Annotated in this window: 46 protein-coding genes (2 of these 46 only partly in view); 13 read left to right on the top strand and 33 right to left on the bottom strand. The window is 63.5% G+C overall.

The genetic code is table 11. From position 1 onward, the window contains the following. The 10 genes from WFH44_RS01760 to WFH44_RS01715 all read right to left on the bottom strand — a co-directional run. Positions 1-2,624 carry the start of a S8 family serine peptidase gene (locus WFH44_RS01760; protein ID WP_336711265.1) on the bottom strand. It extends 3,124 nt beyond the left edge of the window, so the window shows 2,624 of its 5,748 coding nt (coding positions 1-2,624); it begins with the start codon at positions 2,622-2,624; its stop codon lies off the left edge, out of view. A gap of 283 nt (positions 2,625-2,907) precedes the next feature. Then, positions 2,908-6,507 (bottom strand): transcription-repair coupling factor, encoded by a 3,600-nt coding sequence (gene mfd, locus WFH44_RS01755; RefSeq protein WP_336711264.1) that lies wholly within the window; start codon positions 6,505-6,507, stop codon positions 2,908-2,910. Between the two features lie 335 nt (positions 6,508-6,842). Beyond that, entirely contained in the window at positions 6,843-7,448 is a 606-nt protein-coding gene (locus WFH44_RS01750; protein WP_336711262.1) for a hypothetical protein, read from the bottom strand. A gap of 137 nt (positions 7,449-7,585) precedes the next feature. Continuing rightward, a complete protein-coding gene (locus tag WFH44_RS01745) occupies positions 7,586-8,437 on the bottom strand; it encodes an LssY C-terminal domain-containing protein (protein ID WP_336711261.1) in 852 nt (283 codons plus the stop codon). Between the two features lie 47 nt (positions 8,438-8,484). After that, on the bottom strand, positions 8,485-8,928 hold the full coding sequence (locus tag WFH44_RS01740) for a hypothetical protein (RefSeq protein WP_336711259.1): 444 nt from the start codon (positions 8,926-8,928) through the stop codon (positions 8,485-8,487). A gap of 60 nt (positions 8,929-8,988) precedes the next feature. After that, the gene (locus WFH44_RS01735) at positions 8,989-9,564 is read right to left on the bottom strand and encodes a hypothetical protein (protein ID WP_336711258.1); all 576 of its coding nucleotides are present in this window, start codon (positions 9,562-9,564) and stop codon (positions 8,989-8,991) included. Between the two features lie 87 nt (positions 9,565-9,651). After that, positions 9,652-10,155: a hypothetical protein gene (locus WFH44_RS01730; RefSeq protein WP_336711256.1), complete on the bottom strand. Its 504-nt coding sequence runs from the start codon at positions 10,153-10,155 to the stop codon at positions 9,652-9,654. Between the two features lie 44 nt (positions 10,156-10,199). Further along, the gene (locus tag WFH44_RS01725) at positions 10,200-11,243 is read right to left on the bottom strand and encodes a signal peptidase I (RefSeq protein ID WP_336711255.1); all 1,044 of its coding nucleotides are present in this window, start codon (positions 11,241-11,243) and stop codon (positions 10,200-10,202) included. 105 nt (positions 11,244-11,348) lie between these two features. Then, positions 11,349-11,951 (bottom strand): TasA family protein, encoded by a 603-nt coding sequence (locus WFH44_RS01720; protein WP_336711253.1) that lies wholly within the window; start codon positions 11,949-11,951, stop codon positions 11,349-11,351. 103 nt (positions 11,952-12,054) lie between these two features. Then, the gene (locus WFH44_RS01715; protein ID WP_336711251.1) at positions 12,055-12,561 is read right to left on the bottom strand and encodes a hypothetical protein; all 507 of its coding nucleotides are present in this window, start codon (positions 12,559-12,561) and stop codon (positions 12,055-12,057) included. Positions 12,562-12,745: 184 nt separating this feature from the next. On the opposite strand from WFH44_RS01715, the gene WFH44_RS01710 reads away from it, so the two are divergent. From WFH44_RS01710 to WFH44_RS01690, 5 genes are all read left to right on the top strand, one after another. Beyond that, complete coding sequence (locus WFH44_RS01710; RefSeq protein WP_336711250.1) at positions 12,746-13,171, top strand: hypothetical protein; 426 nt, start codon at positions 12,746-12,748, stop codon at positions 13,169-13,171. Beyond that, positions 13,159-14,442 (top strand): sensor histidine kinase, encoded by a 1,284-nt coding sequence (locus tag WFH44_RS01705; protein WP_336711249.1) that lies wholly within the window; start codon positions 13,159-13,161, stop codon positions 14,440-14,442. Before WFH44_RS01710 ends, WFH44_RS01705 begins: the two co-directional genes overlap by 13 nt. Positions 14,443-14,823: 381 nt before the next feature. Beyond that, positions 14,824-16,491: a GT4 family glycosyltransferase PelF gene (gene pelF / locus WFH44_RS01700; protein ID WP_336711799.1), complete on the top strand. Its 1,668-nt coding sequence runs from the start codon at positions 14,824-14,826 to the stop codon at positions 16,489-16,491. Then, a complete protein-coding gene (locus tag WFH44_RS01695) occupies positions 16,488-17,819 on the top strand; it encodes a hypothetical protein (protein WP_336711248.1) in 1,332 nt (443 codons plus the stop codon). The genes pelF and WFH44_RS01695 overlap by 4 nt, the downstream gene beginning before the upstream one ends. Before the next feature lie 29 nt (positions 17,820-17,848). Next, complete coding sequence (locus WFH44_RS01690) at positions 17,849-18,484, top strand: spherulation-specific family 4 protein (RefSeq protein WP_336711247.1); 636 nt, start codon at positions 17,849-17,851, stop codon at positions 18,482-18,484. On the opposite strand, the gene WFH44_RS01685 is transcribed toward WFH44_RS01690, so the two are convergent. Then, a complete protein-coding gene (locus WFH44_RS01685; protein ID WP_336711246.1) occupies positions 18,481-19,365 on the bottom strand; it encodes a spherulation-specific family 4 protein in 885 nt (294 codons plus the stop codon). The genes WFH44_RS01690 and WFH44_RS01685 overlap by 4 nt on opposite strands. Positions 19,366-19,403: 38 nt before the next feature. Next, on the bottom strand, positions 19,404-20,417 hold the full coding sequence (gene galE, locus WFH44_RS01680) for a UDP-glucose 4-epimerase GalE (protein ID WP_336711245.1): 1,014 nt from the start codon (positions 20,415-20,417) through the stop codon (positions 19,404-19,406). Positions 20,418-20,774: 357 nt separating this feature from the next. Between galE and WFH44_RS01675 the strand changes: the two genes are divergently transcribed. Continuing rightward, the gene (locus WFH44_RS01675; RefSeq protein WP_336711797.1) at positions 20,775-21,059 is read left to right on the top strand and encodes a DUF1540 domain-containing protein; all 285 of its coding nucleotides are present in this window, start codon (positions 20,775-20,777) and stop codon (positions 21,057-21,059) included. Between the two features lie 15 nt (positions 21,060-21,074). Here the strand turns inward: WFH44_RS01675 and WFH44_RS01670 are convergent, their stop codons facing one another. Genes WFH44_RS01670 through WFH44_RS01660 form a run of 3 tightly spaced genes read right to left on the bottom strand, consistent with a single transcriptional unit; the run spans position 21,075 to position 25,053 of the window. Beyond that, positions 21,075-23,219: an iron ABC transporter permease gene (locus tag WFH44_RS01670; RefSeq protein WP_336711243.1), complete on the bottom strand. Its 2,145-nt coding sequence runs from the start codon at positions 23,217-23,219 to the stop codon at positions 21,075-21,077. Positions 23,220-23,230: 11 nt separating this feature from the next. Continuing rightward, positions 23,231-24,199, bottom strand: coding sequence for an iron-siderophore ABC transporter substrate-binding protein (locus WFH44_RS01665; protein WP_336711242.1), 969 nt, complete (start codon positions 24,197-24,199; stop codon positions 23,231-23,233). Further along, positions 24,196-25,053: an ABC transporter ATP-binding protein gene (locus WFH44_RS01660; RefSeq protein ID WP_336711240.1), complete on the bottom strand. Its 858-nt coding sequence runs from the start codon at positions 25,051-25,053 to the stop codon at positions 24,196-24,198. The genes WFH44_RS01665 and WFH44_RS01660 overlap by 4 nt, the downstream gene beginning before the upstream one ends. Positions 25,054-25,415: 362 nt before the next feature. On the opposite strand from WFH44_RS01660, the gene WFH44_RS01655 reads away from it, so the two are divergent. Then, entirely contained in the window at positions 25,416-26,009 is a 594-nt protein-coding gene (locus tag WFH44_RS01655) for an SGNH/GDSL hydrolase family protein (protein ID WP_336711239.1), read from the top strand. Positions 26,010-26,294: 285 nt separating this feature from the next. Here WFH44_RS01655 and speB read toward each other — a convergent pair whose 3' ends face one another. Beyond that, a complete protein-coding gene (speB, locus tag WFH44_RS01650; RefSeq protein ID WP_336711237.1) occupies positions 26,295-27,293 on the bottom strand; it encodes an agmatinase in 999 nt (332 codons plus the stop codon). Positions 27,294-27,304: 11 nt separating this feature from the next. Beyond that, a complete protein-coding gene (locus WFH44_RS01645) occupies positions 27,305-28,693 on the bottom strand; it encodes an MFS transporter (RefSeq protein ID WP_336711236.1) in 1,389 nt (462 codons plus the stop codon). Positions 28,694-28,861: 168 nt separating this feature from the next. On the opposite strand from WFH44_RS01645, the gene WFH44_RS01640 reads away from it, so the two are divergent. Beyond that, positions 28,862-30,379: a PucR family transcriptional regulator gene (locus WFH44_RS01640; protein ID WP_336711234.1), complete on the top strand. Its 1,518-nt coding sequence runs from the start codon at positions 28,862-28,864 to the stop codon at positions 30,377-30,379. Between the two features lie 466 nt (positions 30,380-30,845). Here WFH44_RS01640 and WFH44_RS01635 read toward each other — a convergent pair whose 3' ends face one another. From WFH44_RS01635 to WFH44_RS01605, 8 genes are all read right to left on the bottom strand, one after another. Continuing rightward, positions 30,846-31,694: an ATP-grasp fold amidoligase family protein gene (locus WFH44_RS01635; protein ID WP_336711233.1), complete on the bottom strand. Its 849-nt coding sequence runs from the start codon at positions 31,692-31,694 to the stop codon at positions 30,846-30,848. Positions 31,695-31,777: 83 nt separating this feature from the next. Next, complete coding sequence (locus WFH44_RS01630; RefSeq protein ID WP_336711232.1) at positions 31,778-33,247, bottom strand: lipopolysaccharide biosynthesis protein; 1,470 nt, start codon at positions 33,245-33,247, stop codon at positions 31,778-31,780. A 76-nt stretch (positions 33,248-33,323) separates the two neighbouring features. Continuing rightward, positions 33,324-34,415 carry a polysaccharide pyruvyl transferase family protein gene (locus WFH44_RS01625; RefSeq protein WP_336711231.1) on the bottom strand — a complete coding sequence of 364 codons (1,092 nt, stop codon included), beginning with the start codon at positions 34,413-34,415 and terminating at the stop codon, positions 33,324-33,326. Between the two features lie 48 nt (positions 34,416-34,463). Beyond that, positions 34,464-35,327, bottom strand: a complete 864-nt coding sequence (locus WFH44_RS01620) for a glycosyltransferase family 2 protein (protein ID WP_336711229.1) — start codon at positions 35,325-35,327, stop codon at positions 34,464-34,466. 142 nt (positions 35,328-35,469) lie between these two features. Beyond that, positions 35,470-36,213 (bottom strand): O-antigen ligase family protein, encoded by a 744-nt coding sequence (locus tag WFH44_RS01615; RefSeq protein ID WP_336711795.1) that lies wholly within the window; start codon positions 36,211-36,213, stop codon positions 35,470-35,472. A 622-nt stretch (positions 36,214-36,835) separates the two neighbouring features. Further along, positions 36,836-37,897, bottom strand: a complete 1,062-nt coding sequence (locus tag WFH44_RS21425) for a polysaccharide pyruvyl transferase family protein (RefSeq protein WP_442892846.1) — start codon at positions 37,895-37,897, stop codon at positions 36,836-36,838. Next, complete coding sequence (locus tag WFH44_RS01610) at positions 37,897-38,925, bottom strand: glycosyltransferase family 4 protein (RefSeq protein WP_336711228.1); 1,029 nt, start codon at positions 38,923-38,925, stop codon at positions 37,897-37,899. Before WFH44_RS01610 ends, WFH44_RS21425 begins: the two co-directional genes overlap by 1 nt. Continuing rightward, entirely contained in the window at positions 38,925-39,938 is a 1,014-nt protein-coding gene (locus tag WFH44_RS01605) for a glycosyltransferase (RefSeq protein WP_336711227.1), read from the bottom strand. The genes WFH44_RS01610 and WFH44_RS01605 overlap by 1 nt, the downstream gene beginning before the upstream one ends. Before the next feature lie 771 nt (positions 39,939-40,709). Here WFH44_RS01605 and WFH44_RS01600 point away from each other — a divergent pair. After that, positions 40,710-42,479, top strand: coding sequence for a DUF4012 domain-containing protein (locus WFH44_RS01600; RefSeq protein ID WP_336711225.1), 1,770 nt, complete (start codon positions 40,710-40,712; stop codon positions 42,477-42,479). A gap of 140 nt (positions 42,480-42,619) precedes the next feature. After that, positions 42,620-43,270 (top strand): LPXTG cell wall anchor domain-containing protein, encoded by a 651-nt coding sequence (locus tag WFH44_RS01595; RefSeq protein WP_336711223.1) that lies wholly within the window; start codon positions 42,620-42,622, stop codon positions 43,268-43,270. A gap of 71 nt (positions 43,271-43,341) precedes the next feature. Here WFH44_RS01595 and sufU read toward each other — a convergent pair whose 3' ends face one another. From sufU to WFH44_RS01575, 4 genes are all read right to left on the bottom strand, one after another. Next, on the bottom strand, positions 43,342-43,803 hold the full coding sequence (gene sufU / locus WFH44_RS01590; protein ID WP_336711221.1) for a Fe-S cluster assembly sulfur transfer protein SufU: 462 nt from the start codon (positions 43,801-43,803) through the stop codon (positions 43,342-43,344). Beyond that, complete coding sequence (locus WFH44_RS01585) at positions 43,804-45,120, bottom strand: cysteine desulfurase (protein ID WP_336711219.1); 1,317 nt, start codon at positions 45,118-45,120, stop codon at positions 43,804-43,806. Between the two features lie 302 nt (positions 45,121-45,422). Beyond that, complete coding sequence (pth, locus tag WFH44_RS01580; protein WP_336711218.1) at positions 45,423-46,010, bottom strand: aminoacyl-tRNA hydrolase; 588 nt, start codon at positions 46,008-46,010, stop codon at positions 45,423-45,425. 6 nt (positions 46,011-46,016) lie between these two features. After that, the gene (locus WFH44_RS01575; protein ID WP_336711216.1) at positions 46,017-46,628 is read right to left on the bottom strand and encodes a 50S ribosomal protein L25/general stress protein Ctc; all 612 of its coding nucleotides are present in this window, start codon (positions 46,626-46,628) and stop codon (positions 46,017-46,019) included. Positions 46,629-46,937: 309 nt separating this feature from the next. Here WFH44_RS01575 and WFH44_RS01570 point away from each other — a divergent pair, with 309 nt between their 5' ends. Beyond that, on the top strand, positions 46,938-48,521 hold the full coding sequence (locus tag WFH44_RS01570) for a polysaccharide biosynthesis tyrosine autokinase (RefSeq protein WP_336711215.1): 1,584 nt from the start codon (positions 46,938-46,940) through the stop codon (positions 48,519-48,521). Between the two features lie 300 nt (positions 48,522-48,821). Here the strand turns inward: WFH44_RS01570 and WFH44_RS01565 are convergent, their stop codons facing one another. The 3 genes from WFH44_RS01565 to WFH44_RS01555 form a co-directional block, all read right to left on the bottom strand. Beyond that, positions 48,822-50,372, bottom strand: a complete 1,551-nt coding sequence (locus WFH44_RS01565) for a sugar transferase (protein ID WP_336711213.1) — start codon at positions 50,370-50,372, stop codon at positions 48,822-48,824. 106 nt (positions 50,373-50,478) lie between these two features. After that, a complete protein-coding gene (locus WFH44_RS01560) occupies positions 50,479-51,087 on the bottom strand; it encodes an arsenate reductase/protein-tyrosine-phosphatase family protein (protein ID WP_336711212.1) in 609 nt (202 codons plus the stop codon). 60 nt (positions 51,088-51,147) lie between these two features. Continuing rightward, entirely contained in the window at positions 51,148-51,402 is a 255-nt protein-coding gene (locus tag WFH44_RS01555) for a hypothetical protein (protein WP_336711210.1), read from the bottom strand. 372 nt (positions 51,403-51,774) lie between these two features. Between WFH44_RS01555 and WFH44_RS01550 the strand changes: the two genes are divergently transcribed. Further along, positions 51,775-54,222: an Ig-like domain-containing protein gene (locus WFH44_RS01550; protein ID WP_336711208.1), complete on the top strand. Its 2,448-nt coding sequence runs from the start codon at positions 51,775-51,777 to the stop codon at positions 54,220-54,222. Between the two features lie 61 nt (positions 54,223-54,283). Here the strand turns inward: WFH44_RS01550 and WFH44_RS01545 are convergent, their stop codons facing one another. Next, on the bottom strand, positions 54,284-55,651 hold the full coding sequence (locus WFH44_RS01545; protein WP_336711207.1) for a sugar porter family MFS transporter: 1,368 nt from the start codon (positions 55,649-55,651) through the stop codon (positions 54,284-54,286). Between the two features lie 390 nt (positions 55,652-56,041). Between WFH44_RS01545 and WFH44_RS01540 the strand changes: the two genes are divergently transcribed. After that, on the top strand, positions 56,042-57,671 hold the 5' portion of the coding sequence (locus WFH44_RS01540) for an amino acid transporter (RefSeq protein ID WP_336711206.1). 347 nt of this gene lie beyond the right edge of the window; only the first 1,630 of its 1,977 coding nucleotides appear in the window; the start codon lies at positions 56,042-56,044; the stop codon falls past the right edge of the window.

Genomic DNA, 57,671 nt, shown 5'->3' with positions numbered 1-57,671 from the left:
CCGATTGCCGCCGCCTGGGGAATCGTGATCGTCCGTTCCCACACACCGTCACGGGCATCACCGGAGACCAAAGTCATCGAACCAAACCCGTGGCTCTGACCCGACTCATCATGACTCATGGAAACTACCGGTGCCTTCGAACCCGTATCGTCAGTCAAACGAACCGACACCTTCACGGTCCCCGAACCGCCACTGATGTCCAGCGTCTTCGGCGTCACCGACCAGCTCTCCAACACCGGAGCCGCAGTATCCGAAACCGGTCCGGTGACCTCCACGGAGTCCAGCGTCCGGAAACCACCCGCCGAGTTACCCAACGTGTCATCCAACGGGTACAGAGTGACGTCCCACGGCCCGGTTGCCGCCGCCTGGGGAACCGTGATCGTCCGTTCCCACACACCGTCACGGGCATCACCGGAGACCAAAGTCATCGAACCGAACCCGTGGCTCTGACCCGACTCATCATGACTCATGGAAACTACCGGTGCCTTCGAACCCGTAGCGTCAGTCAAACGAACCGACACGTTCACGGTCCCCGAACCGCCACTGATGTCCAGCGTCTTCGGCGTCACCGACCAGCTCTCCAACACCGGAGCCGCAGTATCCGAAACCGGTCCGGTGACCTCCACGGAGTCCAGCGTCCGGAAACCACCCGCCGAGTTACCCAACGTGTCATCCAACGGGTACAGAGTGACGTCCCACGGCCCGGTTGCCGCCCCCTGGGGAACCGTGATCGTCCGTTCCCACACACCGTCACGGGCATCACCCGAGACCAAAGTCATCGAACCGAACCCGTGGCTCTGACCCGACTCGTCATGACTCATGGAAACTACCGGTGCCTTCGAACCCGTAGCGTCAGTCAAACGAACCGACACCTTCACGGTCCCCGAACCGCCACTGATGTCCAGCGTCTTTGGCGTCACCGACCAGCTCTCCAACACCGGAGCCGCTACGTCCGCGTCGCCGATGGGATCGTCAGTTCCGACTATTGGTCCGAAGGGAGCCGATGTGGGCGAAGCGGTGGAATAGCCCGCTTTCTGACCGGTAATAGTGACGGACATGTAGCTGCCGATATCCGTGGGAATCGTAGTGTAGGTCGCCCCAGTTGCTCCTTCGATGGGAGTCCCGTCTCGCTTCCACTGATAAGCAAAGGTCATGTCTGAGGGTGACCACCCTCCCTTATCAGCAGTCAGTACAGATCCGCTCACTGCGCTCCCGAGAATCCGGGGCGTTTCGTATATGACGGGTCGAAGATAAGGCTTGTTTGTAAGTGCTGCAGTTGCGTCCGCCAACCCCGCGCCACACCCATTCCAGCAGTAGTTGGGCATAGGTCGGGCGGTCTCCTTGAGACGCCGTTCAACCGCAGCCGGCGAGAGTGATCCGCCTGCCTCAGACATCAGCATCGCCGCTACTCCCGCGACATGGGGCGCCGCCATGGAAGTTCCTTGCGAGTAGTGATAACTTTCGGGCCCAGGAACGGTGGTGCCGTCGTTTAGCGTAGAACCAATACCGCTGGTTACGGCGAATGTCATGTCACCGCCAGGGGCCGTTACGTCAACGGCAGAACCGTAGTTCGAATATCGAGCGCGGCTTCCTTCTCTACCGCTGGCGGCCACAGTGATTACGTTCTGGCAATTCGCCGGGCTCGAATTCCAAGCGTCGCGGTTCTCATTGCCTGCTGCAACAACAACTGCCGACCCTGCACCTATAGCAAAGTCAATGGCGGATTGGTACGTGTAGGAGCATGTACCACTGCCCCCCAGCGAAAGGTTGATTACGCTGGCGGGATTCACATTCGCTGGCGCCCCCTCAACGCTTCCTCCGGCTGCCCAGACGATCCCGTCTGCAATATCTGACGTGTATCCACCGCAGGCCCCAAGTGCACGAATAGGCAGAATTTTGGCGTCAGGGGCAACACCGGCCACACCCTTCCCGTTTCCGGTAACCGCGGCAACTGTGCCGGCCACGTGTGTTCCATGCCAGGAAGAGGATCCGCCCTCCGCGTTATTGCCACATTCATATGCGGCATACCAATCCCCCTCATCCTGAGGATTGGCGTCGCGCCCATCTCCGTCGCGTGACCTCGAGGAACTGGAAATCATGTCATACCCAGGAAGGACATTGGCGTTCAAATCGCTGTGATCCGTAATGCCGGTGTCAATCACTGCAACGACAACACCGTCGCCGCGGCTAACGTTCCAAGCACCGGGCACCCGCATTCCGGCCTGGCCCTCCCAAAAGTCCCATTGCAAGCCGTAGAACTCGTCGTTGGGGCTAAGCGACGCAGGCAGCATGATTTGATCGCTCTCGACATATTCGACGTCAGGACTGGCCTCAAGCCCTGTCATCAACTCCTGAGCTTCTCGCTTATCAAGCGGATGCTCCGTCGCGATGATACGAGCCCCGCTAGCTGAGGTTCGAACTTCCTTGACCGAGATGCCGAGGTCCTTGGCCACGTGCCCATAAGCGTTGCCACGTTCTGCAGAACTGCGGTTCGCTTTGGCCTTAAACTTGACGATGAAGCGGTCAGTCACCGCTAGGTCCTTCTCGGCCACGCCGGTTTCCGGCGCCACAGGTAATGGCTCATTGGCGGCTGTGGCCTCAGGTGCAATAAAGGTGCCGGTCACTAGTGCGACGGCGCACAGTGTCACTATTCCGGGCAGGACCCGGCTAGGACGAGAACGATTCATTAGATTCCTCGCAGGCTGGCGCTACTGCGAGATCAGCAGGAGCGCAGACAAAAGGGTTCGACCCATCGCGCCCCCCGCTCGGAATTATAACGTTTAACTCAAACTTTGTACCGGAGAGTGAGCGTCTCGCGTCATATTTCCACCACCACGGTCCGCTTTTCTTGAGTGCATCGAAAAACGTTTTCTGTGCGACCGACAGTCGATCCCGTTGCGGGAGGCACTATTCCTTGAAAATGGCGTCAATGACCTGCTGCGCCCAGTCGAGGATGGCCTGGTCCGCTAGGTCTTTGCCGCCGATGCGGGCGGTCTTGGGCTTCGGGATGAGGATGAAGTCCAAGGCCGGCTTCACCTGCGAGCCGGGGTACATCCGGTTGAGGCGCATGACCTTCGACTCCGGCAGCGCCGCCGGGGCGAACTTGATGAAGTTGCCCTGGGTGGCGACGTCGGTGAGGCCGGCGGCGCGGGCGCCGACCCTGAACCGGGCGACCGAGATCAGGTTGGTGACCGGCTCGGGCGGGGTGCCGTAGCGGTCGTTGAGTTCCTCGACGACCTCGTCGATCGCCTCGTTAGTCAGCGCGGAGGCGAGCTTCCGGTAGGCCTCCAGCCGCAGCCGCTCCCCCGGGACGTAGTCGTGCGGCAGGTGCGCGTTGACCGGCAGCTCGATCTTCATCTCGGCGGCCTTCTCCTCGGCCTCGCCGCGGAAGTCCGCCACGGCCTCGCCGACCAGCCGGATGTACAGGTCGAAGCCGACGCCCTGGATGTGCCCGGACTGCTCGCCGCCCAGCAGGTTGCCGGCGCCGCGGATCTCGAGGTCCTTCAGCGCCAGCTGCATGCCGGCGCCCAGCTCGTTGTGCGAGGCCACGGCCTTCAGCCGCTCCAGCGCCACCTCGCCCAGCGGCTTCTCCGCCGGGTAGAGGAAGTAGGCGTACGCGCGTTCCCGCCCGCGGCCCACACGCCCGCGCAGCTGGTGCAGCTGCGAGAGCCCGTAGTTGTCCGCCCGGTCCACGATCAGCGTGTTCGCGTTGGAGATGTCCAGGCCGGTCTCGATGATCGTGGTGCAGACGAGCACGTCGAACTTCTTCTCCCAGAAGTCCACGATGATCTGCTCCAGCCGCGCCTCGGACATCTGCCCGTGGGCCACCTCCACCCGGGCCTCCGGCACCAACTCGCGGATGTGCGCGGCCTGCCGGTCGATCGAGGACACCCGGTTGTGCACGAAGAACACCTGGCCCTCGCGCATCAGCTCGCGCCGGATCGCGGCCGAGGTCTGCTGGTCCGTGTACGGGCCCACGTAGGTCAGCACCGGGTGCCGCTCCTCCGGCGGCGTGGCCAGCGTGGACGTCTCCCGGATCCCGGTCAGCGACATCTCCAGGGTTCTCGGGATCGGCGTCGCCGACATAGCCAGCACGTCCACATTGGTGCGCATTTTCTTCAGCGCTTCCTTGTGCTCCACGCCGAACCGCTGTTCCTCATCGACAATGACCAGGCCGAGGTCCTTGAACTCCATCTCCTTGGACAGCAGCCGGTGCGTGCCGATCACCACGTCCACCGAGCCGTTCTTCACGCCCTCGAGCGTCTCCTTGGCTTCCTTCGAGGTCTGGAACCGGGACAGCGGCTGCACCCGCACCGGGAATCCGGAGAACCGCTCGCTGAAAGTCTCGTAGTGCTGCTGCGAGAGCAGCGTCGTCGGCACCAGCACGGCCACCTGCTTGCCGTCCTGCACCGCCTTGAACGCAGCGCGCACCGCGATCTCCGTCTTGCCGTAGCCGACGTCGCCGGAGACCAGCCGGTCCATCGGGACCTCGCGCTCCATGTCCGCCTTGACCTCGTTGATCGTGGTGAGCTGGTCCGGCGTCTCGATGTACGGGAACGCCTCCTCCAGCTCGCGCTGCCACGGGGTGTCCGGCGCAAACGCGTGCCCCTTCGACGCCATCCGCGCCGAGTACAGCCGGATCAGCTCGCCGGCGATCTCCTTGACCGCCTTGCGCGCCTGGCTCTTGGTCTTCGCCCAGTCCGAGCCGCCCATCTTCGACAGCGCGGGGGTATCGCCGCCCACGTACCGGGTGACCTGGTCCAGCTGGTCGGTCGGCACGAACAGCCGGTCCCCCGGCGCCCCGCGCTTGCTCGGCGCGTACTCCAGCACCAGGTATTCGCGCATCGTCTTGGTCGGCCCGGCGCCGGACGAGCGCTGCACCAGCTCCTTGAACTTCGCGACGCCGTGCTGCTCGTGCACCACGTAGTCGCCCTCGGTCAGCTGCAGGGGGTCGACGGCGTTGCGCCGCTTGGAGGGCATCTTCCGCATGTCACGGGTGCCGGCCGCGGTGGTCCTGCCCAGCAGGTCCGCCTCCGTGAGCAGCCCGAGCTTCAGCCCGTCGAACACGAATCCTTTGCCCGCACTCGCCGTCGTAATTTCGATGATTCCAGGCTGCGGTTCCTTCTCCAGCGACTCCACGCGCGCGGCGGGGATGTCGTTGTCGTGGAAAAGTTCGGCCAGGCGCGAGGCCGGGCCAGGGCCCTCGGTCGCCACTACCACACGCCACTGGTCGCGCACGCGCGAGCCAATGAAGCTCATCATTTCGGCCACGTCGCCCTGGTAGCCGCGCGGTTCGCGGGCCGCGAGCGTAAGGGTGTCGATGTCCAGCACGGTCTCGTCGTCCGGGTTGAAGGACGTGATGGACCACCAGGAGACGCTGTGCTCGAGCGCCGTGGTGCGTGTGTCCGCGAGCGAGCGGAACCCCGCAGTCTCGAGGTCCCCCTGCAGCGCCAGATCCAAAGGCGCGTTCCCGCCGTCGGATGCGGTGGCCCACGCCGCGGCGAGGAACTCCGCGTTGGTCGCCTCGAGGTCGTGCGCGCGGGCACGCACCTTTTCGGGTTCAATAACGACGGCGATGCTCGCCTCGGGCAGTTCGCCCAGGAACGGGACCATCGCCTCCACGAGCACAGGCGCGAGGGACTCCATGCCCTCCACCGCGATGCCGCCGGCGATCTTCTCCAGCATGTCCGCCGCGGCCGGCATCTGCCCCTTCAGCTTCGCGGCCTTGCTCATCACGCCCGGGGTGATCAGCAGCTCGCGGCACGGCGGGGCGTACAGCGTCTCCGGGTGCTTGATGTGCTCGCCAGACAGGGAGCGCTGGTCGGCCACCGCGAACCAGCGCATCTGGTCCACCTCGTCGCCGAAGAAATCGATGCGGATCGGGTGGTCCTCTGTGGGCGGGAAGACGTCCAGGATGCCGCCGCGGACCGCGAACTCGCCCCGGCGGGACACCATGTCCACCCGCGCGTACGCCGCCGCGGCCAGCTGCTTCACCACGTCCGTGAACTCGACCTCGTCGCCGACCTTCAGCGAGACCGGCATCAGGTCGCCCAGGTCCTTGACCAGCGGCTGCAGCACCGCGCGCACGGGAGCGACGACGACGTGCAGCGGCACCGTGCCTTCCGAGCCGTGCTTCAGGCGGCGCAGCACCGAGAGGCGCCGGCCCACCGTGTCCGAGCGCGGGGACAGCCGCTCGTGCGGCAGCGTCTCCCAGCTCGGGAATTCCTCGATCGACTCCGCCGGCAGGTAGCAGCGCAGCCCCGCCGCCAGGTCCTCCGCCTCTCGGCCCGTCGCCGTCACGGCCAGCACCACCGGCGCCCGCCCGCCGTCGGCCGCGGCGCCGTCCAGCCCCTCGATCATCTCCGCGAGCAGCGCCGCCCGCAGCCCGGGAGGCGCCCCGATCTGCAGGTCCTCGCTGCGCTCCCCCGCCGACCTCGAGGCCTGGGTGCGCACCCGTCCAAAGGACTTGTCCTCGGCCAGCGCGGTCCGCAGTCCATTCAGGCTCATCTTCGTCATCTCCGGGGTGCTCGGGAGTTCAGGCAACACGAGAACCCGAAGTTCGTCAGAACCCCGGGATCACGTCCACGAGTTTACCGCCTGCCTCCGACAGTCAGTACCTGCTCGGCGAGCTGCAATATCAGCGAATCAACACACCACGATCTGGGTCCCGGCGGAGCTGAAGCTGGAACTATCCGCAGGTGAGGACGTCCGGACGATTGTGATGAAGGAGCCGTACCCCTACGGTGAAGGCTTCGCACCGCGGTGGTGGGACCTCGACCCCTGGTGAACCAGATGAAAGGAGGGCAGGCACAGCTGCCTTCCCTCCGAGACTCCGTCAGTATTTACTTCGCCGGGTATTTCCATTCCCAACCGGCGGCAGCGTATCCGGGATGGAACACGAGCACGCCTTCAGCGGTTTCCGCGTCAAGAACGACTTTTCCAGTCGCCTTTTCTGCCGGCCCGATTTCCGAGGGTAGAAGCTCAGAATCGTCCAAGCAGGAGAACGATGCAGCCGTTCCTAGATCGGCATTGGATGTGGTTCCGTTTGGCGCAATGGTCTTGAACTCGAATGGGTTCAGCCCAAAGGAGGGGACCACTGAGTCAGCCAAGGCAGGTTCGGTCTTTACCGAAACGTCGAGGATGAGGATGTGGCCGTTCTCGGGTTCCGAAGCGAATTGACCGCTGCATTTTCCATCGACTGTGATGGAGTTGATTACAAAGGAAGCGACGTCTGTTCCGTCGTCTGATATACCTGCGCCCTGGCCGACCTCCTTGATTAGGTTGCCGCGGTCAGACCTTTCTGCGGCCGTCGCGGTGGGAGTAGCTTTTGCTACGGCGCTCGTTTCCCCGGCAGGTGCAACGCTGGGCGCTTCAGCGCTTTGAGGCGTGCTGCCACAGCCCGTCAAAAGGAGGGCGGCGGCAGCAAGGCAGGCGAGTGACTTCTTCAATTTTTCCCCATAGTGTTCGTGATTAAATCGGCAAAATCGACACTTCCAATATGGTTTAAGCTTAAACGTTCCGATAGAAAGTGCCTAATCTTTCCCCTGCTCACAGAACAAGCGTCGGTGAAGTCGAACGGGGACAACTACGACGGCGGGGCGAGGGTGATCATGGGCAGGTCGCCGTCGGTTTCAATCGCGTCGCCGCCGCCGTTCCGTGCGTGGTAGCCGGTGGAGAAGTGCCGGAGGATTTGGACGGTCGCTCCGGTGCCGGCGAGCCCTGCGGTGACGAGGTCGCGTTCGGTGTCCGTCTGTTCGGCGATCTTGTGCGTGATCTGGAAGGTGAAGAGGGACAGGCCCACGCGCCGGTCGAAGGTGGCGGCGCCGACGAAGTCCACCTTCCAGCCGCCGGGAAGCCTCCATTCGGGCGGGCAGGCCCAGAACCTGACGTGGTGCCGTTGCGCGGGGCTGCCGGCCACTTCCAGCTCAAAGGCCAGCGTCTCTTTCTGGCCGAAGACGAAGAGCGGGCTGACCGGGGCCGAGGGGTAGCTGCGGCGCAAAATGGAGTCGCGGACAATGCGCCAGCTGCTGGATAGCGTGACCGGGTCGGCCTCGATCCAGCCTGCCGCGGTCATCGCTTCCCGCAAGGAGTCAGAGTTCCCGATGACGGCCAGGTTCACCGGGTCGCCCAGCAGCCCGTCGACCGTCCGCGCCCGGCCAATGAAGTAGTTGGGCACGTAGATGCGGGTCAGGAGGCGGTTAATCCTCGGCAGCAGGATGTAGGCGGCGAGCACCCAGACGAAGAAGAAAGCCCAGGGCAGGCGGGCGTCGTCGCTGAGTCCGTCGATCAGCAGCTCGTAGACCGCCCATCCGGCCAGCACCGTGACCAGCAGGTAGGCGATCCGCTGCAGCCAGAGCACGACCGTGCTTGCCAGCCGGCTGTACCAGCGCGGCCGCGGCGGCGTGCTGTCCCGGGAACTTGTCCCCGAGCGGTTCATCGTCCCATTATGGCCTCGCACGCGGACGGCGGCAGACCGGGTTCTGCTCAAGGGCTAGGGGATCCGCTCGGGGAAGCCGGTTCCGCTGTCACGCTCGGCTGGCATTCCAGCCCGCTGGCGCTGGTGGTGGCGACGGTCGGGAACGCGACGTCGACAGACTGCCCCGGTTCAACCGTGAAGTCTTGTTTCTTCACGCCAATCACCTGCGAGTCCGCGGTACGCACCACCGAGAACTGCACGGTATAGGTGTTGGGGCTGTTGCCGACATTGCGCAGCGTCGCTTTGCCGCGCCACACGCCGTTCTCGTCGGGGGCGCACCTGAAGTCGGACAGGACGCCCATCCCGGCGGACGGGGGCGGCATGCTTCCCGTCCACGACTGGGTCGGCGTCATCGCCGGACGGGTTTCCGGGGGTTCCCCTCGCGGCGCGGAGCAGCTGGCCATTGCGGCGGCCAGTACGGGGATGGCGGCGAGGATAAGGATAGGTCTCACGAGCACAGAGTAGGTCCGGGTGCGGCCGGCGGTCGTCATCCGTTCCGGATGATCAGTGCCTCAGCGCGGCCGGCGGGCAGCTGCGTCTGCCGTCCCGCCCGGGACGCTGACGGCGGGCGCCGGTTTCAGCCAGACGGTATAGGACAGGGCGATGATGCCCCAGATGCCGAGGACCAGGCCGATCCGCGGGAACCAGCCCGCCAGTTCCTGCGTCCGCGAGGCGTCACCGACCAGCACGATGCAGGCGAGGAGCACCGCGGCGCTGATCGCGCCGGCGAGGATCGCCTTGCCGAACTCCCGCCATTCCCGGCGCGCACGCTGCCAGCCGTACAGCTTGGGCCGCGCCGGAGCCCCGTCGAACCGCCGCGCGAACTTGGCATCGAGCCAGCTGACCATACTGTGCCCGAACGCCACGGACATCCCGAGGTAGAGCGCGCCGAGCCCATGGCTCCAGTCCGCAACGGCACCGCCGCGCAGATCGATGACAATCAGGGCCAGCAGGAGGACGTCGATCAGCGGCACCGCGATCAGCAGGGCCCGCGCCGTCCGCGGCTTCCGCAGCACATACCGCGCCACGAGCGCCAGCACCAGAACGACCCAGAAACCGATCTCGCAGGCAATGATGGGCAGCAGCATCCGTCCCCCTGTAGATATGGCTGCGGTATCGGTTCCAGCGTAGCCAGCCTGGGACGCGCTACCCGTCATCCTTCCGGAGGAGAAATCTCAGGTGCAGGTGACGGTGCCGGTGCGGGCCGCGCCTGTCCAGGTGTTGGCGGTGCCAGGGACGTCGTAGTAGCCGCGGAGCTCGTACCGCCAAGTGCCTTTGGATTGGCCGTAGGGGTTGGTGAGGGTGATGTCGCCGCCGTCGGCGCCGAGCAGGCTCTTGGTCTGCTTGACGGCGCCGGCGGGGTCGTAGAGCACGATCTCGTGGCGGTTGGCGAAGGGCATCCGGGTATAGGCGCCGACGTCGATCTTCACCGTGGTCTGCGACTGTGTCTGGCAAGTGGCGGCGACGGCGGTGGTGGGCGCGGGGATGGTGGCTGTGCTGACGGGGGTGGCGGCGCCGGCGTAGGCGGTGAAGGCGGCCTGGGCCATGGCGGGAATCCCGAGGAGCGTGAGGGTCAGGGCGAGGACGACGGCGGCGCGGAGCCTTAACCGGCGGGTCACGGTGAATGCCACGTCGCTTGCTCCCTTCTCCTCGTCGTCGTACTTCAGTGTGGGGCACACGGCTCAAGGTTCCCGGAGCCGGAGCCTCAAGAAACGCGCAATTCCTACGCCGCCCTGGGCACCGGCGGGAGGCCGGCGGCGGCGAGGACGGAGCGCATGGCCCCGGTGAGCAGTTCGCCGGCGGGTCCGGGGCCGGGGACCGAGCCGGCGCGGAGCTCGGCCTCCAGGCCAAGGCAGTGGCGTTCGATCCGCAGGGCGCCGGCCATGTGCGAGGAGACCTTCAGGCTCAGGACCGCGTCCATCGAGTCCTCGGCGTCGCCGCGGCGGAGGGTGTCGAGCACTCGGCCGACCCGGGCGGGCAGCAGCTGCAGGTAGCTGCGGAGGAAGGTGCGCATCGCGAGCTCCTCGAGGGAGTCGTCGGCGAGGCTGGGGGGACGGTTGGAGTCCAGGTCGGGAAGATCGGTGTCAGCCATGGTGCGCCGGTTCCGTGTTGGTGTGGATGGTGGCTGGGTGTCGGTCAGCGTGACTGAGGTGGGTTCGGCCGGATGGTCGATGGGCTTGCGCCAGATGTTCACGAGCATGCCTGCGACCAGCAGGGCCGGGGCGCCGTACATCAGGATGTTGCGCACCAGGGGTTCGCGCAGCGTGCGGATGACCGTCCCGAGGTGCGGGATGGTGAAGGCGTGCCGGTAGACGGTGTCGCCCTGCAGCGTCGCGGTCCACGGGTCGGCGCCGTTGTTGGCATCGCCCTTGGTGCGGACGGCCGTGGTCCCGTCAGCGTTGGTGATCACCTCGATGATGCGGTGGGTTTCCACCCGCTGGTCCTCGACCGGGATGTGGTAGGTGATGATGTCGCCCTCGGCGATGGCGTCCACCGGCACCGGCACGGAGACGACGACGTCGCCCGGGTTGATCAGCGGAGACATCGAGCCCGTCAGCATGGTGGAGGTCTGGTAGCCCAGCACCCGCGGGCCGATGGCCAGGAAGAGGAAGGCCGCCGCGGCAACGATGAGCACCGCCGTTGTTACTGCGTTGCCCAGACGGCTACCGCGCTTCCGCCGCGAGGTGACCCGACCGGCTTCCGCGGCCGAGTGGCGGCCCCGGGCCGGACTGGCTGTGCGGCCGATGCCTTCAGACATTGTGGTCATCGCGGTTGTCCCTTGGTTGCTGTGCGGAATGAATTGGTACTGGATGTTGCAACTGGTTAGCCGAAAGGTCCGCGGCTCCCCCAACGAAGCCGCGGACCCGTGGAACTAGCTGACAGTTCCCGAACGCTGGAGACCATCGAACTTGAAGTTGATTACGCTCTTCAGCCCCTGATAGTTGTTGTCCGCACCGGTGGGGAGGCTTACAGTGAGCTTCAGATTGTCGCTGCGGTGGGCGGTACGCGATGCAAGAGTATTCAGATCGCGCACACCTACAATCGGCGAGGAAGCGATGACCGTTGTGGCGCCGCCGCTGCAGGTGTACGGAGCCTTGGTCCCTTCCCAAGCGCTGGCACAGGACTCGATGGTCAAACGGAGACCGTTGGTCGTGTTGGTAGACAGCAAGGTGGGGGCAGCAACGGTGTCCGCTGTTGTCAGCTTCAGATCGCCCAGGTTCTGCTCGCCATCATTGGCCAACGTGACCAGCCGTTCGATGCTGTCACCGGGCAGGACACCGGCAGCGGCGACGCTGAGTGCCGCACCGCCATCGGCCATGTTGATCAGTACTGTGCCGGAATCAACCTTGGTGCTGGCGTTGGTAGAGGAAGAAAATGTGCCGTAAGTGCCGAGCCCGGCGACTGCAGCGGCGGTCGCGACGAGGCCTACGGAGGCGAGGAGCTTGCCGGAAGTGGTCTTCATGCTGATGCCCATGTCATCTGTCCTTTGAACGGTGCTGCGGGTTTCGGTGGCCGCTCTTCCGGCCTGACATCGACAACTATCCGGTCGCATCCTCAAGGATTGTCCTGCTTTTGATTCAAGCTTTCGTCAAGGTTTCCCCCTGCATCTCAAGCCGGCTCAAGTCGCTCAAGACAGGCTCAAGAAGCCGCACGGGGACTCGAGGCGAGGCCGGCCCATCCCTCGACACGGATACCGGCGCCGTGATCCGCGCCTCCGGCAGTTGGTTGAGGGGGCTCTTCCCTGTCAGCAGCCGGGCCAACGGCCTCTTATGTCCCTTCGCTCCCGCCGGACGGACGAGCCAGAAGACGAGTTCCTCGGGTTGTATGCCGCGCCGGCGCGCCTCGCAGAGGAGAGCCGACAAGCCCGCGATGACCCGTCCGCCGTCGTCGAACTGGAACCCCGGGTAGCGCTTCTCTCCCTTGACCCGGACCTCCAGGATCCGGTCGGCCAGGGCAAGCCGGTGGAGTGCCTGCGGCGTGACCTGGAGGATGGCGGCCGCATCGGCCGCCGGGAACAGTCCGCACGCGCGGGCGATCGAGCGCCAGCAGGCGGCGCTCGGCCTGGGCCAGACGAACGGGTCCATGCTCTCCTCCGGAGCCGCTGAACCATTGGGGGAACTCTAGGTTCCCGCCGGCGCGGCGGCGCGGCCAGAGCCGAACGGCTCCCTATGCGCCCGGCGCGCGCCACCTGTACGCCGGGGACGCTATTCTTTCCGTGGAATACCGTTCAACCGGCCGGCCTCCGACGTCGTCCTGGATAGGAGACGCATGCCCCAACTGCGTGCCCAGCTGCCCTTCGCCAGGAACTTCCATAGCCTCGGCCTGCGGGCCCGCGTGGTGCTCTGCCAGCTGCCGCTGCTCTCCTGCATGCTCGTGATCGCCGCGGTGTTCGCCCTCGCCGAGCGGGCGATGTTCGCCAACCCCTTGTTCGCGCTGTGCCTGCTGCTGCACGCGGTGCTGCTGGCGGCCTGCGCCGGGGTCCCGTGGGAGCGGCTGCCCGAGCGCAGCTTCCAGATCGTCCCGGTGCTGGACTTCGCCCTGATCGCGCTGCTGCTGCACGCGGTGGCCGGGCGTATGCGGGGCTGGGGCTGCTGCTGGTCTTTCCGGTCATCTGGCTCTCGGTCAGCAAGTTCAAGAGCCGGATCCTGGTCAGCTTCGCGGGCACGCTGGCCGCGGCCCTGGTGCCGCTGCTGAGCCCCGGGAGCCTGGACGCCGCGCACCTGCTGCGACTGGTCCTGCTGCCGGCCGTCATGCTCGCCATCTCGGTCTCCGTGCACATCGTCGCCAACAACATGGACTTCCAGCGGGACCAGCTGGCCGCCAAGGAGGCCGAGGTGCGCCGCGTTCTGGCGGTGATCCGCGAGCGCGAGCAGCTGCTGCACGCCGTAGTGGACAGCATCGACGTTGGCCTCGTTGCCCTGGACGCCGAGGGCCGGGTGACGCTCACCAACCGGCAGCAGCAGGCGTTCGCGGTCCGGGCGGGCAGCCGGGACACGGCGCCGGACCTGCAGCAGGAGCGGCAGAAGATTTACGACGGCGACGGGGTCACCTTCCTGCCGCCGGCAGACCGCCCGGTGCGGCGGGCCGCGGTAAAACAGGAAGTGGCCGGGCAGCTGCTCTGGCTCGGAGAGGAGCCGCAGCGCATCGCGGTATCCGCCACCGCCCGCAGCATCGACGGCCAGGACGGCGACTGCGCGGGCGGATCCGTGGTGCTGTTCAAGGACGTCACGGATCAGCTGGCCAAGCTCGCGGCCAAGGACGACTTCATGTCCGGCATCTCGCACGAGCTGCGTACCCCGCTGACCTCGATCCTGGCCTACCTCGAACTGGCCATGGAGCACCCAGACCTGCCCGAAGACGTCGCCGCGCACCTGGAGGTGGCGGACCGCAACGCCGAGCGGCTGCTTACCCTGATCTCCGACTTTCTCTCCGCCTCCGCCGGCACCCTCGAGATCCGTCCCGAGCCCACCGACCTCGCCGGCGTCGTGCGCTCCGCGGTGCAGTCCGCCGCGGCCACCGCGGCCGCCAAGAACATCGCCCTGGACAACCAGGTTGACCACGAGCTCGTCTCCGCCGCCGACCCCGCCCGGATGGGCCAGGTGCTGGACAACTTGCTCTCCAACGCCATCAAGTACTCCCCCGCCGGCAGCACCGTCACGCTTCGGGGCTGGCAGCACGCCGGCCACTCCGTCCTCGAGGTCGTGGACACCGGCTACGGCATGGACGACGCCGACCGGCTCCGGGTGTTCGACCGCTTCTTCCGCTCCAGCTCCGCCCGCCGCTCCGGCATCCACGGCACCGGCCTCGGCCTCGTCGTCGCCAAGGAAATCGTCGAACGCCACGGCGGCACCATCGACGTCTCCAGCGCCCTCGGCGAGGGCACAACCTTCACCGTCACACTTCCCGCCGCGGAACGCCGGCCCAGCGGCTCCGCCCTGGGGGCGGAAGTGGTGACATCCGAGTAGGGCAGGGTCCAGACAATGGGGAAGCATGGCGGCGCCAAGGAGCATATTCCTTCTACGGTGAGGCCGTGGAGGCGTCCGTATCCATGCGGCCGTGGTCGGTCCGTCGGCCGTCCGGCACAGGGTCACAAGCCCCAGTCCCTGCGGGACACGTCAACTGTTGAGATGCATTACGAGCCGTGCCTTGGGAAATTCTTTGGGTTGAACGCTGCATTGTAATAGTTAACCGTACAATCCATGCCTCACTTTTATAACGATTCGATAACGGGACCTAAGAGGTTTACGTTGTCAGTTTGTTACTCGATAGGCTCCCCTTCTAATAGACCGGTCGGTCTTGGGGAAGATCGACCATTGGGGATGGCTGGGTAATCCGGCGTGAGAAATATGGGGGCAGTCTCCTATGAAGAAGTACAGTTGGGGAAATATCGGTACGGGAAAGCCCTGTTCAACCGACTCTTCCGCGCGGCGTATTGGCGACAGCGCGGCGGTGCGGTCATGAAGATTGCTATGGTCACCGAAGGCACCTATCCCGTCATCACCGGCGGCGTCAGTACTTGGTGCGATCAGTTGGTGCGGGGTCTCCCGCAATACGACTTCAGCGTCGTCGCCCTAACGGCCAACGGCAGGGAGCGTCCTGTTTGGGATTTTCCGGGCAACGTCACCGACCTGAAGATATTCCCGATGTGGGCCAAGCTTCCTGCACCATTGAGGTCGCGGTCTAAGAGGCGGACGTGGCAAAAAATCAGCGGCCGCGCGTTGGAAAGGTTGTGGTCGGCGGCACTGGGCCCCGACAACGAGCAAGCAGCTGAGGAATTCTCGGCCGCGCTGAGAGATCTGGACGAGGTCTCGCGACATGTGGGCCTTGCACGGGTCCTCGCGTCAGAAGGATCCGTACACGCGATTCTTGAAGCCTGGCGATCGCATCAGGGCCAACATCAGCTGCCGTTGCTACACGTCGCTGACGCTGTCGACGCAGCCACCCTAGCCGACCGGACGTTAGCCGTCATCGATTCGGCGACCGCAGACGACGGAGCTGACCTCGTTCACGCGTCCGGAAACGGCCCTTCGGCCCTAGTGGCTTTAATTCGCAAGTGGAGGTTCGGTACACCTCTTATGCTGACCGAGCATGGCGTCTATCTCCGGGAACGGTACATCGCCCTCCACGACGCGGGTTACAGCTGGCAGGTCCGCCGGATCGTCATGGCGTTCCTGCGCATTCTCTGCCGCGTCGTCTACGCGGAAAGCAATGTGATTCTGCCGGTCAACAGGTTCAATGGACGCTGGGAAAAGCACTTGGGCGCTGCTCCCGAGAAGGTGCGGACAATCCCCAATGGCGTCGATCCCGTCATGTACCCGCCGGTCATAGGCGAACCGGAAGTGCCGACCATTTCTTTCGTTGGCAGAATAGACCCGCTGAAGGACCTGGAAACCCTCATTGCCGCCTTCGCGATCGTCCAGCAGGAAATACCGGAGGCACGTCTCCGGTTGTTTGGTCCGGTGCCGGCGGGAAACGAGCCCTACCGCGACCGGTTAATAGCCCAGGCCGAGCAGCTTGGCGTTGCGGGATCTGTGTCCTGGGAAGGCCGCTGCGACGGTAGTCGTCCTGCGATCGAGGCCGGGCACGTCGTAGCCTTGTCGAGCGTCTCGGAAGGCCTGCCTTTCTCCGTTATCGAAGCCATGATGTGCGGACGGGCTACAGTCAGTACGGAGGTCGGCGGGGTCAGCGAGTGCTACGACGACGACCAGCAAACGGGACTGCTTGTTCCAGCGCGCGCCCCCGAAGCGTTCGCCGAGGCCTGCCTTCGCTTGCTCAAGGACGCGGACCTTCGCCAAGCAATGGGTCAAGCAGCCCGGCGCCGGGCCCTTGAGGTCTTCACGCTCAACGCTTTCCTGTCAAAGTACGCCGAAGCTTATGACAAAGTAGCCGAGGTCAAGCAGCATGCGCCTGCCTCGATACCCGAGGAACCGGTGCTGCCTGGCCAAGGCCGACATACCGCCCCGCGGAGGCGGACCGTTCAACTTCTCCGAACTGGACGGATGGCCCCCCTATGAGCATGAACCACGCAGTATCGCCGGGCGATGCCGCCCAGCCCGTGTCCGCTGGCACCTTGGACGACGTGGGACACAACGCCGTCGATACGTACGAGGTGGCCGCCCGTCTTGAAGCCAGCGGGCTAACCGACCGACAGGTAGCGAAACAGCACGATGTGGACGGCATCTTTGCGCTCAGCCGCGCATTGTTCAAGGTACATACCGGCGAGACGGTGCGGTCGCGCGAGTGGCTGGACCGCACTGAACTCAAGCAAGCAGCGCTGCGGGCGGCCGTCCTGCTCTGCGGCTGTGTACTAGCGGCACTGACCCAGATCGCGTTTGGCTCGCCCCCGGAAGCCGTCATGATATCCGGAAGCGCTGCCTGGGTTGTTGGACAGGCATGCGCCGGAACGTCCTGGGCCCGCGCCGGAGCAGGCCAGCTCGATCAAGGTCTTGCACGCGGTATTGGTATGGGTGTGATGTGGATTGGAGCTTTGGCGGCCGCATTCGCCCTAGCCCAAATAGCCGGTCTGTCAGTCCTCTCCATCGCAGTCATGACGTTCGGCTGGTGCACCTATGCGATCACCGTTAACCTGCTTGTGGTGATCGGCCGGACCACCGCTTTGGTCCGGCTGCTCCTGCCTGCCGTAGTCCTGATTACGGGGACGCTGATGGTCAAGGCGGACTGGACCCGTCCCGTTGCCGCCGGCGCCATCTTGCTGACACTCATGGTTCTTGTAGCGCTCCTCCTCCGCGAACTGCGGCGTGTAGGAGAGGCCCGCCGTCCGGACCGGGATGACGTGGCCGCCAGCTGGGCGCCTGTCCTGCACGCATCCTTCCTGGCCGCCACCCTGCTCTCGGTCCTGTTCCTCCTGCCCAATCAACATGCGCCGGCTCTCATTGCCGCGACCGTGGTCGGCGCGGCACTGGCCGATCCGGCGCTCGTCCTCTACCGGCAGCGGCTCAGATGGGCCACGGCAAACACTTACTACGTGCACTTCCTGGCACGCTCGGCTCGTTATGCGGCTTTGGCCCTTTCGGCCATCACGGCGGTCGTGGCAATCGTCGTCGTGGTTACGGCAGTGACCATTCTTGATTCCAATGACGCCGCAGCCTCCACGACGGCTGTCAGCGCGGGCGTATTTAGTACGTTGGCGACGATATCCACCGCTTTGACGGCATTCGGTGCCTCTTGGCGTTCGGTATTCGTTGCAGTGCTGGCCTTCGCGGTAGTGCTGATTTGGTGGGCAGTCGGACACTTTGCAGTCACCATCGCACTGCTCGTTGCGATCCCCGTCAGTATCCTGTTCCTCATGCAAAGAGTCTCCGACCCCCGTGTCCTCGCGTGACGGGTCCTCGGCTTGGCATTCCGTGGTACGTGCATCCTCTGGAAGACCCCCGTGCGTGGCAATGGCTCGCCGCCCCGGATCCCGTGCCTGGACTCGTGGTAGTCAACGTCCACAACGGGCCGGGCCGCGGTCACGACATCTACTACACGGAGGCTCTCCGGGACGTTTCCCGTACCAACCTGCTGGGCTACGTCGACGTCGATTACGGACAGCGGAGCAAAGACGTCGTGGCCGCCGAGGTCCGCGAGTGGATCGACCGCTACGCCATCACCGGAGTAATGTTCGACCGGGTCCCCACCTCGGAAAGCCCGCTAAACCTGTGCAGGGCATACGTTCTCGACGCCCGGGCGGCCGGCGCGACGAACGTGGCGGGGAATCCCGGCACTGTTCCGGACGCCGGATACCTCGACATTTTTGACCAGACCATCGTTTTCGAGAACACGTGGAGCGAGTATCGGCGAGTGGAATTTCCCGGCTGGCTGGGCGGCATCGCTGCCGACAAGATTTGGCATCTGGTGTACGGATGCCGTCCGGAAGAAGTGGCCCTAGCCATGGAGCGGGCCGGGCGGCTGGGCGTGGGATATGCCTTCGCCTCCACGGGGAACCTGCCCAATCCGTGGCGGGGCCTGACCGGCAGGCTGACTACAGAAACCCCGGCGGGCTAGGCACACCTCGGAGCGATAAGGCTCCAGTATGAGGGCAGATGATCCCACGGGTTCTCCGAGAGGGGGGCGTCCTCTAGACCCGCCATCACTTCGTCCGTGATGAAAATGCGTCCACCGTTGCGCTGCTGGGACAGCACGCAGAGGTCGTGGCGGCGCTCGGGCGGAGCGGTATGGACAAGGTGGCTGAAGCGGGCCGAGGGATACCGATAGACCCATTCCGGCGGGCTCCAACCTGCATATACTTCGGCGTATCCTTCGAACACCACCAGGATGTCGGCCACCGGCTCGGAGAGCTGCCAGTCATCCGAGAATGCATCTCCTGGATTGCCAACTACTTTGCCAGGTGAGGCGAATTCCTTGATGAAGGCATACAGCTCCCGATAGTAGCTGCGCATATCCCGGCCGTCGGAGGCCGGCTCGTCCGGTTCGATGGACATCTGGTCGAGGAAGATGCCGTCGATGACATACCAGCGGTAGTAGTTCCGGATGTCCGCTTTAACGGCGTCCAACGACCGCCGGCCATAGGCTGTGTCCACGTAGCCGACGACCTCATTGCCCGAGTCGTGACAGTAGCGGAGCGCTTCCACGTACGCCGCTTGAACGCCCTCGCCGGGTCCCGACGAGGGGTTCATGATGGCAATCGAAGGCGTCTTCATTGCCTCGCACATTTCCGCCCACAGACCCACGGTTCGACCATCAGGCCCCAGCTCCGGGCTGAAGTAGGCCGGAACCAGTTGGGTCTGGGCGAACGACGGGGTCTCGGCCCGTGCCGCCGTGCTCAGGAGCACCATGAAGGCGGCGAGGAAGACGCCAAGCCCGCGCCGGGCCAAAGAACGAGTCGGAAAATCCCCACCTTGAGAACCTCGATTGCCCCCAAGCATGCGTGAAGCGTAGCAGAAACCCCTTGCTGCGACGGACTTCAGGTCGCGTAGCCCTGCGGGTTGTTCTTCTGCCAGTTCCAGTGGTCCTGGCACATCTGTTCCAGCGTGCGAGTCGCTGACCATCCGAGCTCTGCCAGCGCCGCGGACGGGTCCGCATAACTGATGGCGGCGTCGCCGGGACGCCTGTCAACGAACTCATATGGGATGGCAAAGCCGGTTGCCTTGCCAAAGGCGGTGAGAACTTCGAGAACCGAGGAACCCCGGCCGGTACCCAAATTCCAGCGGCGGACTCCCGGACTGCGCGAGACAAAGTCCAGCGCGGCCAGGTGGCCCGCGGCGAGGTCGACGACGTGGATGTAGTCGCGGACGCCCGTGCCGTCCGGCGTCGGATAGTCATTGCCGAATACACGCACTTTGTCTCGGCGGCCCACAGCTACCTGGGCGACGAACGGCAACAGGTTGTTGGGAACATCCAGCGGGTCTTCGCCGATGAGGCCGGATTCATGCGCTCCCACGGGGTTGAAATAGCGCAGCAGCGCAATGCGCCACCTCTCGTCGGAGGCGCCTAGATCGGACAAGATGTCCTCGATCTGCTCCTTCGTCCGGCCGTATGGATTGGTGGCGTCAAGCGCCATTTTCTCGGTGAGCGGCACTTCGTCCGAGTTGCCGTAGACGGTGGCAGAGGAGCTGAAGACGATAGTGCGTACGTCGTGCGAGTCCATGGCATGCAGGAGGTTGAGCGTGCCCACCACGTTGTTGTGGTAATAGCGCAGCGGCTGCTCGACCGATTCGCCTACGGCTTTCAGGCCGGCGAAATGGATGACGGCATCGAACCGTTCGGAGTCGAAGATGTCTCCCAGCTTGGCCTCGTCCAGCAGATCGAGCTTGCGGAACGTTGCCTGCCGCCCCGCCAGCTCCTGGACCCGGCGCAGGGACTCCTCGCTTGAGTTGACCAAATTATCCACAACGACGACGTCGTGGCCCGCTTCAAGCAAGGCGAGAGTTGTGTGCGAGCCAATATAGCCGGTTCCCCCGGTAACCAAGACCTTCATGCCCTCTAACCTATTGCGTTCTGCGGTTCTATCCCCATAGGTATTTGGGCCCTAATAGCGGACATGTCACGCACACTCGGGGTGCATCGAAAGTCCATCCAAGACGCAGCCCGCCACGGACCTCTGCCCGCTCCGGAAGATCGCCGCCAGTTGGCCGATGCGATCCAAATGATCAACACAATGGCTATCAGGATGCCGGCCATCAGCACGCCGGGTCCTCCGTCCTCGAGGTCGTCGACACCGGCTACCGCGGGCTTTAGGTCACGCGAATGTGCCTTTTTGATTTACGTCAGCAGGCATACCGTAATTAGAGGCGTCGTCGAAAGGGCGGCCGAAGACGGAGGAATCATCATGACCGTGACCTCGCATGTAGGCGACTGCACCGTAACGAACTGCTCCTTCAACGATCACAGTGAGTGCAATGCCGCCGCGATCACCGTCGCCGGGGGTGAAGACCACGCAGCCTGCGCGACCTTCATCGACACCGGCAGCCACGGCGGACTGCCCAAGGTCCTGGCGAGCATCGGCGCGTGCCAGCGCGCGGAATGCACCCACAATGATCACCTGATGTGCCAGGCACCAACGATCCATGTCGGGCCCGGCCGGGACAACGCGGACTGCCTCACCTACAGCCACAGGTAGAGCCGCGCCCCTGGCTCAGGCCGGCCGGTCCACCCGTGACCGCCAGAGCAGGTAGATGAAGTAGGGCGCTCCCACCAGGGACGTCATGATGCCGGCAGGGATCTGGGCCGGCGCGATCACCGTCCGCCCGATGATGTCTGCCAGCACCACCGTGCAGGCACCGAGCAGTGCGGCCACGGGCAGCACCCGGGAATGGCACGCGCCGACGAGGGACCGGGCGGCGTGCGGAGCCACCAGGCCGACAAACGCGATCACCCCCACCGATGACACGGCCCCGGCGGTCAGCAGCACCGCCGTCGAAAGCAGCAGGACACGCGACGGTGCCAGACCGATCCCGAGGACGCGGGGCGAATCGTCGTCGACGGCGATGAGGTCGAGGTCGCGCCGCAGGCCGGCCAGCACCGGAACCGCCAGCAGCAGCGCCACCAGCGGCGGCAGCACCGAGGCGAAGGTCCGGCCGTACGTGGAGCCGGAGAGCCAGGTCAGCGCCTTTGTCTGGTTATAGGGGTCGGTGCTGACCAGCAGGACGGAGATGATTGCCAGCAGACCCGCCGACACGCCGATGCCGATCAGGACCAGCTTGTTCTGCTGCAGCCCGCTGCGGAACGCGAGCCCGAACACCAGCAGCGCAGTCAGGGCCGCACCGGCCAGCGCCGAGCCGGTCACCAGCCAGGCGCTGGCCATGGGGACGCTCGTGAGCACGACGATGGCCGCGAGGCCGCCGCCGCCGGACACGCCGATAATGCCGGGCTCGGCCAGCGAATTCCGGGCCACGGCCTGGATCAGGGCACCGGCAATCGCCAGCGCCGCCCCGGCGAGCACCGCGGCCGCGACGCGGGGCATCCGGGTGCCCAGGATGGCAGTGACCCGGTCGCCCGACTGTCCGGTGAGCCAGTTGGCCAGGTCCCCGAGCAGCAGTTTCGCATCGCCCAGCAGCGCGCCGGCCACCAGCAGTCCGGCCAGCAGGACGATCAGTCCCAGCAGTACGCCCAAATAGATCCTGCGGGAGCGGAGCCGCGCCAGCGCATCGCCGGCGGCGCTCAGCCCGGCATCGGACATCCGCAGCGCCAGGATCACCAGGAACACCGCGCCGAAGACCGTGGTGACGGCGCCGGTCGGCACTTCCACTCCGGCCTGCGCCCCGAGCACCACGCGGACCACCACGTCGGCGCCGATCACGACCACCGCACCGGCCAGCCCGGAGAGCGGAAGCAGTACCCGGTGGCGCCCCAGGCCGCGGACGCGGGAAGCGAGCAGCCGCACAATGGCCGGCGCGCACAGGCCCACAAAACCGATCGGCCCCGCGACGGTCACGGCGCAGGCAGACAGCAGCACGGCCAGGACGACGGCGCCGGTGCGTGCCAGGCGCGGATCGGCCCCGGCCAGCCGGGACGCGTCATCGCCGAGCCCGAGCAGGTCCAGCCGCCGGGCCATCAGCAGCAGCCCGGCGATGGCCAGCAGGATCACCGGCGCGAACTGCACCAGCTCGTCGTTGCTGGTCTGCGCGATGCTGCCCCTGCCCCAGGCGTACAGGCCCGTGGTTTCCTGGCTGAACAGCAGTAGCAGCCCGCTGGTGGCCGAGTGCAGGCCCAGGGCCAGCGCGGTGCCGGCCAGCACCAGGCGGATCGGGCCGCCGTTACCGTTGGCGCCGGCACCGGACAAGGCGAGGACAAGCAGGGCGGCGGCGAGCCCGCCCGCGAACGCCAGGCCGCCGGACAGCAGCGCGGGCAGCGTGATCCCGAACGCCGCCACCGCGACAATCGCCAGGTGGGCCCCGGCGTCGACCGCCAAGGTATCCGGCGAGGCGAGGACGTTGCGGGTCGCGGACTGCAACGCCGCGCCCGCCACGCCCAGCGCCACGCCGACCAGCAGCCCTGCCAGCAGCCGCGGAATCCGGGACGCGGCCAGGACGGCCGCCTGCTGGTCCGAACCGCTGCCGGTGAGCAGGCCGAGCAGTTCGGCCAGCCCCATGGCAGCGGTTCCCTGGGTGAGGTGGACCAGCGCGAAGAGGAGCAGGATCGCCAGTCCGCAGCCGGCAACCACGGCGGGCCCGGACCGGCCCCGTGCCTCCGCGCCGGCCGGATCCGGCGCACCCGCAACGGAAGTACCGGCAACGGCAGTACCGGCAGCCGGGGCGGGCCTCTTCGCAGTCTCGGTCATTGCGGCGGGCGCTACTTCGTCAGGGTGGAGACGAGGGCGTCGACGTACTGGGTCATCGAGGCCGGTCCGCCGAACATCCAGATGCCGTCGTCCAGGCGGTGCACCTCGCCGGCTTCCACGAAGGGCAGCGACTTCCACACGGCGTTACCGGCCAGCTCTTCGGTGAAGTCCTTGTCGGCGTTGTTGGTGATGTAGACGAAGCTGTCCGCGTCCAGCGTGGTCAGGCCCTCGACGTCGGTGGACGCCAGTCCGTAGGCGGCGTCGCCTTCCATCTCCCACGGGGAGACCAGGCCGAGTTCGGTGTTGATGTCGGTCATCAGCGACCCCTTGGCGAAGGGCCGGACCGAGACCTTACCGTCCGCCACCCAGCCGTCGGCGAACGCCACGCGGGAGCCGGCTAGCCCGGCCTTCTCGAGCGCCGCCTTGCCCTCGGCCACGGCGGCATCGTATTCGCCGATGGCCTCTTCGGCCTTCGGCTCGGTGCCGGTTGCCTCCGCGATGAGGTTCAGGTTGTTCTTGGCCTGGTCGATCTGGCCGCCCGCGTCGGCGGATTTAATGACGACGACGGGGGCCAGGTCTTCGAGCTGCGTGATCACGTTCTCGGCCAGGTCGGAGGTGGCGACGATCAGGTCCGCGTCCAGCGACGCGATGGTGTCAAAGCTGGGTTCGCCGCGGGTGCCGATATCGGTGACACTGCCGTCGAGCGGTACGGAGGAAACCCACGCGCCGTAGCCCTCGACGTCGGCCGCGCCCACGGGCGTGACGCCCAGGGTGACCAGGTTTTCAACCACGTTCCACTCGGTGCCGACCACACGCTTGGCCGGGCCGTCGAGTTCCACCTCGACGCCGCGCGAGTCCGTGACGGTGAGGCTGCCGCCGCCGGCAGCCTCTGCCGGTTCCGCCGGCTCTTCGGTTGTGCCGCAGCCGGTGAGCAGCAGTGCCAGCGCGCCGACGGCGGCCAAGGCCTGGGGAATCTTCATGAACGGGTGGTCCTTTCGGGTTGGTCATGCTGACGGTCGGTGTGCCGGCCGACCGCGCGGGTGCGCAGCCTGCCGGTCAGCGGATCGGTATGGGTGACAATCGGGATGGCGTAGACCCGGCTGAGCAGCTCGGATTCCAGCACTTCGTGGGCGGGGCCGGCAGCGGCGATTCTGCCCTCGGACAGGACGACCACCTCGTCGGCGAGCGCCGCCGCTTCGTCGAGGTCGTGCAGCACCAGCCCCACCGCGACGCCGTGGAGCCGCGCCAGGTCGTAGACCAGATCGAAAATTTCCACCTTGTAGCGCAAGTCCAGGTGGTTCGTCGGCTCGTCGAGCAGCAGCACGGAGGTGTCCTGGGCCAGGCAGCTGGCCAGCCAGACACGCTGCAGCTGGCCGCCGGAGAGTTCATGCACTCCGCGGCCCGATAGTTCCGCAATACCGGTCAGGGCCATCGCGCGTTCGACGGCGGCTGTCCCCTCGGGATCGGCGGCCCGCCAGCGTCCGCGGTACGGATGGCGGCCGAACTCCACCACGTCGCGGACGCTCAGTCCGTGCGGCACCGGCCGGCTCTGCGACAACAAGGTCACGTGCCGGGCGAAGTCGCTGCGCTTCATCAGCAGCGCGTCGGTGACCCCGCCATCGTCGGTGGATACTGCCACGCTCCCTGAAGACACATCGTGCAGCCGGGCCAGGGCACGCAGCAGCGTAGACTTGCCGCTGCCGTTCGGCCCCACCAGGGCTACGATCCGTCCGCGGTCAAGCCGCAGCCCGGCACCGTGGACCACATCCTTGTCCCCGTATCGGAGCACTAGGCCGCTGGCCTCAAGCCCGCCACTTCCCCTGTAGTGATTCACGAGTGAAAGAGTAGCTTAGCCTTACCTAATAAACCTACTTCGTCGTCCCAAGCCGTAAAAATGACTCGATGAGCCGGGGGCCCTCCGGAATCCGCCGCCGATAATCCTTCTTTGTTGAGCCGGTTGGAACGCGGAACGGCGCGTTAGAATTTGCCAGTCCATGGGGGAACACAGCTGGGGGAACAGCAATGGGGAACGTCTCGAAGCACCGGAATGGCGGCAGGAAAGTGCAGGCCATCTGGGTCGGTGTGCTGGCGCTGCTCCTTGTGGCTCTGACAGCCTGCGCAATGCCCCCGAGGGCTTCTTCTGTTTCCTCGAGCCCTGTCGGATCGGCGCCCGACGTTGCGCCGGCTCGGATTGCCTTGGTCATCGGCGACTCGCAGGCCAACGCCGGCAACGCCGTCCCGACGAGCGAGTCCTGGGTCTCCCAAGGGCTCGCCCAGGCCGGCTACGTGCCCAGGATCGAGGGTTATGGCGGGACCGGCTTCCTCAAGAGCCGCCCCAAGGACGGCCACCCGTCCTACCTTGAGTCGCTGAAGACCGGCGCCTACGACCTGCCCGCGGGGAACGTCGGCCTCGTCGTTGTGCAGGGCGGCGGCAATGACCTCAAGTACCCGGACGGCAAGATCAAAGCGGCGGCATCTCAAACGATGGAGATCCTGAAGTCGAAGTACCCTGACGCACGCTTCGCCGTCGTCAGCCCGCTGAACCAGAGCGGCAACCCTGCCTCACGCCGCATCGAAGTGGCCAAGGTCCTCGCCGGGGTAGCAGCGGCACAGGACGCGGTCTTCATCGACGCCACGGGCTGGGCGGCGGAGAATGACCTCGCGCAGTACCTGTACCCGGACGGCCTGCACCTCAACCCCGAAGGGCACAAGCTGCTGGCCCCCGTGTTTGCCAAGGCGCTGGCGGATGCCGGACTCGCTGCTGTCGTGGCCGCGGTCCGCTCCAACTGAAAACCCGCTGGTGAAGCCCGGCTGCCCCGTGCCGGAACTTCCTCTGGCGGCCCCTAGATGGCCGATACGATCCAGATGATCAACGCAATGGCTATCAGGATGCCGACGATGGTCCAGATCAGATTGCTGCCGCGCATGGTGCTACCTCCCTTCACTGCGAGGACTCCATTCTGCGCCCGCGGCCGCCGTTTCGTCCCCGGATTTGGGAAAAATTGAGCTTCGGCTTCACCTGACGGCAATGACCCCGGGGCCCGTCGAGCCCCGGGGTCATGCTTCCAACGATGGTCAGACGGCGGCCGCTTCGAACTCGCCCTCGTCGAGCGCCGAGATGCCCTTGTCCCGATTGACCATTAGCGCCAGCAGGTCGAACACCACGGTGGCCGCGGCGAGCGTGGTGATGTCGGCGTGATCGTAGGCCGGGGCCACCTCCACCACGTCCGCGCCGACAATGTTGATGCCGTTCAGCCCGCGCAGCAGGGACAGCAGCTCCCGCGAGAGCAGCCCGCCCATCTCCGGCGTCCCGGTCCCTGGCGCGAAGGATGGGTCCAGCACGTCGATGTCGATGGACACGTAGACCGGGGTGTCGCCCAGCCGTTCCTTGATTCGCTCCACCGCGGCCGGCACGCCGATCACGTCCAGGTCGGAGCAGCGGATGATCTGGAAGCCGAACTCGTGGTCGCGCAGGAAGTCGTCCCGGTCATACACCGGGCCGCGGATGCCTATGTGCATCGACTGGTCCTCCACCAGCAGCCCCTCCTCGAACGCCCGGCGGAACATCGTGCCGTGGGTGACCGGCTGGTCGAAGTACGTGTCCCAGGTGTCCAGGTGCGCGTCGAAGTGCAGCAGGGCCACCGGCCCGCGGGCCTTGTTCAGTGCCCGCAGCATCGGCAGGGCAATCGTGTGGTCGCCGCCGATTGAGATCAGCCGCTTCCCCTCCCCCAGCAGCGGCAGGGCCTGCTCCTCGATCTCACGCACCGCCCGGGTGATGTCGTACGGGGTACAGGCGATGTCGCCGGCGTCCACCACCTGGGTCTCGTTCACCGGCTCGACGTCGAGCTCCACGTGGTAGCCCGGCCGCAGCAGCCGGGACGCCTCGCGGACCCCCGCGGGACCGAACCGCGCGCCCGGGCGGAAGGAGGTGCCGCCGTCGAACGGGACGCCCACAATGGCGATGTCATAGTCCGGCACCCGGTCGATCTGCGGCAGCCGGGCGAAGGTGCCCAGGCCGGCGTAACGGGGAACTTTCGTGGCATCGACGGGGCCGATCGGCTCGTGGTTGGTCATGATGGTGCTCCTTACTTAGCGGTTGCCTTGGCGGCGGCGGCCGGTGCGGAGGGGACCGCAGCCGGCGCTTTTTCCTGGGTGAGTTCGTGCAGGGTCTTGTTGGCGGTCTCCGGTGCCAGCAGGAAGGTCGCGATGAGTCCGACGGCCGAGATCACCGCGCCGATCAGCAGCGAGCCGGCGGCGCCGAAGTTCAGGATGGCGAGCGGCATCAGGTACGTGCTGGCCGCGGAGCCCACCCGGCTGATCGCGGTGCCGAAGCCGACGGCAGTGGCCCGGACCTCCGTGGGGAACAGCTCGTTCGGGTAGACGACCTCCAGGAAGCTGGAGGCGCCGGAGGCGAGGGCGAAGATCGCCAGGGCCAGGAACAGCGGGCCGGCGTGGACGTCCGGGATGAAGGCCGGGATGGCCAGCGCCACCGCGATGATGCCGAAGCTCCACAGCAGCAGCCTCCGCCGCCCGATCTTCTCCACCAGCCACAGGCCCGGCACGCCGCCGACCACAAACAGCATCGAGATCAGGAAGGACCCGCCGTAGAGGTTCGCGTCGCCGGTCATGCCGAAGGAGGTCAGCAGGTCGGGGGCGAAGGTGTAGACCGCGAACAGCGGGATCACCTGCGCGGTCCAGAAGATCGAGACGAAGAGCGTGCGCTTCCAGTACTGGCCCCTGAAGATGTCGCTGAAGCGGCCCTGCTTCGACTCGGCGCCGCCGTCCTGCGTCACGTCGCTTACCCCGTACTGCGCGCCGTAGACCTTCTTGATCACAGCGTCGGCCTCGTCCACCCGGCCACGGGAGAGCAGCCAGCGCGGGGACTCCGGCGTACCCAGCCGACACAACAGCGTAATGATTGCGAAGAGCGCGGGGCTGGCCACCATGATGCGCCAGGCGTCCGGTCCCATGTCCCGCAGCAGGAAACCGACGGCGTACGCCACCGCCGCGCCCACCGCCCAGACCACGAAGGTCGCGCCGAGCAGCCGACCGCGGACCCTCCGCGGCAAGAACTCCGCGAGCAGCGACGTCGCAATCGGATAGTCCGCGCCGATGGCCATGCCCAGGAAGAACCGGCAGAGGACCACCTGCCACACCTCGGTGGCGAACCCGTTCAGCAGCGAGAACACCGCCAGCGCGATCAGGTCCGCGATGTACATCTTGTGCCGGCCGATCTTGTCGGTCAGCCAGCCGAAGACGGCGCCGCCGAAGAAGATGCCGATCAGGCTCGCCGCCCCGATCAGCCCGATCTCGGCCGGCGCGAGGTCCAGGCCCGGCGTCATTGTGATCAGCGCGATGCCGATGATGGACAGCGCGTACCCGTCGATGAACGGGCCGCCCGAGGCGAAGAAGGTCAGCTTCTTATGGAACCTCGTCAGCGGCGCGTCATCAATGAGATTGCTCGTTGCGCTCATTGCAGCTCTCTCTCGTCATGCTCAGTCAGAGCGGGAATAGCTGAGTACATGATTCGCGAACGGCATGACGCAGGACACCCGCAGATTGACTACAAACGGATGGACCGTCTATACATTCGTCTAAACAACGACGGCGGCGCTGCGGTTTGGCGCGGAAGGGAGCCCTATATGGCCATCACCGTGTCAGAGCTGCTGGCCGAGCCGCAGCTGGGCCTTCGCCTGCTCGCGGGGAAAGCGGGCCTGCAGCACCGGATCACCTGGGCCCACACCTCGGACCTGCCGCGGCTGTGGGAGTGGGTGACGGGCGGCGAGGTAATGATGACCAACGGCCTGTCCATTCCGGCGGACGCCCCGGGACAGGTCGAGCTGGCCGAGGCCCTGGTCGCCGCCGGCGCGAGCGCGCTGGCCATCGGCGAGAAGATGCACGCCCCGGAGCTGACCCCGGAATTCCTCGAGGCCTGCGACCGCCTGCCATTGCCGGTGCTCAACGTGCCGTATCCGCTGCCCTTCATCGCCATCGCCAAGTCCGTGGCCGAGTCCTCGCTGCTGGAGGAATCCCGCCGGCTGCGCCAGACCGCCAGGATCTACGACCTACTCCGGCTGGCCGGCTCCCCCAGCCAGTGGCAGACCCTCGCAGAGGGCCTGGCCCGCGAACTCGATGCGCAGCTATTCGTAGTCGACCGCGCCTGCCACCACCCCTGGCACCCGGACGGGACGCCGCTCCCCTCCCGGCTGGCCGACGCGCTGCGGCCCTTCATCAGCTCGGCGCCCGCCGCCGGCAAGAAGTTCCAGTGGCACAACACCGCCGCCGGCCACGTCCTCATGATGGACATCCCGACCCACGAGGACGCACTGCTTGTTGTCGTGCCGGCCTCGGCGCCGCACCCGGACGCCGTCGTCCTGCTCCACGCCGCCTCGGTGCTCGGCCTGGAGCTCTCCCGCACCATGCTCGCCCTCGAAGATCAACGCCGGCTCGGCGCCGAATTCCTCGCACAGGCACTCGAGGGTCGCTACGGCGCGGCCGAACTGGAGCGGCAGCTCAAGAGGTTCGGGGTCTCTCCGGATCGATTCGTCGCCGTGTCCGTCCGTGGCCTCGAGCCCGGGCAGTTCGCCGGCATCCCCATCGAACTATGGCGCCACGGCCTCCCGGTCATCAACCTCCAGCAGGGAGACACCCTGCACCTACTGCTGCCCGGTTCCCCGGACGAAACCCTGCTGCATGCCGTCCCCCACGACGCTTGGATCGGGATCAGCCGGCCCGCCGACGCCGCCGGCCTGCAGCACGCCCGGCAGGAATCCCTCTGGGCCGCCGCCACCGCCGCCCGTAACGACTCACGCCTGGCCCGGTACTCCGAGGGACCAAGCTGGCTGGGACTGACCGGCGTCGAGGAAGGCCGGGACCTCGTCCAGCGCCTCCTCGGCCCGCTCCTCGAGCACGACCGCGACAAGCACTCCGAGCTCGTCCGGACCCTGCGCACCTACCTCGAGCAGCAGCGATCCTGGCAGAAGACCGCCGACGCCCTCTTCACCCACCGCCAAACCGTCATCTACCGCATCCGCCGCATCGGCGAACTCACCTGCCTCGACATGACCGAAACCGCCACCCTCGCCCAGCTCTGGTTCGCCCTCCAACTCCACGACGCCATGGTCCCACAGACGCAGCCCTCGCTCTTTGCCGGCACCTAATCAAGTCCACCGCTATCAAGTCCACCGCTGCCTCACGCTCCACCGGACAGCCTGACGCTGAGACTTTGGTCGGTATGGCGGTCGAAGTTCTGGCAGGCCGGTCGTATCGCGCCGTCATGCGCAGGTCACAGTGACGTGCAGTCCTCTGCACATTGCGCAGCCGCACGCCGGCCTCGAGGCAGGCGGTGATGAAGACCCTCGGCACGAGTTCGAGTTGATTGGCTTCCTGACACGTCTGCTGACGCAGCCGCTCGATCCCTCACGCCGTGGCCCTGCTGTGCATCGGCTCTCCGAACCTGCGCAGCGCCAGGAAGCCCGATGTCTGGCCCTCAGCGGCGGCCTCCAGTATTCGCTGCCGGACGACTGGCACCGGGTTGAGCCCTAACTTTCAAGCATGCCAGGTAGACGCAGAACTGGTCACTGCATCCACACGGAAAAAGCCGTCGTAGCGTACGTATTCCGAGAGTCAATTATGTTTGGTGGGAAGGCTCCATAAATCGCCCAAGGCGCGGTCGAAAGAGCGCGGCTGAAAAGGTGACATTCCGCCGCCCGGGTAAGGCGTTGTTTCGCCAAAATATATCCCTGTGTCGGTATCGAAAAGATCAATCCTCATGAAGTCAAAGGAAGCGGCCAGATTCTCCGCGATTTCGATCATCTCGGTTAGATGCGCGGGCTTTGCGAGTTCCCCAAGATACGCTGAGGGTCCCTTCGACGCCGGGAGCCTGTTCCAATCCCGGTCGTAGAGCACCGTCCGTTCATTCCCGAATCTACCCTCCGTAGCGAGAATCATGCTGACCACACCGTCAAACACGTAGAACTTATAGTCGGTCGGCGCTAATGCGCCATCACCTATCCACTCTTCGAGCACGATTAGGGGCCTAGCCTGCGTATATGCCCATTCGCCTAGGGTCTTGCCCTCGGTTTCCTCCATCCAACTGGCAGTTACCATCTCCAACTGCTCGAGGCTGGGCTGTCCGTTTCCAATGAACACGCAATGCGATCGGTGATTTGCTTTCAATATCCAGCGATCAGGAAATACGAAACCCGCGAGCTTCTTGACGTCGTCACCGAACCACAGTGTTGCAGGTACTTTAACAGCCGAACAGTTTGTCGCGGCGAATCTCTTCATTTCAAGTTTGTCGCAAGTCCAAGCGATTTCCGGACGTCGGTCGTGGAGTATGCGCCAATTGACTTTTTCGTTGAAACTAAGAGGATGTCGAAGACGCGGAATCTGCCGATGCGCCTTAATGAAAAAAAGGTATCGCTTGACCGGCTGAGGAAGTGTACGAACCAGTTGCCAAAGAAGGGTTTTCATCTCATGTTTCTTTCTCTCGCTTGTTAAAGCTTTACCACTTAGAATTGCCCTCAGTTAGGTCGCTTGCAGGAACATACAACAACTTACTGGCGGCGTGAACGCGCACTCTCAGCGAATCCCAATAGCTCTCTAAAGGAGGATCGTACGTACGGAAATCCAACATACGAAACCGCAAGGTAGATTGCGATTGCCCCTAGACCGACACCCGCCTGCGTCCAACTTCCCGTGGTCAACCAGACGCACGAAAGCCCAATAGCAATGATGGGACAAGTGAAGGCCGCGAGGCTCTTCACCCCCCCTAAAAGGAAGCGTGCCACAGGAATATCAGCAACTCTAGAGCACCACCACACTGAGACGACCCAGTTGACCGCGTACCCGATCGAGTGTCCAGCCGCTACACCCACACCGCCCCAGGGCAGACCGCATAGCATTGCGATCACGATCAAAGGCTGCGACCACAGATAAAATCTAAACTGCGCGCCAGTGTTGTCTGTGGCAAGGTACACCCAGAACACAATTTGATTCAGCCCCCGAAAAACGCCCCCCACTGCCAACGCTTGAAATATCGGCACCATGGGCATCCACTGGTCGCCGAAAACAATTCGGATGAATGGCGAGGCCAATCCAATGGCCACGGCATACATGATGCCGAGACCGACGCCGGCTAATAACTGAGCGGATTCCAAGTATCGGAAAAACCGGGCTCGGTCCTCACGAACCCGTGTGAGAATTGGAACGGCCACTCTAGTCAGCGGTGCAACAATCTGCGTAATAGGCAACATAAGAACTTGATACGCACGTCCATACAAACCTAGCGTCGTGGAGCCCCAGAAGTAACCAATACTGAGATTGTCTACGTTCTTCGTAAAGTAGGCAATAAATTGCGAACCAAATATTCCGCCGCCATAGGACACGAATTCTCTGATGGACTCACTGGACTTGGGCAACCCAGGCTTCCACCTGCACAGCAGCATAGCTAGTACAAGGGAACAGGCTGCAATCACCAACTGCTGGACCACGAGAGACCAATACGTGCGCTCAATTGCCAGTGCGAACCAAATTGCGGACCCAAGGCCAAGAAGCGAGGGTAATGTATCGGCCACCGTCAAAGCGACGAATCGGAGTTCGCGGTTGATTTCAGCTCTGAACTGTGTAGACGCACCAGACAGCAAGAAGGTAATAGAAAGGGCCGCGATAATATCCTGCAGCGCGGCCTCGTCAAATAACACGGAGGCCGGCTTCGCCAGGGCGAGCGAAACGACGGACAGGATCACTCCCATGCCGAAGTTGATCCAAAAGAGATTTGACTTCTGACCGTGGCTTATGTCGGAGGCACGAGAAGCAGCGGTCCCCAAACCGAAATCGCGAAAAAGAGTTCCGAAAGCAATGAAACTAGTAACCAGCGCCAAGAGACCGAAGTCGCGAGGCGACAACAGTCTAGCTAGTACGACTGTAGAGGCTAAAAGGACGACAATTCGAACTCCCTGTCCCATGAGAACAACCATTCCACCGCGAATGGCCCGGCCTCCATGGTCATCGACGGTCGAGACCAAGTTATCCTTCACTTCCGGCCCGACATCGTGTTATTCGCGGACTGCGGTCCCCGGTTGGGATTCGTTTTCACTAAATCTAACCCTTTTTCTTCAGAGTCAAAATACGATTCGTGACCACGTCGAGCTGAGCGCGTGCCTGCAGAAGTGCTCGGCGCAGATCACTCTCCCACTTGAGGATGTCGCCAGGGTCAATTCTTGGATATGAGGCAGCGGGCTGCCCTTCATATGTGCCCACCCAGGTCAGATCGACGACAGCAAAATGCCGAGAAATTTTACCCTTAGAGGATTCGATCCATCCAATGGGAATTGCCCCTTCTGTCGCAGCGACAATAAGGGCGTGGAGTCGATCGCTCACCACCAGTTTGCAGTCTTGGTACAGCTGGCGAACTTGTTGCTCGTGATCGCTGTGGTCTGTGCCCTCCCACAAAATCGTGCCCCCGGCGAAAATGGAAGCTAAACGCGTCGCTAACTGCGTGTCCCGCTCGACCTGGACCACAAAGACCGGCTCTACATCGTGATCTTCCAGCAGCGTCCGCAACCATTCAATCCAGGATTCCGAGGGGAACCCACCACTTTTCCGCAGAAGAACCGCACATTTACCCCGGTCCCTTAAAGGCTTCCAAGTATCAGGTGTAGATCCCAGTGAGAAAGCCCAGTCAGGTGCAATTTCGCGCTGTTGGAAAAGTGCAGCGGTATCACGATCCCGCCACCTAACAACCTTCGACATTTTTGCCACGGCTCGATAGGGCATGATCAGAAGCCGATGCGTATTGGGTACGCCTGCCCCTATCCAAACCCCGCCCCCGTCTTGCATCTTCGAAATGGCGACCAGAAGACCCAACACACATAGTCTGAGCGACCCGGAGCGCGACACAGGAACCTCGCCGGCATTCATTGCAACAAGAGTCGGCTTCGTTAACGCACTCTTGAGAGCCATCCAATACCAGCGCAAGAATGACCCTTCGACAACGTCTTCCTTCCTGACGCCTAATCCAGATAAGAAACGGCTTGAGGCACTTCCCGTCCATATGCAAAGCGGACCACGCTTACGTAGAGAGTCTAAGTACGCCCTTCTGAGTAGAGAATCTCCGATGTTGTCCTCCTGGCCAGTTGACCAAACGAAGACTCGGAAATTGCTGTCAATTTTGCCGCGGACTCTGTATCCCATACCTGTATCGGCTCGCTCACATCTTAGAATTTCAGTTAGCTATTTGATCTAGTTTCTCTGCCACGGTTTTGAAAGCAACTTTCGTGCGGCGTACGCGGGATCCTTAGAAATCCAATTAATCATTGTCATCGAAGCTCTAAGATAGCTCCCCTGCGCCCGGTGTGCCCGCGCTGCGCGCACTAATGCTGCCATCTCGCGCTCCTGTAAAGACATAAGCTGAATTTCGAGGCAGAGAAAATCGGCATAGTGTGCACGTATACGCTCTTTAGCTTCAATTGCTCGTAACGCCGATTTAGAAGACTTTCCTCCGCTCAGGCTATAGCGGCAGGTAGGATCATTGCGCACGTCAATCTGACCCACCTGGGAGAGACGGATAAGTAGTTCATAATCTTCTGCATAGGCAGGATTTAACGGCTGAGGATCTACGCTTACGCAACGTCGGTAGCCCGCTGTCGATACAACCGCGGCACATGGGGGCCAAGGACCGTATCCATGCTTTAAAAGTGACTCAGTCGTAACCGGGGAGTATCGGATAGGAAATAATCGTTCTGCGCCGCCGGCACCTTGGCCTATAACTGTTCCTGCGGCAACCACAAGACCACGATTCTCTTCCAAACGGCGAATGGAGCCTCTGACACCCTCTGGAATTAGTGCATCATCTGCATCTAGGAATATCAGGTATTTAGACACTACTAGTCTGGCGCCGTTTATTCGCGCCTGAGCAGCTCCCGCGTTTTCTTGACTGACGCACGTAGCCCCCTCCTTTTCCGCAACCGCCGCGGTGTCGTCGTCCGAGCCATCATCTACGACTATGACCTGTTCCGCACCGGAATCGAATGCAGATTTGATGGCCACGGGCAGTGTTTGGGAAGCCCTATAAGCCGGTATGACAACGGATAGGCTGGGTTCCATATCGAGTGACTCATGGGCCTTGCTATGAGGGGACAAAACACAACCTCGCTGTTAGTTCAATGAAATTTGAATCACGGTCAAACTTGTCAAATTCTAGCATTCAGTCTTCAAGGAATGAGAGAATCAAAATCAGAAAGATCATTCATGCAGCGACACCTTTACGAGGCTGACTACCTAATGTTCGATCCGCCGACCTTCGGTCATCGCCAGCGTGGCTGAACACTAAGCCAAACAATAGAATAAGCCAGTACTGTTGCTGATTATAGAATGCGGAGGTAAGTGCGAACGTCAAGATGGCAACAGATATACCCGCAGCGATTCCTGATTGTCGGTGACGTATTGCATAAAGGAGCCTCCGAACTACAAGCAGTGTTACAAGTAGCATGACTAGCAACAACAAGATTCCACCTTGAAACCAGGCACGGAGAAGGTAGTTGTGTACGATCGAAACTCCGTTATAAGTGCCTTGACTCTCAGGACCCATTCCAACGCCGAGAAACGGTGCGGACTTGATGGTGGCCCATGCATACTCGTAGGCCATAAAGCGAATATTAAGAGACGCGACGCCCTCGTCGACCTTACCCGTCACGACGTCGAGTCGATAGGTCAGGTTAGAGAGAAAAGCAAAGGGGTTCCGATCCGAGAGGATAAAAATGACACTGGATATGCATGTAGCGGCTATCAATCCAGCCACGAATTTGAGCGTGGCGCGCTGACATACCAAGACCACGGTAAGGCCCACGACAAGGGTGATGATCGAGCTCAAGCTTCCGGTGCTGTATAGGCCCCCGACGTTTACCAAGCCTACGAGCAGGAGAATCTTTTTCCCCCTATTCCTAGTCGATAGGAGTACCCCTACACACGCAATTATCACAATAGAAGACATCAGGCCCAAAACATTAGGATGTCCCGCGAGACCACTTGACCTACCCGAATTCGCACTTGCTCCGAGTATTGTGGCACCCTGCATTTGAAGAAGCCCGACGGCTGCCGATACGCACTGAACATACATGAATGCTTTTAAGCTTGCGCTTCTTAACGTTGGGTTCGAATAATATGCGAGAACCTGCGGAACAACAATCAGGCTCAGCGCCAACGGAAAAGCGACTCGTACTCCTGTAATAGCTGAACCAGAATATCCCGCCAAGAGAGAAGCCAATAGAATTCCGAACGCAGATATGACCCAAACAAGGGAATCCTTGTATAGCCGGAACTTGCCAAGAATCGCCAAAAGAACGAATGCGATCAATATCAAGTTTGTTAGGCCGCCGAAGATCTGAGCTTCAACGAATCGGTGTACCGGCAGAAGGGCACATGTAGCTATCAAGAACCAGCGTCCGAGTACCGGTCGTGACGACGTCTGGCGCCTCATGAATGTATCTGTCGTGGGTAGCGTCACGACCGTCCACCTCTGCGGTTCTCTATTCGGCCACGTGCAGCGCTATATGTATCCGTTGCGAGACCACTTACGGCGAAGGGCCTGCGGCGAGTGACGCCCCGAGAGCCCATCAGTTTGCCTTAGCGCCCTGGGCAATAGTTCTGATTGTTTCGATGCAATCCTCTCGGGCGCGCATTCGGTACAATTTCGAACCGTCCAAAGCCGCACGATAGGCATCACGCACGGATGCCTCATTCATCAGATCTTGTATTTGAGCCCGTACGTCACTAACGGAGAATGAGTTTACGTTATGCACGTAGTCCGAGAGGCCTAGGTCGCTGAAAGCTCCGAAGCCTTTCCGCTCGTACGCGAGATGCACGACGTAGTGCCCTGCCCTAAGCGCCATGAGGGCCGCATGCAACCGAACTGCTATAACGACCCGGATAGGCCCATTCGGTCCTGCCAAGAGTTCGGCACGGCTCAGTATTCGCCTCTTTGGGAAGGTGTCAGTGGCTGGTCGATCGTCATTTCCGCCCGATGTACTCTGCACATACATGTCGAATTGAGGGAGCTCGGCGGCCAGCGAATATAGCCGATCTGGAACTGAACCCCGAACTGCTCTCACTGAAAGGACAGGCACTGACTCTACCGCTCGCCCCGGTATGGGACCTGCAACTTCGCCAGCAGCGAGGTCCGGAACCCTCATTGCTCCGACCTGATGGAACTCTTCGAGACTTCTGTCGTCCCGAATCATTACGCACTGGATGCGTTTGAGTCTCGAGGCCACGACGTGTCGAAGGCCGGCGCTGATCGGGCCGATACTCTGAGGCAAGTAGATTGCTTTAGTCCCGCATGCTGCCGCGGCAGCAAGCTGGGGTCCATGAACTGCTAGAGTTTTGAGCCCCTCGAGCAAGTTTCCAGCGCGCAGATATCCTCCGCCAACACCCACTACTAAATCAAAGTCACCCACTCTTCGGAGTGTCCTGATGTAGTCAGTAGAATATCCGAGCCAACTGGGCGCAGAACTGATTACAGTGGCCGATATCCCTGCGAAGGTCTCCGGATGCGAAGCGAGTACAGTTACTTCAATATTATCTCCGAGAGCTTTTCTAACTAAGGCCAAGGTCTCCTCAACGAGTAAACCGTCGCCCAGGTTATCCGCGCTGTAGGCATGTAAGACTAAAACTTTCATCAGCTGAGCACTCTCTCATAGACGCCTAGGTGTGCTCGTATGCTTTCGTCCCAAGAAAACTTACTAGCCCACGCCTTACCATCCCGGATGCACTTGGTGCGTGCAACTTGATTCGTCAAGGCAGTCGCTATGCCATCAGCAAGCCCCTCGGCGTCCAAGGCCTCCAGTTCCAAGGACGGTCCCGCAACTTCTTTGAGCGATCCCCTCCGAGAGGAAGCCACCACACATCCTGATGCCAGCGCCTCAAGTACCGGGAATCCGAATCCCTCGTAAAGGCTCGGAAATACAAATAGCAAACATCGCTGCATTAAAGCTGTTCGGTCCGTGTCGGAGACGAAGCCCAAATGGATGACATTTGGGTTTCGTTCGATAGCATCCATCGCTTCTTGGAAATCCCAGGCTGGCTTACCAGCGATGACGAGCGGGACGCCTAATGACGACAGTTTATCGCTTGCAAAAGCGTCAACTAACGAGCGAACGTTTTTACGAGGCTCAATATTTCCTAGATATAAGGCAAATTCCTTCGGTACTATTTCGCGCACCTTATCCGACAGTTCGGTCGGCGTAGAAAATACCTGGGAATCGATTCCGTGGGGTATAACCGACATCGAGGCACGATTGACACCAAATACATGCTCGATATCAAGTGCGCTCGAGTTCGAGACTGTAATTACATGATCTGCAGAGGCTATAGCGCGACCAACACGAAAGCGCCAAATTGCCTCTTTCGCAGGCGAGCGTACCCCTTCAACAGTTAAACTTGCAACGCCATGAACCGTCACTACAGACGGGCGGCGAGCAGGAGTGAGAAGGCCTGTATCGGCGACATAATGAAGGACTTCATTTGGCCGCCCCCTTTTGCGGCCTTCCACCGTTTCCCGGACCATGGTCGTAAGTGCGTTGTTGGTTGCAGGAATTCGAGCTAGTTCATGACCGAACTCAATTATTCCCTCAGAAATTCGACGAGCGTACGTCGTGTTCCCACCGACATGACGATCGAGAATTCGCGACGGCATAAAAATTTTCATCAGGTCGAAACCGCCTGGGCATATCCTGATTCAATCGCTTGGCGTTGAGCTTCGGGATTCATCGTTTCAAGGAGGCGTCTGCTCTTCGATCTCACCATCATGAACTTTCTCCGGTCATCTATTAGGGCGACCACTGCCGCGGCAGCTTCTTGCGGCGATTGCACGGACTCTAAATCGAATCCCTCGAAGCACTCTAGGTCTCTCACCAGAATAGGGAGGTCAGCGGCCGCCGCATCCAGCACGCTGAGAGGGAAGCCTTCATACCTGGCGCTATGGAAATAGATTGATGCGCTGTCCAGCTTAGACGCCAGTGAATCAGTATCCAACCAACCTGATACGTTCACCTCGCAGCTCTTTAAGTAGTCCCTATACGAAGGATCCCCATCACCTAACCATGTAAATTTCACCTCGGGACGCTTCTGACGAACCAAACGGGCGAGCGTTCCAAAGTATTCGGGATCCTTTTGGGCAGCCAGTCGGCCGGCCATGACTATTTCCGTCTGGTCTGACTTGGCCCACTGCGATTTCGTCACCTCAATTGTCGCGACATTAGGAACAAGGTGTATCGCAGGTCGCGCGTTGAGAGCTTGAGCCAGCCTTTTTTCGTGGGGAGTGAGCACAAAGATGGCTTTGGAATGTCGGCTGAGAAGCGACTCTGCGGCCCTGTAAATTGCCTTGGATAGATTTGATCGTTCTGGATCATCAAATACGAAACAGTGCGGCTGATATATGAGAGGAGCGGCAGGGCGAAGCGTCCGAGAGTAAAATCCAGCCCAGCTTGAATGTGCATGTATCAGGTCGACATCGGCCGCTCGAGCCAATCTGTTGACCGAAAAAATGCGACTAATCGGATTTTTGGGAAGACGAGCTGACTTGTGGTAGAGGCCAACACTGGGTCTAGTATGTCCCTCCCACAGCAAGAGATGTTCATGCTCAGGCACGAATTTAGCAATTGAATCTATGGCTCGGCTAACACCGCCGTCATAACACTCGGTGACGTGAAGTATACGCATTAAAGACTTTCTCAGGGAGGCCAATAGGGACTACGTATTAGGATCAGACCATAGCCGGAGCCCGCTATCCAACGCAGTAGCCTTTATGGTCCGGGCATTCCTATGACCCCACGTTCTCAATATACAGGTTTTGAACCCGGCTAAGAGGGGTGCCATGACGAACGTTACATGTGTCTTTCCTAGATCAGCAGAACAAGGTATGCAATCAGTTGTTCTTTCTTTGGGAACGCTGATTTCCCCGCTGGTGGTCGGGGAGCAACCTTGACTCTCCCTCTGGACTGCACTTCCTTGATCACCATTCCGTCTGGCCGCAGTTGCGGTGAAGCCGAGTTCTCATTCACTTCTGTGCGCCCCGACGGATCGCCTCGGAGACCAGGCTTCTATGGTTGCAGCAACCCAGCGTTCCCATCCTTCTTGAATATTCCTCGCCGTCCGGGCCCCTGCTCTTGGGCCTAGTTTTCGCGTGGAAGGGGATCGGTGCCGAGTTCCGTCCTCGATTTTCTGCGACGTCGAAGGCAACCAGTGTGGAACTCGTCGTCTAAAGTCGAAACGGGGCAGCGGCTTTGCTGTTCGTGATGGACGCTAGCACCGGGCAGATTCTTGATTGCATTTAGAGAACCGATAACATGACGGACGTTTCCTGAGATCACTTTCAAAAGGACGTTTATGCCCCGCACAGTTGGATCGCTCAATGAAGCCCTCGAACCGGGGTCGTCTCAGCAACGACGGGGACGCAGTTCATCGAATCGCAGGCACAGATCAGCCCGGATCGTGTTTCCGATCGTAGCGGCGCTGCTCCTGGCAGTTGCCTGTGTTGGATGGCTTGGTTATCGCGCGCTACAGGTGAAGGACAACCTGGAATCCGCCTTGGCGCTGTCGTCCCCTGTATCCAAGGCCGTCGCCTCCGGAGATCTCGAGAAAGTTCAACGCCAACTGGACCAGATGCAACAACATACATCGACTGCCAGATCCGCTGGAACAGATCCCCTTTGGCGCGTCGCGGGAATGCTTCCTTGGATCGGTGCGAACTTTGCAGCTGCCACGGACGCCACGGTGGCAGCAGATATAACAGTCAGTGCAGTGATCCCGCTCCTTGACTCCTCGGGAAGCCTGAGACCGGACCTTTTTACGCCGAAGAACGGAAGTTTTGACGTCGCCGCACTTTCTAAGGCTTCGCCGCAACTGGCTAGGGCCGCAGCTACGGTCGAATCAGCTAGCGACAGCGTTGCTGCAATTCACCGGGATGAACTAGTCCCGCAACTCGTCCAGCCCCTGGATGAGGCAGGGGCGGCTCTAAAGTCACTAACGGCAGCACTCAGCGGTGCTTCCGATGCTTCTGAGATCCTGCCTTCGATGCTCGGTTCCGAGGGCGAGCGCAATTACCTAGTTCTAGTGCAGAACAATGCAGAAGTACGCGCATCCGGCGGTATTCCTGGAGCCCTGGTACTCCTTACTGCCAACGAAGGCGCCCTGAAACTCGACGATCATGGCAGCGCCAGCGACATTGGTCGGTTTAAGCCAGCGCTGGAGGTCGACAAAGAACAAGAGCAGATCTACACCACCCGCTTGGGCTCATACATGCAGAACGTAAACTTGACCCCGGACTTCCCTACTGCGGCATCAACTGCGAGCCGCATGTGGAAGGCAAAGAACGCCGGCTCGGATATCAACGGTGTAGTGTCGATCGACCCTGTGGCGCTCGGATACCTTCTCGAAGCGACAGGCCCGATCAAGCTCGACGACCTTGACTCCATTTCTGCCCATCTGGGGTCGCTGCCGACGACCCTCTCCCGTGAAAACGTGGTGCGGACTCTGCTATCAGACGTCTATCAGGAGATCGAAGAGCCTACTTTGCAGGATGCTTACTTTGCTGCCGTTGCAGGCGAAGTATTCTCGGGACTCACGGATGGTGACATCGATCCCTCAACGATGGTGAAGGCGCTTCAAAAGGGAGCTGAAGAGAGAAGGCTCCTAGTTTGGTCCGGCGAAGAGAACGAGCAAAAAGTCATCGCTGATTCCGCGCTTGGCGGCGTGATAGCCGGGTCGGCAGATGAACCGAAGATAGGTGTGTATTTCAACGATGGAACCGGCGCGAAGATGGACTACTACGTCCGCCGGGACGTCAGACTGGAGAAGCGTTGTCAGCCGGACGGCTACTATCGCTACGCGGTCCGTACGACGATTACTAACAATGCTCCGGCTGACGCAGGAAAGACGCTGCCAGACTATGTAACAGGCGCGGGCGCCTTCGGAGTTAAGCCGGGAACGGTGCAGACGAACATCTATGCGTATGGCCCGACGGAATGGTTCTTGGACGCGGCGGCCCGAGACGGGAAAGCGGCACCGTTTGGCTCGTATAAGCACGACGCGCGCCCGGTCGGAGCGGCGACGGTCCGTTTGGCCCCGGGTGAAACAACGTCAATCGAATTCGAGTTCTCGACGCCTTACGAAACTGATGAGCCCAAACTCGACGTCACTCCTACGGTTCAGCCCACGTCCTCAGTACTCCAATCAAGTACTGCAGGCGAGGGCTGCAGCTAGATTTTGTTAGCCAATGGTTAAACGTTGCTGGGTCGAATTGCATTCGTTTTGAGGGCCTGTTAGCGTTCTTTTGGAACAACGTATAACCGTTGTCTTATGTCCAAGGCACCACCACTTCAATGACCCATGGGGGATCACACATGAAGAAGACTTTGACCGCCCTGGCGATCGCCGGATCTCTCACCTTTTTGGGAGCTGGCGCCGCACAGGCCGCGGACGCTAACTACCCGGCGGCGCCCGTAGTCGTAACCGTTGACGACTCGGTCGTAAATATCGGCCAGGTTTTCATTTTTGCCGGCTCGGGCTTCGACCCCAATGAACCGATTAACATTGCGGTCACCCTCATTGATGAGCCCAACGCCGCTGGTGCGGCCAGTGGCCTAGGCGCCGGTGGCGGACTCGCCGCCGCGGTTGGTGGCTTCATTGCTCCCGCAACCGTTGTCGACGGTTTTGGTGTTCAGGCCGACGAAGATGGCAACTTCTCCACAGAAATCTCCCTTGACGCCCCTGGCACTTACCGCATCACAGCTGAAGGTCAGGAGTCCGGCCTCACCCGCTCGATCACCGTTGACGTGGTCGCCGCTTCTGCAGCAGGCGGCCCTGACGCTGACGGAATCGACGGCGGCGCCGGTGGCACCGGCAATACAGGTGACGAGGACGCCGTAGCCAACGGCGACAGCCTCGCCAACACCGGCCTCGAGTCCAGCGCTCTCCTCTGGGGCGGCGCAGGCGTGCTGGCCCTCGGTGCCGGCGCTGCCGCTGTGGTTGTTTCCCGCCGCAAGAACGCCTAGTCGTTCCCAAAGCACCAAGTAAGGCTCCGAACCTGTTGGTTCGGAGCCTTACTGCATATGCGGTCCAGCGTTTAGTTGGCTGCGAGCAGGGCTTCCTCGAGGGCCACCCAAGCCAACATGGCGCACTTCACGCGTGCCGGGTACTTGGAGACGCCAGAGAACGCTGCTGCGTCCCCGAGGATGTCTTCGTCAGCCTCGATGGTGCCCCGGGAGCGCATGACGTTACGGAATTCGTCCACGAGCTTCAGCAGTTCGTCCCGATCCAGGTTGAGGCCGAGGTCATGGAGCACCGAGGCCGAGGCCATGGAAATGGAACAGCCCTGACCATCCCAGCTGATGGATGACAGGGTCTGAGCATCCTGGGCTTGGTGCACGGCAGCGCGCAGCGTGATTTCATCCCCGCAGGTGGGGTTGAGCATGTGCGACTCCCCCATCTTGTCACCCTCGGGAGCGTCGGCAAGGCCCGCGCCATGACGGAGCTTGGAGTGCTCCAGGATGATCTGCTGGTACAGCTGCTCGAGATCCGAACTCACTTACTTGGCTCCAAAGAACGGGCGGACCTGCGCGACGGCTTCGAGGAAGGCGTCCACATCATCCGTGGTGTTGTACAGATACGTGCTAGCGCGGGTAGTCGCGACCAGGCCGAGCCGACGGTGAAGGGGCTGGGCGCAGTGGTGGCCCACCCGCACTGCGATGCCCTTGTCGTCGAGGAATTGGCCGACATCGTGGGCGTGGACACCATCGACGTCGAAGGACGCCAGCCCGATGCGTTCCTCGCCGGCGCGGGGTCCCAGAACGCGGATACCGTCGATGCGCTCCAGCCCTTCCACCAGCCGTTGGCCGAGGTGCTGCTCCCAGGCATGGATTCGCTCCATGCCCGTCTCCTTGAGGTAGTTCACCGCGGCGGCCAGGGCGACGGCCTGGGAGATCCGCTGGGTGCCGGCCTCAAAGCGCGTCGGGGACGGCAAGTAGGCGGCGTGCTCCATCGTGACCGTGGTGATCATTGAGCCGCCGGTCAGGAACGGCGGCATGGCGTTCAGCAGCTCGGCCTTGCCGTAGAGGGCGCCGATGCCCGTGGGCGCCAGCATTTTGTGCCCGGAGAAGGCGGCGAAGTCGACGTCCAGAGCTTTCACGTCCACTGGTAGGTGCGGCACCGACTGGCAGGCGTCGAGCACCACGTAGGCCCCGACCTCGCGCGCCATCTGCACCAGCGTCTCGACCGGGTTGATCGAGCCGAGCACGTTGGAAGCGTGCGTGAATGCGACGATCCTGGTCCGGGGTCCGATGACCGAGTTGGCGTGTTCGAGCTGGAGGGATCCGTCGTCGTTCACGGGAATGTAGCGGAAGGTGGCGCCCGTGCGGAAGGCAAGCTCCTGCCACGGAATGAGGTTCGCGTGATGCTCCATCTCCGTGACGACGATCTCGTCCCCGGGACGCAGGACGAACCGCTCGGCTTCCTCTCCCCCGCGGCCCACGGACGCGTTGGAGAAGGCGTAGGTGATGAGGTTGATGGCCTCCGTGGCATTGGAGGTCCAGATCAGTTCGTTGAACCGGGCGCCGATAAAGGAGGCAACCGTCTCCCGTGCCAGCTCGTATGCGTCGGTCGCCTCCACCGCGAGCGTATGGGCGCCGCGGTGGACGGCCGCGTTGCGCTGCTCGTAGTACTCCTGCTCGGCCTCCAGTACGCACTGCGGATTCTGCGACGTGGCCCCGGAGTCCAGGTAGACCAGCGGGCTGCCGTTGACCTTCTGATCGAGGATCGGGAAGTCATTCCGGATGCGCAGGACCTCGGCGTTGTCGATGGGCCCAGCGGAGGGCTTGAGGGTGGCAGGTGTGGACACCACTGGCACGGGAGGTGCTCCTTGGTTCGCGGTCAGGACAAGGCGTCAGGCGATTACGCAAGACAACTTTGACCTAATCTTCCCACGATGGGTTCCCGAGTTCATCTGAGCATGGCCTAAATTTACGGAGCGGGAGCCGGCACCCGGGTACGGAAAAGGGGGCCGACGATGGGATGGGGGTGGCCCAGTCTCAGAGGCCGCCCATCGTCGACCCCCGCTTTCGGAGCCGCTTAGGCTGTGAGCGACATGGCGCTCTAGCGGAAGACATGTGTCTTCCGACACTCGATCATAAATCAGCGGACACGTTTCGTCTACGGGCTATTCGAGTGGAATTTCTGCTGTGCGGTCAGCAGGCCTTCGTCAATCAGCAGTTCCACGGCATCGGCGGAATCGCCGACCAAGAACGGCAGATCCTTCTTCTCAGCGGTGCCGAAGTCCTTCAAGACATAATCAGCCGTGTCCATCCGGCCCGGCGGACGGCCAACGCCCACACGCACCCGGTAGTAGTCCTTCGTGCCGAGCGCCTTCGAGATGTCGCGGAGACCGTTGTGTCCGCCTTCTCCCCCGCCGATCTTGAGTTTCACCGTATTGAAGGGGATGTCGATCTCATCGTGGACAGCGATGACATGGTCCGGCTCTACGCCGTAGAACTTAGCCAAAGCCGACACCGGACCGCCGGAGAGGTTCATGAAGGTCAGCGGCTTGCCGAGGATGACCCGCGGTCCTCCCGGCCGGAGGCGGCCTTCGACGACCTGTGCGTGTGCCTTGTGCGACTTGAAGACGCCGCCGAGACGCGATGCGAGTTCATCGAGGACCATCTGGCCAACGTTGTGCCTGTTACGGCTGTAGCCGGGCCCGGGGTTCCCGAGCCCGGCTACAAGCCAGGTGTTTTCCGCCAAGGAAGATTACTCGGCAGACTCTTCGGCCGGAGCAGCCTCGGCGCCTTCTGCGGCGGCTTCGCCTTCGGCGGGCTCCTCGGTCACGGCCGGAGCGGAGACGGTGGCGATGATGGTGTCCGCCTCGACGAGCAGGGCAACGCCCTTCGGCAGAACCAGATCGGAGGCGTGGACGTGCTCGCCGACCTCGCGGCCCTCGACGTTAACTGTGAGGCGTTCCGGCAGATGGGTTGCGTCAGCCTCAACCAGGACGGTCGGGTGCTCAAGGTTGAACACGGCGCCCGCGGCGATCTCGCCGTCGACGTGGACGCTGACGTCCACCTGGACCTTCTCGCCCTGGCGGACGGTCAGCAGATCGACGTGCTCGATGATCTGGAGCAGCGGGTCGCGCTGGATGTCCTTGGCGAGGGCCAGGTGCTCTTCGCCTTCGACATCGAGGGTCAGCAGGGCGTTAGCGGTGCGGAGTGCCAGCGTGGTGGCCTTGGCCGGCAGCAGCACGTGCAGCGGCTCGGCGCCGTGACCGTAGATGACTGCGGGGATCTGCTCGTTGCGGCGGGCGCGGCGGGCAGCGCCCTTGCCGAATTCGCTGCGGACTTCTGCGGAAAGCTTCAGGTCAGACATATTGTCTCCTACTTAGATCTCAACGGGTGAATGCCGGAGCTGCAGGGAATGTCTAGAGAGTTGTTGTCTAGCCACCGTCGATAACGGATACATTCTCGGATGAGGATGCTCCCTCGCCTAGGCGTCGCAATCCATACTAACAGCGCTGGCCTACCTGCTTGAAATCCCCCGATTCTTGGACCAAACGTGAAATCTTTAAGCACGCACGGCTGAAGGGAAGCCTCGTTACCTTCCGTTCATGGGCGCTGGGTTAGACTTTAGGCTGGCTTGGGGCCGAATCACCGCACTGGGAAGGACTGCAAAAGTCTCGTGGAATTGAACCGAACTGAAGAGCAGCCACAAGGCCTCGAACTCCGTGACTATCTACGGGTTCTCCACACGTACTGGCGAGGAATCGCCGCCATCACGCTGGTAGTCACGCTACTGGCCTTCGGCTGGACGTTTTTCCAGAAGCCGGTTTATCAGGCGGAGGCGAGCGGGAACGTCATGGCCTCCGGCGCTAAAGACCTCAACGCCCTTCTCGCCGCCGACGAGTTATCCAAATCCAAGGCAACCGTCTACCAGAACATGGCCAAGTCGCGTCCGGTTGCCCAGGCTGTTATCAACGAACTCGGCCTGTCCCTCGCTCCCGATGAGCTGATGCAGACTGTTGAGGTGGAGGCTCCGCTCGACACTTCGGAGCTGCATATTACGGCTTCAGCCGGGGATCCCGCGGAAGCCCAAAATGTGGCAAATGCCTGGGTAACTGCACTCGCGAACCAGGTCGAGCGGATGGAGACGGCGGGAACAGAAGATGTGCCAGCTGCAGTACGCTTGGAATCTTTGGCGCAAGCAGTCCTTCCCACTACGCCCGTTTCGCCGAACGTCAAGCTGACCTTGGCCATTGGGGCGGTTCTCGGCCTGATGCTGGGCTTGGCTTACGCGCTGATCCGCAACCATCTCGACCGCCGCGTACGTTCTGCCGATGTAATCGAGAAGCAGTTCGGTGTTCCCGTCATCGGTACCATCCCGCTGGACAAGCGGATGCAGGATCACCGGCAGGTTGTTGAGACCGGCGCGATCGACAACAACAGCGACCGAACGGCGCACGCCATGTCGGAGGCGCTGCGGGAACTTCGCACGAACCTCAGTTTCGTGGACGTGGACAACCCGCCCAAGATCATTGCAGTAACGAGCTCCGTTCCCGGCGAGGGCAAGTCGACTGTGACCGCCAACTTGGCTGTAACGATCGCTGCGGCCGGTAAGCGCGTCGTGGTCGTCGACGGTGACCTGAGGCGCCCGGTCGTCACCAGCATGTTCGGCCTTGTACCGGGCGCCGGTGTTACCGATGTCCTCAGCGGCCAGGCCGAGCTCGAAGATGTCCTGCAGGTGTGGGGCCACGTGCCGAATCTGGCCGTCTTGGGCGCCGGACGAGTCCCGCCGAATCCGAGCGAGCTTCTGGGCTCCAAGGCGATGGCGGACATGCTCCAGCAGCTCGCGGCCCACGCGACGGTGCTCATCGATGCTCCCCCGCTGCTCCCTGTGACGGACGCGGCCATCCTGTCCAGGATTGCCGACGGGGCCATGGTGGTCATCAATGCTGGCAAGACCTCGCTCGACGAAATCGGCAAGGCATTCGGCAACCTTGCGAAGGTGGACGCGCATATCTTCGGGGCCATCCTCAACCGCGTTCCGACACAGGGCGCCGACGCAGCCCAATACGGCTACTACGGGCAGTACTACCAGCAGGACGAGGTCGAGCCGATCCAGAAGGGGCGCCGCAAGCAGCCCCGACGCACCGCGGCCCCCGAGCCCGTAGCGACAATGCAGCTGGAGCCCGAGGACGAGTTCAAGGCTCTCCTCTCCGGTGAGCCGGTCCCCGCCCGGAGAACAACGCCGCCGTCACGGCGGTAGGACGTCCACTTCCTGTAAGAGAAGGCCGGTGCAGTTCAGTCAAGTGAAACTGCACCGGCCTTCTTTCTGCTTGTGGGCTTCACGGCAGCGGCTTTCGGAACGACTCTCGACGTCCGATGGGCCCAGCAACTGTCTCCGAGCTTTGATCTCCTGGGGTCGTGCGAATCCACCGGAGCACATGGCGGCTGCCATTCAGGCGGCGAGCCCGACGATGAGGATCGCCGGGATAGTACTTCGGCCAGGCATGACAAAAGCCCCGGCCCTTCTTGGAGGACCGGGGCTGGCTACATTTCAGAGGGTTTAGTAGGCGCCGTCCTTGGCCACAACGGCCTTGACCGTGCGAGCGATGATGGTGAGGTCTCCGGCGAGGGACCAGTTCTCCACGTAGTAAAGGTCCAAGCGGACGCTCTCCTCCCAAGACAGGTCAGAACGGCCGCTGACCTGCCATAGCCCGGTAATGCCCGGACGGACCAGCAGACGGCGGTGGGTGTACTGCTCGTACTCGGCCACCTCGCGGGCCAGCGGCGGGCGCGGGCCGACCAGGCTCATGTCGCCGATCAGGACATTCCAGAGCTGGGGCAGCTCGTCCAGGGAATACTTGCGGATGAAGCCACCGACGCGGGTAACCCGGGGGTCCTTCTTCATCTTGAACAGCGTTCCGTTGCCTTCGTTGCTCTCTGCCAGCGCTTTGAGCTTGGCTTCGGCGTCGACCACCATGGAACGGAATTTCATCATCCCGAACCGGCTGCCTTGGATGCCAACGCGCTCTTGCTTGAAAAAGACGGGACCACGGTCATCCAGTTTGATGGCCAGCGCAACGGCCAGCATGACCGGCGACAGGGCCAGCAGGCCAAAACCCGCAGCGAGAACATCGGAGGCGCGCTTCCAGATGAACTTGGTGCCGTCGTACTGCGGCATCTCCACGCTCATCAGAGGGAGACCTTCGACCGGCTTCCAGTGGATGCGGGGGCCGGCAACGTCAACGAGCTTGCTAGCGACCACCAGGGAGGTATTCGTGCCCTCGAGCGCCCAGCTGAGTTCCTTGAGGAACCGGTGTCCGTACGGTGCCGTCCCGGCGATGATGACCATGTCATAGCCGTGTTCCTTGACGGTTTCCACCACATGGTCCGGACTGGCCACCACGGGAATGGTGTGACCGCTGTCGAGGGTTACAACTTCTTCCTTGGCCGGACGAACCGCAGCGCCGTGGAGCCGGTAACCGGTCTGGGGGGACTTGAAAATCTTGGCCGCCACGAATTCCACGTCGGACATCGAGCCGACGATAAGGGCCCGGTGAGTGAACCGGCCTTTGGCCCGCTGGCGGACCAGCCAGCGACGCCAGAAGTGCCGCGTCACCAACAGGAGGACAAGGCCAAGTGGAAGGGCAATAGCAAGGTAGCCGCGGGCGACGTCGTACTTCAGCAGCATTGCGGCAATGGCGACGGCGCCGAAGGTCCCCAGGGTGGAGTTGATGACGCGGCGGTACTCGTCGTTCCCCACGCCGAGAACCGGAAGGGCACGGCTTTGGGAAATCATGAGGGCCAGAAGCCAAAGAAACGCGATGATCGCGGAGATCATCCAGTAGGCGTCCCCGAAGACGGACCCGACGAGCTCTTCGTCGGAGACACCGAACCGCAGGAACTGCGCCAGCAGTAGCGAGACCACGATGACGGCGATGTCCGTCACCATCAGCCGCGCCTGGAGGGACCTTCCCCAGCCCCGCTCTTGTTCGACCCGGCCTGCGGCCAACTGCTTGCGGGCTTCGTCCTGAGGCAGCATGGCATCGACGGAGCCGGACGCGCGCTCAATCGTTTCAGTCGAATAGCTGGATTGCTCCACTGTTGGACCCATGTACTTCCCCCTTGGTTCCTGCCGGGCAAGGCAGGCTATCTCCCGCTGAAAATTATACGGCTGCTCCTCGAATAAGAAGCCGGGGCCATGAATCGTTTACATAGTTTTAGCCGAATTGGGCACTCGGGTGGTACGAGCGTTCAAAATCGACGAGCCGGTCGAGGGCCGGGACGAGGTCGCGAACCATCTGCCGGTACACTTCGTCGTCGCGCCTGTACGGATCCACAATCTCGTCCTCCAGTGGGTCCACGGCACGGGTTTCGTACCGCTTCAGGGCCGCGAGATGAGGCAGGCGCTTCCAGCGGTACTCGACCTCGTCGTCGGACGTTCCCCCGGGAATCTCCAGCTGCGGGTCCGCCGCGATGGCCTCCACCATGCGGGCAAGCTCGCGCACCGTAAAGGTGCGCTTGAGCAGGCGCGGCATGAGGGTCAGGATCCGGTCCCGGTGCTCAACGCCCATGGCCAGGACGAGGTCCACGTTCGCCAAGTGCATCTCCTGCAGCTGGCGGGCGACGAAGCCGTCCGAGGTGCCGCCGAGCACGTGGAGGAGGCCCTCGGCGCGGGCGTCCATAGGTTTGCCGGCGAGGGCCTGGATGCCGGCGCTGCGGACTTCGAACAGGCCGGGTCGGATCTCGTCAAACTTCTGCTGAAGGAGCCTCTCGGCCATGGGCGAGCGGCAGATGTTGCCGGTGCAGATGGTGAGGATGCGAATCATAGATTGAACTTTAGCGCCGGGGCGCCCAGCTCCGCGAAACGCCAAACGGCGGCCGGCAGGTCAGACCCGCGGGGGCAGCAGCGGGTTTGCGGTGCGGCGGAGGACGGCGTTGATTTCGGCGCGGACGCGGCGTTCGGCGTCTTCGCCGAGGTCCAGGTTCAGGACGGCCTTCAACGCTCGGGCCATGTCCGGGGCGGCGGCTACGAACTCGGCCAGTTCGGGATCGGACTCCAGCCGCCGCGACAGGCTGCGGACCGTCTCGGCCGTCCAGCGGGCGTTGCAGTGGCGGTTGGTCAGAACGTCGTTGGCGTGCATCGGTCATCCTTCGGTGGCGGCTTCCACTCACCAGGCGGCAGGATGCGCCCGGCGGGTGCGAGTCGTCTCGCAGCACCACTCTCCCCCACTTCCCTCTCGGCCGAGGTGGACGTCGGCAAGAGTTCGGCCAACGTTCCCCGCCGCGTCACGGAACTGGGGGCGGGCACTCGGGCGCGCACCGCCGTCGTACTTCCGGCCCTGACCGAAACGTTTAGGCTCCGGCACCGCGCCAATTTTACAGCCGTCCCCGCGAAGGGGGCGCTGCTCAAGTTTTCCCCAAGCGCGCAGGCCTAAAACGTTCCATGGCTTGTTGCTGCCAGGCCTCCACCCGGTTCAGCGGGGCATTCTTCCCAGCAGCGCGAAGGAGTCGTCATGCGCACCTTTTCCACCAAGCGAGGCATCGGATCCGGCCGCGGCGGGAACGCAGCGCGGTCCCGCACTGGAGACTCCGAGTCCGGAGAGGCACCGCCGCCGGGAACCGGGAAAGGCAGGCTCGTTCCATCGATAGCCGCGGCGGCCATGCTGGCGGCGGCGCTCGGGCCGATGGGGGCGGTCCCGGCGAGCGCCGATGTCGCGGCCGTGGGGCCGGTGGACGCGCAGAACGGCTTCCCGACCTGGTACTCGGACGGCAGCGTGAAGCTGCAGCTGTGCTACATGGCCGGCGCCGGCTGCCTGGCGGAGCCGCCCAACCCGGCCGCGCCTGCTTCCTATCCGGACAACTTCCCGGAGGAGGCCTTCTGGTTCGCGGCCGAGGCCAGCGGCGGAAACCTCGGGCTCTACGAGGCGGCGCTGGAGGCGGCGCACGTCAACGGGCCGGTGGCTCCCGGCGAGCAGATGGGCTTCGGCCGGCTGCGCTTCATCCTGAACAACCTCAAGCCGAACACGGCCTACACCATCACGCATCCCTACGGCGTCAACACGATCACCTCGGAGCCGGACCCGAAGAACGCCGCGCTCGGCCGGATCAAGACCACCATCGATTCGGGCGTCTGCGCCCCCACTCCCCTGGTTCCGTGCAACTGGGCCGGCGTCGGGGCGGCGTTCCTGGGCGACTACGCTGTGGGCACCACCGCGTCCTTCCTGCGCCAGACCGGCGCCGCGCCCAGCACCCTGGGCGACATCAACACCCCGCGTCCTGTCACCGGCGCGCCGTCCGGGACCAACGCCGTCGTGGTCACCGGTCCTGACGCCGGCGGCCCCGGGATCAACACGCTGACCGTGGACACCTTCACCGTGCAGGGGCTGATCTTCAACGGCGACGACGGCGCCCCCAGCGCCCCGGACCTCGCGACGGCGAGCGACAGCGGCCGGTCCGCCACGGACAACATCACCAAGGTCACGACGCCGGTGTTCACCGGAAGCATCCCCGGGGCACCTAACGCTGCGGGAACCGTGGAGCTCATGATCGACGGCGCCGCCACTCCGGCCGCGTCCGCCCCGCTGGCGGCGGGCGCCTACTCGCTGCAGTCCGCCGCGGCGCTGGTCCCCGGCGTGCACCGGGCGCAGGCGCGCATCGCGAATCCCGCCGCCGCGACGGACCCGGCGGCGCCACCGTTCCTGGTCTCGCCGACGCTGACCTTCACCGTGGACACCACGGCTCCGGTGGCCTCGGTGGTGGCGCCGTTCCCGTCCACGCCGACCCTGGACAACACGCCCACGCTGAACTACACCGCCAACGAGGCCGCGCAGTTCGAATGCCGGCTGCTGCCCAGCAACGCGGCCTGGGATCCCGGCTGCACCTCGCCGATGACCTACGACGCGCAGGTGAACGGCACCTACATGTTCGGCGTCCGCGCCACGGATGCGGCCGGCAACGTCGGCGCCGAGGCGAGCCGGGCCGTGCGGATCGGCCCCGCCGACACCGCAGCCCCGACCGTCAGCGCCCGCGGCCCGGCCTCCGCGGCGACCAACGTCGCCGCCAACGCCAACGTGACCGCAACCTTCAGCGAATTCATGCAGGGCGTCACCGGCACCACCTTCACCCTGCGCAACGCCGCGGGCACGGTCATCCCGGCCACGGTGACCTACGACCAGGCCACCAAGCGCGCCACGCTGAACCCCACGGCCAACCTCGCGCCCAGCACCACCTACACGGCCCGGCTGACCGGCGGCGCCAGCGCCATCAGGGACACCGCCAACATCGCGCTGGCCAGCACCAGCTGGACCTTCACCACGGGCGCCGCGCCGACCGTCACCGCCCGGACCCCAGGCTCCAACGGCACGGCGGTGGCCTCGGCGGGCAACCTCACCGCGACGTTCAGCAAGGCCGTCGCGGGGGTCAGCGGAACCACCTTCACGCTGAAGAATGCCGCCGGAACCGCAGTTCCCGGCGTCGTTAGCTACAACGCCACGACCCGCGTGGCGACGCTCGATCCGTCCGCCAGCCTGCCGGCCGACACCCGCTACACGGCGACGCTGACCGGCGGCGCGACGGCGATCCGCGACACCGGCGGCACCCCGCTGGCGAGCACCAGCTGGTCCTTCACCACCGGCCCGGCGCCGACCATCACCACCCGGACCCCGGCGTCCGGCGCCACCGGGGTGCGGCGCGCCAACAACATCACGGCGACGTTCAGCGAGGCCGTGCAGGGCGTCACCGCCAGCACGTTCACGCTACGCAACGCCTCGACCGGCGCCGCGGTCTCGGCCGTGGTCAGCCGCAACGGGACCACCAACCAGTGGATCCTCAACCCCGGCGTGACGCTGGCGTCCAACACCCGCTACACCGTCACCATCACCGGCAGTACGACGGCGGCGCGGGACCTCGCGGGTAATCCGGCGGCCACGTCATCCTGGAGCTTCACCACCGGGACGCTGTAGCCGTACCACGTTCGCCGGGCCGCTTCAGGCGGCCCGGCGAGTCCTGCTTGCCGTACTTCGCTCAGACGGAGGTGCGCCAGTGCGAGGTGCCGAGCTGTTCTTCCATCTCTTCCAGCGGTACGCCCTTGGTCTCCGGCATGACCTTCAGGACCCAGATCAGCTGCCCGATCATGCAGACGAAGAAGATGGAGAAGGCCCACCCGCCACCCAGCGCGACGATCACCGGCGGAAATGCCCACGAAGTGATGGCCGCGAACACCCAGTGGGTGAGGCTTCCCAGCGACTGGCCGCGTCCGCGGATCCGGTTGGGGAAGATCTCGGAGATGAAAACCCAGATCACCGCGCCCTGGCCGAACGCGTGGGACGCAATGAACACCAGCAGGCCCACGAGCACCAGGATGCTGGAGGTCGTCGTGAAGACGGGCTCGTAGTAGAACATGACTGCCGCGAGGAAACCGAGGCTGATCAGATAGCCGATCGAGCCGACCAGCATGAGCCGGCGCCGTCCGAAGCGATCGATGACTGTCAGCGCGGCCATGGTGGCCAGCAGGTTCATCAGGCCCACGGCGACGCTCATCAGGAAGGCCTGGTTGGTGGACGCGCCGGCCCTCTGGAGCACCTCTGGGGCGTAGTACAGGATGGCGTTGATGCCCGACAGCTGGTTGAACGCGGCGATGGCCACGGCCATCAGGATGACTCTGCGGTGCTGGGCGGTGAAGAAGGGGACGCTGGGGGCGTTCTCGGCCGCAGCCAGCGAAGCGCGGAGCTCACCGATCTCCAGGTCGAATTCGGCCTGGGTGCTGCATAGCCGGCGGGCGATCTCGGCGCCCCGCTGGTCCTGGCCGACGCTCATCAACCAGCGTGGCGTCTCCGGCACGGTGAGCAGCAGGAACAGGAAGAGGATCGCCGGGAGCGCCATCACGCCGAACATCCACCGCCAGGCGGTGTCGGCGGGGAAGGAGATGCGGATCAGGTAGTTCGACAGATACGCCAGCAGGATGCCGAGCACGATGTTGAACTGAACCAGGCCGACCAGGCGTCCTCGATGGGCGGCCGGCGAGATCTCGGCGGTGTAGATCGGGGCGCACACGCTGGCCATGCCCACCCCGACACCCCCGAGGAACCGGAAAATCATGAACGGCACGAGGCTCGTGGCCAGGGCGGAGCCGAGCGCACCCACTACGAAGAGGGCGCCGATGACGAAGAGCATCTTCTTGCGCCCGTACCTGTCCGCCGGCGCTCCGGCGGTCAGGGCACCGAGGATCGTACCGATGAGCGCGGTGGCAACGGTGAACCCAAGGCCTCCCGCGGTCAGCTCGAACTCCCGCTGCAGTGCCTCGATGGTCCCCGAGATCACGGCGGTGTCGAAACCGAAGATCAGGCCGCCGAGTGCGGCGACGATGGCACTGCGAATGACGAGCGGTCGCATGTGATGTCCAAAGGTGAAGAGGCCGTTCCCCCGCGCCCTCGCCCGGGGGCCGGCCGAAAATTATGCTCCAGCCGATCGACGTGCACCTCGAGGCTCCCGGAGGCGTCCTCGATCATGACGGCTATCGACTATATGGGAGGAAGCCGGCCCAGAGGCGGTCCCCCACCGTGATGGTTCGCCGCGTCCCGCACCTGTGCTGAACGGGTGAACCGCTTCGGTTCTGTAGGGGAATTTTATACCCGGGTGGCGAGCGTGTGGCGGATGGATTGCCGTCTGGATTGCCGGCGTAAAGGAGCCATCAAGAATGTGCCCCGGCGGGTGCGCACGGCTGCCCCGCGGTGTTTACTTCAACTGTGAACGCGCCGCGCCCGGCGGCACGGGACGGAAGCCATGACGACATTGAGCTGGCCGCCGGCCGATCCCTCGGCTCCCCGGCCAAGCCGTAAGGAAGCACTCAGGAGCTGGCTGCTGTTCGGGCTGCGGGACAGCAGGGGAACCCATCTGGGCCCCGGCCGGGCCAGCGATCCCTACGAGACGAAGCACTCGTGGTGGCACGTGATGTGCCTGACCGGCGTCGACTACTTCTCCACCCTGGGCTACCAGCCGGCGATCGCGGCGCTGGCCGTCGGGGTGATCTCCCCGCTGGCCACCGTGGTGCTGATCGCCGTCACCCTGCTCGGGGCGCTGCCGGTCTACCGGCGCGTGGCGCGGGAGAGCCCGCACGGCGAGGGCTCCATCGCGATCTTCGAGCGGCTGCTGCCGGGCTGGGCCGGCAAGCTGCTGGTCCTGGTCCTGCTGGGTTTCGCCGCGACCGACTTCATGATCACCATGACGCTCTCGTCCGCCGACGCCACGGTCCATGCCCTGGCGAATCCGGCCGCTCCGGACTGGCTGCAGGGCCAGAACGTCCTGGTCACGCTCTTCCTGCTGGCGCTGCTGGGGGCGGTGTTCCTGCGCGGATTCACCGAGGCGATCGGGGTCGCCGTCGTCCTGGTGGTCGTGTACCTGGGCCTCAATGCCGTGGTGGTGGCCAACGCGCTGCTGGAAGTGCTGACCCATCCGGCGGCCCTGGACAACTGGTGGACGGCCCTGTGGACGTCGCACGGGGACCCGATCATGGCGGTCGGCATCGCGCTGCTCGTCTTCCCCAAGCTCGCCCTGGGGCTGTCCGGCTTCGAAACCGGCGTGGCCGTCATGCCGCAGATCCGCGGCGACGAGGACGACACCGAAGACAAGCCGGAGGGCCGGATCCGCCGGACTCGGCACATGCTGGCCGCCGCGGCCGCGATCATGAGTGTCTTCCTGATGACCAGCAGCTTCGTCACCGTGGTCCTCATCCCGGCCCAGGAGTTCCAGCCCGGCGGGCAGGCCAACGGCCGCGCGCTGGCCTACCTGGCGCACCAGAACTTCGGCGCGGGCTTCGGCAGCCTGTATGACCTGAGCACCATCGCCATCCTCTGGTTCGCCGGCGCGTCCGCCATGGCGGGCCTGCTGAACCTGGTCCCGCGGTACCTGCCGCGCTACGGGATGGCGCCGGCCTGGGCCAAGGCCGTCCGGCCGCTGGTGCTGGTGTTCAGCCTCATCGGCTTCCTGGTGACGTGGCTCTTCGGGGCCGACGTGACCGCGCAGGGCGGCGCCTACGCCACCGGCTTCCTGGTCCTGATGACCTCGGCGGCGGTGGCCGCCACGCTCTCGGCCCGCGGCCGGAAGCAGCAGCGCCGGGCCATCACGTTCGGCCTCATCTCGCTGGTCTTCGTGTACACCACGGTCGCCAACATCTTCGAGCGGCCCGAGGGCATCCGGATCGCGGGCATGTTCATCGCCGGCATCATCCTGGTCTCGCTGCTGTCCCGGGTGGGCCGGTCCTTCCAGCTGCACGCCACCCGGGTCCATCTGGACCAGCAGGCGCTGGAGTTCATGGCCCCGATTGTGGACGGACCTATCGCGCTGATCGCCCACGAGCCCTCGGACAGCAACGCCGCCGACTACCGGCAGAAGGTGGCCGCCGCCATCGAAGTCA

This window comes from Arthrobacter sp. USHLN218 (genome assembly GCF_037144715.1).
Classification (GTDB): domain Bacteria; phylum Actinomycetota; class Actinomycetes; order Actinomycetales; family Micrococcaceae; genus Crystallibacter.
This window is presented reverse-complemented; position numbering and strand designations above follow the sequence as displayed.

Bases quoted from the DNA above. Each gene is read 5' to 3' on its own strand.
- WFH44_RS01695 (WP_336711248.1), top strand. From the start codon at position 16,488: ATGAGCATGAACCACGCAGTATCGCCGGGCGATGCCGCCCAGCCCGTG.
- WFH44_RS01715 (WP_336711251.1), bottom strand. From the start codon at position 12,561: ATGGACCCGTTCGTCTGGCCCAGGCCGAGCGCCGCCTGCTGGCGCTCG.
- WFH44_RS01635 (WP_336711233.1), bottom strand. From the start codon at position 31,694: ATGAAAACCCTTCTTTGGCAACTGGTTCGTACACTTCCTCAGCCGGTC.
- WFH44_RS01685 (WP_336711246.1), bottom strand. From the start codon at position 19,365: ATGCTTGGGGGCAATCGAGGTTCTCAAGGTGGGGATTTTCCGACTCGT.
- WFH44_RS01595 (WP_336711223.1), top strand. From the start codon at position 42,620: ATGAAGAAGACTTTGACCGCCCTGGCGATCGCCGGATCTCTCACCTTT.
- WFH44_RS01670 (WP_336711243.1), bottom strand. From the start codon at position 23,219: ATGACCGAGACTGCGAAGAGGCCCGCCCCGGCTGCCGGTACTGCCGTT.
- WFH44_RS01735 (WP_336711258.1), bottom strand. From the start codon at position 9,564: ATGCTGCTGCCCATCATTGCCTGCGAGATCGGTTTCTGGGTCGTTCTG.
- WFH44_RS01640 (WP_336711234.1), top strand. From the start codon at position 28,862: ATGGCCATCACCGTGTCAGAGCTGCTGGCCGAGCCGCAGCTGGGCCTT.
- WFH44_RS01560 (WP_336711212.1), bottom strand. From the start codon at position 51,087: ATGATTCGCATCCTCACCATCTGCACCGGCAACATCTGCCGCTCGCCC.
- speB (WP_336711237.1), bottom strand. From the start codon at position 27,293: ATGACCAACCACGAGCCGATCGGCCCCGTCGATGCCACGAAAGTTCCC.
- WFH44_RS01575 (WP_336711216.1), bottom strand. From the start codon at position 46,628: ATGTCTGACCTGAAGCTTTCCGCAGAAGTCCGCAGCGAATTCGGCAAG.
- WFH44_RS01645 (WP_336711236.1), bottom strand. From the start codon at position 28,693: ATGAGCGCAACGAGCAATCTCATTGATGACGCGCCGCTGACGAGGTTC.
- WFH44_RS01615 (WP_336711795.1), bottom strand. From the start codon at position 36,213: ATGTCTTCTATTGTGATAATTGCGTGTGTAGGGGTACTCCTATCGACT.
- WFH44_RS01610 (WP_336711228.1), bottom strand. From the start codon at position 38,925: ATGAAAATTTTTATGCCGTCGCGAATTCTCGATCGTCATGTCGGTGGG.
- WFH44_RS01565 (WP_336711213.1), bottom strand. From the start codon at position 50,372: ATGGGTCCAACAGTGGAGCAATCCAGCTATTCGACTGAAACGATTGAG.
- WFH44_RS01725 (WP_336711255.1), bottom strand. From the start codon at position 11,243: ATGACCACAATGTCTGAAGGCATCGGCCGCACAGCCAGTCCGGCCCGG.
- WFH44_RS01555 (WP_336711210.1), bottom strand. From the start codon at position 51,402: ATGCACGCCAACGACGTTCTGACCAACCGCCACTGCAACGCCCGCTGG.
- mfd (WP_336711264.1), bottom strand. From the start codon at position 6,507: ATGAGCCTGAATGGACTGCGGACCGCGCTGGCCGAGGACAAGTCCTTT.
- WFH44_RS21425 (WP_442892846.1), bottom strand. From the start codon at position 37,897: ATGAAAGTTTTAGTCTTACATGCCTACAGCGCGGATAACCTGGGCGAC.
- WFH44_RS01745 (WP_336711261.1), bottom strand. From the start codon at position 8,437: ATGAACCGCTCGGGGACAAGTTCCCGGGACAGCACGCCGCCGCGGCCG.
- galE (WP_336711245.1), bottom strand. From the start codon at position 20,417: ATGAAGGTCTTGGTTACCGGGGGAACCGGCTATATTGGCTCGCACACA.
- WFH44_RS01625 (WP_336711231.1), bottom strand. From the start codon at position 34,415: ATGGGATACAGAGTCCGCGGCAAAATTGACAGCAATTTCCGAGTCTTC.
- WFH44_RS01550 (WP_336711208.1), top strand. From the start codon at position 51,775: ATGCGCACCTTTTCCACCAAGCGAGGCATCGGATCCGGCCGCGGCGGG.
- WFH44_RS01545 (WP_336711207.1), bottom strand. From the start codon at position 55,651: ATGCGACCGCTCGTCATTCGCAGTGCCATCGTCGCCGCACTCGGCGGC.
- WFH44_RS01720 (WP_336711253.1), bottom strand. From the start codon at position 11,951: ATGGGCATCAGCATGAAGACCACTTCCGGCAAGCTCCTCGCCTCCGTA.
- WFH44_RS01665 (WP_336711242.1), bottom strand. From the start codon at position 24,199: ATGAAGATTCCCCAGGCCTTGGCCGCCGTCGGCGCGCTGGCACTGCTG.
- pelF (WP_336711799.1), top strand. From the start codon at position 14,824: ATGGGGGCAGTCTCCTATGAAGAAGTACAGTTGGGGAAATATCGGTAC.
- WFH44_RS01710 (WP_336711250.1), top strand. From the start codon at position 12,746: ATGCCCCAACTGCGTGCCCAGCTGCCCTTCGCCAGGAACTTCCATAGC.
- WFH44_RS01605 (WP_336711227.1), bottom strand. From the start codon at position 39,938: ATGCGTATACTTCACGTCACCGAGTGTTATGACGGCGGTGTTAGCCGA.
- WFH44_RS01620 (WP_336711229.1), bottom strand. From the start codon at position 35,327: ATGGAACCCAGCCTATCCGTTGTCATACCGGCTTATAGGGCTTCCCAA.